The sequence below is a fragment of the Comamonas sp. 17RB genome, from assembly GCF_030056555.1.
GTDB classification, from domain to species: Bacteria; Pseudomonadota; Gammaproteobacteria; order Burkholderiales; family Burkholderiaceae_C; genus Comamonas; species Comamonas terrigena.
Genome location: NZ_JASHHY010000001.1, coordinates 688626 through 744573, shown reverse-complemented (window position 1 = coordinate 744573; position 55948 = coordinate 688626). Strand labels below are relative to the sequence as shown.

Annotated in this window: 51 protein-coding genes and 1 riboswitch (1 of these 52 running past the window's edge); of the genes, 33 read left to right on the top strand and 18 right to left on the bottom strand. The window is 63.1% G+C overall.

Going from position 1 to position 55948, the window contains the following annotated elements:
• Positions 1-245: 245 nt before the first annotated feature.
• Positions 246-1166: an alpha/beta fold hydrolase gene (locus QM470_RS03210; RefSeq protein WP_283338160.1), complete on the bottom strand. Its 921-nt coding sequence runs from the start codon at positions 1164-1166 to the stop codon at positions 246-248.
• A 301-nt stretch (positions 1167-1467) separates the two neighbouring features.
• Here QM470_RS03210 and QM470_RS03205 point away from each other — a divergent pair, with 301 nt between their 5' ends.
• Entirely contained in the window at positions 1468-2361 is an 894-nt protein-coding gene (locus QM470_RS03205; protein ID WP_283338159.1) for a LysR family transcriptional regulator, read from the top strand.
• A 94-nt stretch (positions 2362-2455) separates the two neighbouring features.
• Entirely contained in the window at positions 2456-2863 is a 408-nt protein-coding gene (locus QM470_RS03200; RefSeq protein ID WP_283338158.1) for a RidA family protein, read from the top strand.
• A gap of 159 nt (positions 2864-3022) precedes the next feature.
• On the opposite strand, the gene QM470_RS03195 is transcribed toward QM470_RS03200, so the two are convergent.
• From QM470_RS03195 to QM470_RS03185, 3 genes are read right to left on the bottom strand one after another with little or no spacing between them, the layout of a single operon-like run.
• The gene (locus QM470_RS03195; RefSeq protein ID WP_283338157.1) at positions 3023-4000 is read right to left on the bottom strand and encodes a zinc-binding dehydrogenase; all 978 of its coding nucleotides are present in this window, start codon (positions 3998-4000) and stop codon (positions 3023-3025) included.
• A 15-nt stretch (positions 4001-4015) separates the two neighbouring features.
• Positions 4016-4693 (bottom strand): type 1 glutamine amidotransferase domain-containing protein, encoded by a 678-nt coding sequence (locus tag QM470_RS03190; protein ID WP_283338156.1) that lies wholly within the window; start codon positions 4691-4693, stop codon positions 4016-4018.
• A gap of 18 nt (positions 4694-4711) precedes the next feature.
• Positions 4712-5383 (bottom strand): TetR/AcrR family transcriptional regulator, encoded by a 672-nt coding sequence (locus QM470_RS03185; RefSeq protein WP_283338155.1) that lies wholly within the window; start codon positions 5381-5383, stop codon positions 4712-4714.
• Between the two features lie 276 nt (positions 5384-5659).
• Here QM470_RS03185 and QM470_RS03180 point away from each other — a divergent pair, with 276 nt between their 5' ends.
• Entirely contained in the window at positions 5660-8101 is a 2442-nt protein-coding gene (locus QM470_RS03180) for a membrane-bound PQQ-dependent dehydrogenase, glucose/quinate/shikimate family (protein ID WP_283338154.1), read from the top strand.
• Between the two features lie 149 nt (positions 8102-8250).
• Here QM470_RS03180 and QM470_RS03175 read toward each other — a convergent pair whose 3' ends face one another.
• The 4 genes from QM470_RS03175 to QM470_RS03160 all read right to left on the bottom strand — a co-directional run bounded on the left by QM470_RS03175 (position 8251) and on the right by QM470_RS03160 (position 11286).
• The gene (locus tag QM470_RS03175; protein ID WP_283338153.1) at positions 8251-8757 is read right to left on the bottom strand and encodes an arsenate reductase ArsC; all 507 of its coding nucleotides are present in this window, start codon (positions 8755-8757) and stop codon (positions 8251-8253) included.
• A gap of 243 nt (positions 8758-9000) precedes the next feature.
• The gene (locus QM470_RS03170) at positions 9001-9912 is read right to left on the bottom strand and encodes an amino acid ABC transporter substrate-binding protein (RefSeq protein ID WP_283338152.1); all 912 of its coding nucleotides are present in this window, start codon (positions 9910-9912) and stop codon (positions 9001-9003) included.
• A 28-nt stretch (positions 9913-9940) separates the two neighbouring features.
• On the bottom strand, positions 9941-10918 hold the full coding sequence (locus tag QM470_RS03165) for a threo-3-hydroxy-L-aspartate ammonia-lyase (RefSeq protein WP_283338151.1): 978 nt from the start codon (positions 10916-10918) through the stop codon (positions 9941-9943).
• Positions 10915-11286: a RidA family protein gene (locus QM470_RS03160; protein ID WP_283338150.1), complete on the bottom strand. Its 372-nt coding sequence runs from the start codon at positions 11284-11286 to the stop codon at positions 10915-10917. The genes QM470_RS03165 and QM470_RS03160 overlap by 4 nt, the downstream gene beginning before the upstream one ends.
• 103 nt (positions 11287-11389) lie before the next feature.
• Between QM470_RS03160 and QM470_RS03155 the strand changes: the two genes are divergently transcribed.
• On the top strand, positions 11390-12328 hold the full coding sequence (locus QM470_RS03155; protein WP_283338149.1) for a LysR family transcriptional regulator: 939 nt from the start codon (positions 11390-11392) through the stop codon (positions 12326-12328).
• Positions 12329-12331: 3 nt separating this feature from the next.
• Here the strand turns inward: QM470_RS03155 and QM470_RS03150 are convergent, their stop codons facing one another.
• Positions 12332-13216: a LysR family transcriptional regulator gene (locus QM470_RS03150; protein WP_283338148.1), complete on the bottom strand. Its 885-nt coding sequence runs from the start codon at positions 13214-13216 to the stop codon at positions 12332-12334.
• A gap of 135 nt (positions 13217-13351) precedes the next feature.
• On the opposite strand from QM470_RS03150, the gene QM470_RS03145 reads away from it, so the two are divergent.
• From QM470_RS03145 to QM470_RS03100, 11 genes are all read left to right on the top strand, one after another.
• On the top strand, positions 13352-14476 hold the full coding sequence (locus QM470_RS03145) for a mandelate racemase/muconate lactonizing enzyme family protein (protein WP_283338147.1): 1125 nt from the start codon (positions 13352-13354) through the stop codon (positions 14474-14476).
• Between the two features lie 35 nt (positions 14477-14511).
• Positions 14512-15486 (top strand): Bug family tripartite tricarboxylate transporter substrate binding protein, encoded by a 975-nt coding sequence (locus QM470_RS03140; protein ID WP_283338146.1) that lies wholly within the window; start codon positions 14512-14514, stop codon positions 15484-15486.
• A 379-nt stretch (positions 15487-15865) separates the two neighbouring features.
• Positions 15866-17056, top strand: a complete 1191-nt coding sequence (zigA, locus tag QM470_RS03135) for a zinc metallochaperone GTPase ZigA (RefSeq protein WP_502846795.1) — start codon at positions 15866-15868, stop codon at positions 17054-17056.
• Positions 17057-17197: 141 nt separating this feature from the next.
• Positions 17198-17452, top strand: a riboswitch (cobalamin riboswitch).
• A gap of 203 nt (positions 17453-17655) precedes the next feature.
• Positions 17656-19872: a TonB-dependent receptor gene (locus tag QM470_RS03130; RefSeq protein ID WP_283338144.1), complete on the top strand. Its 2217-nt coding sequence runs from the start codon at positions 17656-17658 to the stop codon at positions 19870-19872.
• Positions 19873-19979: 107 nt separating this feature from the next.
• Positions 19980-20918, top strand: coding sequence for an ABC transporter substrate-binding protein (locus tag QM470_RS03125; protein WP_283338143.1), 939 nt, complete (start codon positions 19980-19982; stop codon positions 20916-20918).
• Positions 20915-21907: a FecCD family ABC transporter permease gene (locus QM470_RS03120; RefSeq protein ID WP_283338142.1), complete on the top strand. Its 993-nt coding sequence runs from the start codon at positions 20915-20917 to the stop codon at positions 21905-21907. Before QM470_RS03125 ends, QM470_RS03120 begins: the two co-directional genes overlap by 4 nt.
• 14 nt (positions 21908-21921) lie before the next feature.
• Positions 21922-22731: an ABC transporter ATP-binding protein gene (locus tag QM470_RS03115; protein ID WP_283338141.1), complete on the top strand. Its 810-nt coding sequence runs from the start codon at positions 21922-21924 to the stop codon at positions 22729-22731.
• Entirely contained in the window at positions 22715-23722 is a 1008-nt protein-coding gene (locus QM470_RS03110) for an LLM class flavin-dependent oxidoreductase (RefSeq protein WP_283338140.1), read from the top strand. Before QM470_RS03115 ends, QM470_RS03110 begins: the two co-directional genes overlap by 17 nt.
• A gap of 303 nt (positions 23723-24025) precedes the next feature.
• Positions 24026-24406, top strand: a complete 381-nt coding sequence (locus QM470_RS21440; RefSeq protein WP_502846794.1) for an energy transducer TonB — start codon at positions 24026-24028, stop codon at positions 24404-24406.
• 100 nt (positions 24407-24506) lie between these two features.
• A complete protein-coding gene (locus tag QM470_RS03105) occupies positions 24507-25019 on the top strand; it encodes a CbrC family protein (protein WP_283338139.1) in 513 nt (170 codons plus the stop codon).
• 340 nt (positions 25020-25359) lie between these two features.
• Positions 25360-26460, top strand: coding sequence for a hypothetical protein (locus QM470_RS03100; protein ID WP_283338138.1), 1101 nt, complete (start codon positions 25360-25362; stop codon positions 26458-26460).
• Positions 26461-26793: 333 nt separating this feature from the next.
• On the opposite strand, the gene QM470_RS03095 is transcribed toward QM470_RS03100, so the two are convergent.
• Positions 26794-27204, bottom strand: a complete 411-nt coding sequence (locus QM470_RS03095; RefSeq protein ID WP_283338137.1) for a VOC family protein — start codon at positions 27202-27204, stop codon at positions 26794-26796.
• Between the two features lie 394 nt (positions 27205-27598).
• On the opposite strand from QM470_RS03095, the gene QM470_RS03090 reads away from it, so the two are divergent.
• Both QM470_RS03090 and QM470_RS03085 read left to right on the top strand, forming a co-directional pair.
• A complete protein-coding gene (locus QM470_RS03090; RefSeq protein WP_283338136.1) occupies positions 27599-28246 on the top strand; it encodes a YbhB/YbcL family Raf kinase inhibitor-like protein in 648 nt (215 codons plus the stop codon).
• Between the two features lie 13 nt (positions 28247-28259).
• The gene (locus QM470_RS03085) at positions 28260-29195 is read left to right on the top strand and encodes a helix-turn-helix transcriptional regulator (RefSeq protein WP_283338135.1); all 936 of its coding nucleotides are present in this window, start codon (positions 28260-28262) and stop codon (positions 29193-29195) included.
• A 107-nt stretch (positions 29196-29302) separates the two neighbouring features.
• Here the strand turns inward: QM470_RS03085 and QM470_RS03080 are convergent, their stop codons facing one another.
• Complete coding sequence (locus QM470_RS03080) at positions 29303-30211, bottom strand: LysR substrate-binding domain-containing protein (RefSeq protein ID WP_283338134.1); 909 nt, start codon at positions 30209-30211, stop codon at positions 29303-29305.
• Positions 30212-30328: 117 nt separating this feature from the next.
• On the opposite strand from QM470_RS03080, the gene QM470_RS03075 reads away from it, so the two are divergent.
• The 8 genes from QM470_RS03075 (at position 30329) to QM470_RS03040 (ending at position 39102) form a co-directional block, all read left to right on the top strand.
• Positions 30329-30994: an RraA family protein gene (locus QM470_RS03075; RefSeq protein ID WP_283338133.1), complete on the top strand. Its 666-nt coding sequence runs from the start codon at positions 30329-30331 to the stop codon at positions 30992-30994.
• Positions 30995-31015: 21 nt separating this feature from the next.
• Positions 31016-31735 (top strand): RraA family protein, encoded by a 720-nt coding sequence (locus tag QM470_RS03070; protein WP_283338132.1) that lies wholly within the window; start codon positions 31016-31018, stop codon positions 31733-31735.
• Positions 31732-32445 (top strand): RraA family protein, encoded by a 714-nt coding sequence (locus QM470_RS03065; protein ID WP_283338131.1) that lies wholly within the window; start codon positions 31732-31734, stop codon positions 32443-32445. Before QM470_RS03070 ends, QM470_RS03065 begins: the two co-directional genes overlap by 4 nt.
• Positions 32442-33659, top strand: a complete 1218-nt coding sequence (locus QM470_RS03060) for a pyridoxal phosphate-dependent aminotransferase (RefSeq protein WP_283338130.1) — start codon at positions 32442-32444, stop codon at positions 33657-33659. The genes QM470_RS03065 and QM470_RS03060 overlap by 4 nt, the downstream gene beginning before the upstream one ends.
• A 200-nt stretch (positions 33660-33859) precedes the next feature.
• Complete coding sequence (locus QM470_RS03055) at positions 33860-34537, top strand: alpha/beta fold hydrolase (RefSeq protein WP_283338129.1); 678 nt, start codon at positions 33860-33862, stop codon at positions 34535-34537.
• 514 nt (positions 34538-35051) lie between these two features.
• The gene (locus QM470_RS03050; RefSeq protein ID WP_283338128.1) at positions 35052-36059 is read left to right on the top strand and encodes a hypothetical protein; all 1008 of its coding nucleotides are present in this window, start codon (positions 35052-35054) and stop codon (positions 36057-36059) included.
• 258 nt (positions 36060-36317) lie between these two features.
• Positions 36318-38207, top strand: a complete 1890-nt coding sequence (locus QM470_RS03045; protein ID WP_283338127.1) for an Eco57I restriction-modification methylase domain-containing protein — start codon at positions 36318-36320, stop codon at positions 38205-38207.
• A 310-nt stretch (positions 38208-38517) separates the two neighbouring features.
• Positions 38518-39102, top strand: coding sequence for an SLATT domain-containing protein (locus tag QM470_RS03040; RefSeq protein ID WP_283338126.1), 585 nt, complete (start codon positions 38518-38520; stop codon positions 39100-39102).
• Between the two features lie 174 nt (positions 39103-39276).
• Here the strand turns inward: QM470_RS03040 and QM470_RS03035 are convergent, their stop codons facing one another.
• On the bottom strand, positions 39277-40119 hold the full coding sequence (locus QM470_RS03035) for a hypothetical protein (RefSeq protein ID WP_283338125.1): 843 nt from the start codon (positions 40117-40119) through the stop codon (positions 39277-39279).
• A 331-nt stretch (positions 40120-40450) separates the two neighbouring features.
• A complete protein-coding gene (locus QM470_RS03030; RefSeq protein WP_283338202.1) occupies positions 40451-41347 on the bottom strand; it encodes a LysR family transcriptional regulator in 897 nt (298 codons plus the stop codon).
• A 101-nt stretch (positions 41348-41448) separates the two neighbouring features.
• Here QM470_RS03030 and QM470_RS03025 point away from each other — a divergent pair, with 101 nt between their 5' ends.
• On the top strand, positions 41449-41847 hold the full coding sequence (locus QM470_RS03025; RefSeq protein WP_283338124.1) for a hypothetical protein: 399 nt from the start codon (positions 41449-41451) through the stop codon (positions 41845-41847).
• A gap of 299 nt (positions 41848-42146) precedes the next feature.
• On the top strand, positions 42147-42671 hold the full coding sequence (locus QM470_RS03020) for an RrF2 family transcriptional regulator (RefSeq protein WP_283338123.1): 525 nt from the start codon (positions 42147-42149) through the stop codon (positions 42669-42671).
• Between the two features lie 304 nt (positions 42672-42975).
• Here QM470_RS03020 and QM470_RS03015 read toward each other — a convergent pair whose 3' ends face one another.
• Positions 42976-44181 carry an NAD(P)/FAD-dependent oxidoreductase gene (locus QM470_RS03015; protein WP_283338122.1) on the bottom strand — a complete coding sequence of 402 codons (1206 nt, stop codon included), beginning with the start codon at positions 44179-44181 and terminating at the stop codon, positions 42976-42978.
• A 493-nt stretch (positions 44182-44674) separates the two neighbouring features.
• The gene (locus tag QM470_RS03010; RefSeq protein WP_283338121.1) at positions 44675-45613 is read right to left on the bottom strand and encodes a DMT family transporter; all 939 of its coding nucleotides are present in this window, start codon (positions 45611-45613) and stop codon (positions 44675-44677) included.
• Between the two features lie 51 nt (positions 45614-45664).
• On the opposite strand from QM470_RS03010, the gene QM470_RS03005 reads away from it, so the two are divergent.
• Positions 45665-46588, top strand: a complete 924-nt coding sequence (locus QM470_RS03005; RefSeq protein WP_283338120.1) for a LysR family transcriptional regulator — start codon at positions 45665-45667, stop codon at positions 46586-46588.
• Positions 46589-46682: 94 nt separating this feature from the next.
• Here QM470_RS03005 and QM470_RS03000 read toward each other — a convergent pair whose 3' ends face one another.
• Complete coding sequence (locus tag QM470_RS03000) at positions 46683-47600, bottom strand: LysR family transcriptional regulator (RefSeq protein ID WP_283338119.1); 918 nt, start codon at positions 47598-47600, stop codon at positions 46683-46685.
• Between the two features lie 98 nt (positions 47601-47698).
• On the opposite strand from QM470_RS03000, the gene QM470_RS02995 reads away from it, so the two are divergent.
• A complete protein-coding gene (locus tag QM470_RS02995) occupies positions 47699-48223 on the top strand; it encodes a DMT family transporter (RefSeq protein ID WP_283338118.1) in 525 nt (174 codons plus the stop codon).
• Positions 48224-48460: 237 nt separating this feature from the next.
• Positions 48461-48880 (top strand): VOC family protein, encoded by a 420-nt coding sequence (locus QM470_RS02990; protein ID WP_283338117.1) that lies wholly within the window; start codon positions 48461-48463, stop codon positions 48878-48880.
• 155 nt (positions 48881-49035) lie between these two features.
• On the opposite strand, the gene QM470_RS02985 is transcribed toward QM470_RS02990, so the two are convergent.
• A complete protein-coding gene (locus tag QM470_RS02985) occupies positions 49036-50091 on the bottom strand; it encodes an NAD(P)H-quinone oxidoreductase (RefSeq protein ID WP_283338116.1) in 1056 nt (351 codons plus the stop codon).
• A gap of 165 nt (positions 50092-50256) precedes the next feature.
• Here QM470_RS02985 and QM470_RS02980 point away from each other — a divergent pair, with 165 nt between their 5' ends.
• Entirely contained in the window at positions 50257-51126 is an 870-nt protein-coding gene (locus QM470_RS02980) for a LysR family transcriptional regulator (protein ID WP_283338115.1), read from the top strand.
• Positions 51127-51217: 91 nt separating this feature from the next.
• Here QM470_RS02980 and QM470_RS02975 read toward each other — a convergent pair whose 3' ends face one another.
• Complete coding sequence (locus tag QM470_RS02975) at positions 51218-52051, bottom strand: AraC family transcriptional regulator (RefSeq protein ID WP_283338114.1); 834 nt, start codon at positions 52049-52051, stop codon at positions 51218-51220.
• 270 nt (positions 52052-52321) lie between these two features.
• Here QM470_RS02975 and QM470_RS02970 point away from each other — a divergent pair, with 270 nt between their 5' ends.
• Together QM470_RS02970 and QM470_RS02965 are read left to right on the top strand one after the other, a co-directional pair.
• Positions 52322-53989 (top strand): 2-isopropylmalate synthase, encoded by a 1668-nt coding sequence (locus QM470_RS02970; RefSeq protein WP_283338113.1) that lies wholly within the window; start codon positions 52322-52324, stop codon positions 53987-53989.
• Positions 53990-54664: 675 nt separating this feature from the next.
• Positions 54665-55948: the start of a TonB-dependent receptor domain-containing protein gene (locus tag QM470_RS02965; protein WP_283338112.1), read on the top strand. 1980 nt of this gene lie beyond the right edge of the window; 1284 of the gene's 3264 nt are visible here — the first part of the coding sequence; it begins with the start codon at positions 54665-54667; its stop codon lies beyond the right edge, outside the window.

The window sequence follows — 55948 nt, the reverse complement described above, 5'->3', positions numbered from 1 at the left end:
CATCGGCTTTGACGGTGTCAATCGCTCGTCAGTGGGCTGTCGCCAGAAACCGCCTCTGGCCAGGCGGGACAGGTGTTGGAACGCCTGTGGAGGAACCACCCGGAAGCCTTGTCGGTCTTATCGCTGAGAGCCGCTCACACACCCCTTGATACGTCGTTGCTTCGCCTTGTCGTACTGTGGTACTGCCTGCGGCTTCGCGCCTTGTCACCAACGCACACCTGCGGTTTGCTGGGGTGTTTTACGTTTTAGCGGCTCTTCACAGGGGTTGTGGGGCGGAGAAAGTCGATCACGACGCGCTCGAATGCTGCGGGCTGGTCCAGCATGACGAAGTGGTAGCTGCCATCGATGCGCTGAAAACTGGCGTGGGGGGTGGTCGCATAGGCGGATCGAAACATCGCATCAACGAGGTCTGCGGGGACGCCATAGCTGGTGTCGTAGGCATGCACCACATGCACGGGCGCTGTGATGCGGTGGAGCTCCGGGCGCAGGTCGGTGGTCATCAGCTCGTAGGTGGCATGTGCCACGGTGGGGCGGTCTGATCGGAGGCTGGCGTCGAGCAGTGCAGGGCGGGCTGCTTCGGTCTTGGTGAGGCGGGCGATGGCGGCGGATTGCATGGCCTCCATCTGGGCGTCGGTGGCCGCCAGCAACGTGGCGCTGAATGCGGCCGCGCCCGGTGTCGCTTTCTCACTGGTTGCGGAGGGATCAAACATCAGGCTGTAGAAGGGCAATGCATCTACGATCATCAGACGCGACACTCGCTCAGGATGGCGCGCGCCCAGCATGAGTGCGACCTCACCACCCAGGGAGTGACCGATGACAGCGGGAGTCTGGAGATGCGCGCGTTCAATGTACTCCGCGACGGCTGCTGCCGTGGGCTCCAGCACCAGACCTTGCGGATGGTGCGCTGCAGGTGCGCCGGCAAACCCCGCCACCTGCACCAGGTGCAAGCGATGGCTTTGCTGCAGGCGTGTGGCAAGACCACGCCACACATCCCGGGAAGATGCCAAACCCGGAATCAGGATGACATCAGGTCCGCTGCCTTGGACCACCACCGAGATGCGGTCGCCCACCATGGCTCCTTGTGGTGCGGTGGTCGATTGGGCCAGCGTAGCCGAGGTCAGTAAAGAGGTGAGGCCGAAGGCTGCGAGCAGGGCTGAGAAACGCATGAAGTCAGCCCTGTGGTCAGGGCATGTTCTGGACAAGCCAAGCATTATCTGCGCTGTCTTCGCGCTGTCTCTGCGTTGTTGGTAGGGCTGGCTACATCAGAATTTTCGAAAACGACAGCATCGTCACGCGTGGACGGCAGCACTTTCACCTGTGGCGTTTGAACAGACCTCCGCGACGTCCGCTTTCGACCCATTGCTGCCCTTCAACGTACAGCTATGCTTGGTACTAATCGCCGTCTAACAGACGCGCTACAACTTCGTAACGGTGCCGTTTGACCGTCGCCTATAAATTAGCTTATTCATGATCGAGAAGCTGGAACTTAGCCATCTCCGGATGCTCAGCGCCCTCTATGAGAAAGGGTCTGTGTCAGCGGCTGCTGAGATGCTGGATGTCTCACAGCAAGCCGTGAGCCTTCAGCTCAAGCGAGTCCGGGAGATTTTTGGCGACCTCTTATTCGTGCGAACCGGCCACGGCATGGTGCCAACAGCCTATGGCCAGTTGATACAACCACATGTGCGGCAGTTACTGGCGATGGTCCATGCGCTGCCTATGCTGACATCCATTCCACTGAAGGACATCGAACGCACCTTGAATATCTCCGCCACCGACTATGCGCAACGAATCATCGTCGGCGATCTGCTTCATGCTCTGCGCGGTGCGGCACCTCGGGTGAAGGTGAAGATCTCAAATATTGAAAGCGCCAGCCTAGTCCGCCGAATGCAGGACGGGGAAATTGATATGGCCTTCACATCGAACGGCTATGTGCCCGAGGGCCTGCTGTCGACCTCTCTGTTCACGGAAAAATATATTTGCGTGACAGGCACGCCGCTGACCAACGGGCTGGAGCTGCTGTCCTTGGAATCGCTCGTGGCATTTGACTTCCTCGTGGTATCTCCGGGCGTCCCGAGCTTCGACGGCTCCGCGGGCGGCTGGTTTGCGCAGCAGGGACTGCGGCGTCGTGTTGTGGCTTCGGTGCCCTCGTTCTTCATGGCAATGGATTATTTGCGGCGTTCCAATATGGTGGCTTTCCTGCCGTCGCGACTGCTCCCCTGCGACGATTTGTTTGAGGTGCTGCTAGAGAAGTACCCGCCTGGCTTTGAGCTGGTTGCTGCTTACCATCCCTCTGTCATGTCTGATCCGCTGCTGAGCTGGATACTCGACCACGTCCGTACGCAATGCGCAGCAGCAAGATAGCGCCGCTTGTGATCGCTACAAGCATGCGTACATGGTGAATTTCGTGCAGCGTTCCTAAGCTGTCGAGCATTACAAACTCAACTTTGAACGGCCTATGAGCACGAAGCTAGTCAATCCCGCGCACCTCTACGACGGCGCACCTATCGGCATGTCGCAAGCCAAAGTGGACTTGGCGTCCGGACTCGTCTTTGTCTCTGGCCAAGTCGATTGGGACCGCGACTCGCATGTCCGACACGCCACGCCGGAGGAACAGGCAGAGGGTGCAATCCAGCATCTGATAACCGTGTTGAGCGAGGTGGGCGCTTCGCTAAGAAACGTGCTACAGCTGAGGGTGTATGTTCGCGGCGAGCTCGCCGACTGCATGTCGCAGCTCGTACCTGTGTTCGCCCGTCACTTCTATGCAGTCCGGCCAGCCTTGACTGGCGTCGGCGTGGCATCCCTCGCAACGCGGGACACGCTTGTAGAGATCGAGGCATTGGCAAAGTTGCCCGGCCATCCGTGATAACTTTCGGAGGATCGCTGCACTTCCATGGGACGGTTACTCGGCGTAGTCGAGTGTCGGCTCATGGCCGAACCGCGACGCTCGCAGACCCCCCATGGCGGCCACCCAGCCTCCCTCTGAATCCGGGTGGCCCCACCTCGCGGGGCGTCATAGCGCGCTTCAGGGTTTGAGCAAAATCTTGCCCTTGCGGCCCGGTCGCAGGCTGGCGGCAGCGGCCTGGGCGGCGTCTCCCAGGTCGTAGATGCCCTCGATCGGGAGCTTCAGCTCGCCGCTCAGCGTGCGCTGCAAGAGCTCGCCCAGCAGACGCCGCTTGTCCTCCGCCGCCATGGCCTGGCTGACCTTGCTGCCCCAGAAGCCTTTGACCGTCGCCTGCTTGAAAATCAGGGCGCCGGAGCTGATCTGCATGGGCTCCCCGGCCATGGTGCCAAACGACACCAGGGTGCCGCCTTCGCCCAGCAGCTCTAGCAGCGCTGCGCTGGCCTTGCCACCGATGGAGTCGACGGCCGCCACCGCCAGCGCGGGGCCGAGCAGGGCGCTGGCGCGCTGCTTCCAATCGGCCTGGGCCGTGGACAGCACATGGGCCACGCCCAGGTCCGTGAGTTCCTGGACGCCTTCATCGCGGCGGACCAGGTTCAGCACCTGAACGCCGCGTGCGCCGGCCAGCATGGCCAGCGTCTTGCCGACTGCACCGTTGGCGGTGTTCTGCACGATCCATTGCCCGGGGCTGACGTGCAGGAACTCCAGCAGCATCAAGGCGCTCAGGGGCATGGCGATCAGCTGGGCCGCCACCTCATCCGGGATGGCCGGGGGCATGGGCACCAGCTGGCTGGCGGGGGCAAGAAAATACTCCGCCCATGTGCCATGGACCCCGGCCACCGCAACCCGCTGCCCGACGGTGACGCCTTCGACGCCTTCGCCGAGGGCATCCACCACCCCGACGGCCTCGCTGCCGCCAATGGCGGGCAGCACCGGCTTGTAGCCATAGCTGCCGCGAATCGTCCAGAGGTCATGGTTGTGGATGGGGGCCAGCAAGGTCTTGATGCGGACTTCGCCGGACGCAGGCCGGGGAACCGGCTGATCGCTAGCCTCCAGCACAAGAGAGGGTTCGCCGAAGGTGGTGTGAATGGCGCTGCGCATGGTGAATGTCCTTTTTCAAGCAAGCAGGGAGAGCAGCGCCTTGGCCACGGCCTCGCTGCTGGCGGGGTTCTGGCCTGTCACCAGGCGGCCATCGGTGACCACATGCTCATGCCAGTCCGGGCCTTTTTCAAAGCGGCCGCCCAGGCGGGTGAACTCGTCCTCGATCAGGAAAGGCACCACCGCGCTCAGGCCGACCGCGGCTTCCTCGCTGTTGGTGAAACCGGTGACGCGCCGTCCGCTGACCAGGGGTTGGCCGTTTGCCGCATGCACATGGATCAGTGCACCGGGCGCATGGCAGACCAGGCCCAACGGCTTGCCCGCGCGCTCAAACGTTTCCAGCAAGGCAATGGACGCGGCATCGTTGGCCAGGTCCCACAGGGGGCCGTGGCCGCCGGGGTAGAAGACGGCATCGAAATCCTGGGCGTTGACCTGGGTCAGCGGCGTGGTGGCTGCCAGCGCGGCCTGCGCCTGGGGGTCACGGCGAAAGCGCTCGGTGGCCGGGGTTTGCGCATCCGGGGCGTCGCTCTTGGGGTCCAGCGGGGGAGGCCCGCCAGCAGGGGAGGCCAGCGTGATCTCTGCGCCGGCGTCCTGGAAGACGTAGTAGGGCGCTGCAAACTCTTCCAGCCAGAAACCGGTCTTGTGGCCGGTGTCGCCAAGACGGTCGTGCGATGTCAGTACAAACAGAACTTTCATGGGTGGCTCCTTGGGTGTTCAGGGGTGGGGGACGGGGGAGGGAGACTGGGCGGCCCGCGTGTGGGCGGCCTGCGCGTGGGTGGCCCGTGCGGCGTCGCAGGTCAGCAGGAGCACGGTGGTCTCGCGTGCCTGCACCAAAGAGGTCTTGTCCTGGCTCAGCTTGGCCAGCAGCGCGGCGCCCAGCCACATCTGGTAGAGCACGCGGGCCAGTGCCTGCGATGGCGCGCCAGCAGGCAAGGAGTGGTCTGCGCGGGCCGCATCGATCAATGCTGCAATCCGTGCCAGCAGGCGCTGCACCCCGGCGTCCAGCACGCGGCGCATGTCTTCCGACAGGTCGGCCACTTCGGCGGCGAGCTTGACCACCAGGCATTCCTCGGCCCAGCCGCATGCGGCATCGTGTGGCGCGGCAATCCAGGCATCCCAGTAGCGCATCAGCCGTTGGTAGCCGTTGCCCTCGGCGGTCAACAGGCCTTCCAGCTTGCGGCCATAGCCGTCGACATACTGCTGCAGCAGCTCGCAGCCAAAGGCTTCCTTCGACGGAAAGTAGTGATAGAACGACCCCTTGGGGACGTTGCAGGACTTCAGGATCTCCTGCAGGCCGAGCGCCGCAAACCCTTTGTGCAGCACCAGTTGGTGCCCGGTGTCCAGGATGTGCTGGCGTGTTGCTTCGGCTTTTTTGCTCAGTGTCATGGCGTGCATTGTATGAAAAATAGACCGGTCGTCTATTTCATTCAAAAGCAATGCCGGCAGGGTCTTTGGTGCGCGGCGGGCAGCGGCTACGCGTTTCTGCGTATCGAATTCACCTTGTCAATAGATGATTTTCCGGGGGCGCAATAATCCGCCCTCGGATCTTGACGTAGATCAAGGCCGATGCCTCATAGCTTGTGCGAGTGGCCGACTGTCCAGGCCAGCCCACTGTCCCACCCACGGCGGTGCGGCGCCTTGCACACCCAATCGGATGTAAAAATGAAAAAACAACAAACGCTACCCTCCTTGGCTGCCAAGGTGTGGTTGCTCGTTCTGGGTCTGTGCCTTCTGGCCGCAGGCCTGTTCTTCGCGTTCTACGGCTACCAGCTGGTGGCCCTGAAGGGCAGCTGGTACTTCCTGCTCAGCGGTGTGGCCCTGGTGGCTTCCGGCGTGCAACTGGTGCGCCAGCGCCCCAGCGGTGCGCTGATCTATGGCGCCACCCTGGTGGCCACCGTGGTCTGGGCGCTGGCGGATGCCGGCCTGGACTTCTGGCCCCTGGTCTCGCGCGTGCTGCTGCTGGCCGGCCTGGGCATCCTGGTGGCCCTGACCTTCCCCGTGCTGCGCCGCGCCCATGCGCTGCCATCGCTGCGCGGTGCATCGTTCGCCGTGGCGGGTGTGCTGGCGCTGGGCTGCTTGGCCACCGTGGGCGGCATGTTCCTGCCCCACGCCTCGGTGTCCGCCAAGGCCGATGCCACCGTGCTGCAGCCCGTGGCCCCCGGCCAGGCGCCTGCCGACTGGGCCCACTACGGCAGCACGCCCGGTGCCACCCGTTTTGCGGCCCTGGACCAGATCACGCGCAGCAACGTCAAGGACCTGCAGCTGGCCTGGACCTACCAGACCGGCGATGTGCCCGTCAGCCCCGGCGGCGGCGGTGCCGAAGACCAACTGACGCCCCTGCAGATCGGCAACCAGGTCTTTGTCTGTACCCCCCACAACAATGTGATTGCCCTGGACGCGACCACCGGCAAGGAGCTGTGGAAGACCGAGATCAACGCCAAGCAGAAGAAGTGGATGCGTTGCCGCGGCCTGGCGTACTTTGATGCCACCCAGCCCCAGGTGCAGCCCAGCGTGGCAGGCGCCACCCCCGTCAAGGCCGTGTCCGTGCCGGCCGGTGCTGCCTGCCAGCGCCGTGTGCTGATGAACAGTGTGGCCCCCGAATTGATCGCCCTGGACGCCGACACCGGCGCCTTCTGCGAAGACTTCGGTACCCACGGCCGCGTGGACCTGCGCGCCGGCATGGGCAAGGGCGCCGACAAGGGCCAGTACTACCCCACCTCCGCTCCCACGCTGGCCGGCACGACCATCGTGATCGGCGGCCGTGTGGCCGACAACGTCAGCACCGACATGCCTGGCGGCGTGGTGCGCGGTTTCGACGTGGTCACCGGCGCCCTGCGCTGGGCCTTTGACCCCGGCAACCCCGAGCAGCAGAGCGCTCCGGCCGAAGGCAAGACCTACGCCCGTTCCACGCCCAATGTCTGGGCCCCCATGTCCTACGACCCGCAGTCCAACACCGTGTTCATGCCCGTGGGCAGCGCGGCCGTGGACCTGTGGGGCGTGAAGCACACGGCATTGGACCGCAAGTACGGCGCCTCCATGCTGGCCGTGGACGCCAGCACCGGCAAGGAAAAGTGGGTCTACCAGACCGTGCACGACGACCTGTGGGACTTTGACGTGCCCATGCAGCCGTCCTTTGTGGACTTTCCTGGCGAAGGCGGCAAGACCACCCCAGCCATGGTGTTCGGCACCAAGGCCGGCCAGCTCTTCGTGCTGGACCGCGCCACCGGCAAGCCCCTGACCAAGGTCGAGGAGCGTGCCGTGCCCGCCGGCAACATCGAGGGCGAAACCTACTCGCCCACCCAGCCCTTCTCCGTCGGCATGCCCAGCATCGGCGCTGCCGACATGAAGGAATCGGACATGTGGGGTGCCACGCCGTTCGACCAGCTGCTGTGCCGCGTGAAGTTCAAGTCCAAGCGCTACACCGGCCTGTTCACGCCCCCGGGCACCGATGCGTCGCTGAACCTGCCCGGCTCGCTGGGCGGCATGAACTGGGGCGGCGTGTCGGTCGATCCCACGAACAACTACCTGTTCATCAACGACATGCGCGTGGGCCTGGAAGTGCAGCTGATCAAGGCCGACCCGGCCGACGTGGGCGCCAAGGCCGACGGCAACGAAGCCGCAGCCATCACCAAGCCGGTGCCCCTGGACGGCACGCCTTACGCGATTAACGCCAAGGTGCGCTTCATGTCGCCGCTGGAGATTCCCTGCCAGAAGCCGCCTTTCGGCACGCTGACGGCCGTGGACCTCAAGACCCAGCAGATCGCCTGGCAAGTGCCGGTCGGCACCGTCAAGGACACCGGCCCCTTCGGCATCAAGATGGGCCTGCCCATCCCCATCGGCATGCCCACCATCGGTGGCACCCTGGCCACCCAGGGCGGTCTGGTGTTCATCGCCGCTACCCAGGACTACTACCTGCGCGCCTATGAAACCGGCACCGGCAAGGAAGTGTGGAAGGCCCGTCTGCCCGTGGGCAGCCAGGGCACGCCCATCAGCTACCAGTCGCCTGTGACCGGCCAGCAGTTCGTGCTGGTCTCGGCCGGCGGCGCCCGCAACTCGCCGGACCGCGGCGACTACGTGGTCGCCTACGCGCTGCCCCGCAAGTAAGGCGCCGACTCCTCGGTGCAGCGCTGCCTCCTGTGCAGCCGCTCCCATCCCACCCCGGCCCGTGCCGGGGTTTTTTTATGGGCGATGTACGGGTGATATGTGGGCGATGCGTGGGAGGGGGGACGGCGAGTCCGTGTAGACCCGCCGCTTCAGTGGCTGGACAGTTCGCGGGCCGTGCCCTGCAGGCGAGCCTTTTCCAACTTGTCGGTGGGCAGGTTGACCAGCAGCTCCAGGCGCAGGTGCAGCATGTGCAGGGTCTGGCGAAAGGCCTCCAGCTTGGCGGCATCCGGCGCGTCGCCGGCGGCCGGGTCCGGGTAGCCCCAGTGCGCTGTGGCGGGGTGGCCCGGCCATACCGGGCAGACTTCCTCGGCCGCGTCGTCGCACACCGTGATGATCAGGTCCATGTGCGGGGCGTCCGGCGCGGCAAACTCGTCCCAGCTCTTGCTGCGCAGCCCGTCCACCGGCACGCCGGCCCGCTGCAGCACCTGCAGGCCCAGCGGGTGGGGCTGCTCGCCAGGGCGCGGGCTGCTGCCGGCCGAATAGGCGTGAAAGCGGCCCTGGCCGATGTCATTGAGCAAGGCCTCGGCCAGGATGCTGCGTCCGGCATTGTGGGTGCACAGGAACAGCACATTCAGGGGGGCGGTGGTGTCGGTCATGGATTCTCGGGATGGGGAGCAGGGATGAACAGGCGGGCACCGACATGCCGCATGCCGGCGCCCGCCGCACCATCTGACACGGCAATGTTTGCAGCTTGATGACAGCGGGCCGGCCAGGCACGGTCCGGCGATGGCAGGCATGCAACTGCGGTCCCCGCAGGGCAGGGGCGCAGCGCCTTGATGCCGGCTTGCTCCGGCGCTCCCTGCCTCGCCGCCCGATGCCGGTCTCCCCGTAGAGCGGCTTTACTTCTTGCCGTACTCTTCCATCGGCAGGTCGTTCGGCGTGGCAATGGCCGCCTTCAGGCTGTCACTCATGGGCAGCGCAATTTGGGTGTTGCTGGGCGGAATGGGCTGCATCAGCCATTTTTCATAGATCCGGGTGAGCTCGCCCGACTTCATCATCTGCTTCAGACTGTCATCGACCGCCTTTTTGAACGGGGCATCGTCCTTGCGCAGCATGATGGCAATCGGCTCCACGCTCAACACCTCACCCACCAGCTTGAAATCGCCCGGGGTGCGCGACTTGGCAATCAGACCCGCCAGCAGCGAGCCGTCCATCACAAAGGCATCGGCTCTGCCGGACTCCAGCAGCAGAAAGCTGTCCGCATGGTCCTTGCCGAACATGATCTTCAGATCGAAGCCGTTGGTGCGTTCGCTCTTTCTCAGCGTCTGCACCGACGTGGAGCCCGAGGTGGTCACGATGTTGCGCCCGGACAGATCCTTCAGAGAGTGGATACCGGCGTTTGCCTTGACGGCAATGCGCACCTCCTCCACAAAGGTCGTGACGGCAAAGGCGACATCTTTTTGGCGGGCCAGATTGTTGGTGGTGGAGCCGCACTCCAGGTCCACGGTGCCGTTCTGCACCAGCGGCACGCGGTTGGCCGAGGTCACCACCTGGTACCGGGTGTCCAGCTTGGAAAGGCCGAGCTTTTGCTGGATGTCCGCCAGCACCTTCTGGCACACCTCGACGTGGTAGCCCACATAGGCGCCGTTGCCCAGGGTGTACGACAGCGCGCCGGACGAATCCCGCACCCCCATGGTGACGGATCCTGATTGCCGGATCTTTTGCAGCGTGTCGGCATTCTGGGCGGCAGCGGGGAAAGCAAGCAGTGCGGCAGCCAGGCAGGCACAGGAACGAAGGGCAAGTTTTTTCATGGCTATTCGGTGGTGGAGGGCAGAAAACTCAGGCCGCCGCAGGGCCTGAAAACAGTGCGCACATCTGTTCAACATCGACGTTGCCGCCGCTGATGACGATGCCTATGCGCCGGCCGGCAAAGCGCGCCCGCTGGGCGCGGACGGCCGCCAGGGCCAGGCAGCCAGTAGGCTCCACCACCAGCTTCATGCGCGATGCGAAGACTCGCATGGCATCCACCAGCTGGCCGTCGGTGGCCGTCAGCACCTCGCTCACATGCTTTTGCAGAATGGGGAAGTTCAGGTGGCCTACGCTCTTGGTCTGGGCGCCGTCGGCGATGGTCTTGGGGGCCGCAATGGTGACGATGCGGCCTTCGCGTAGGGACTGCTGGCCGTCGTTGCCCGCCAGGGGCTCCACGCCAAAGACCTGGCAGGCGGGCGTCACACCGTGCGCCGCCAGGGCGGAGCCGGCCAGCAGCCCGCCGCCGCCCAGCGGGGTGAGCAGGGCGTCCAGAGAACCCACTTCATCGAACAGCTCCAGCGCCGCAGTGCCTTGGCCCGCAATCACGTCCGCATGGTCATAGGGGTGCAGGAACAGCGCGCCCGAGCGCTGGGCGATGTCGGCCGTGATCGCCTCGCGGTCGTCCATGTAGCGGTCGTACAGCACGACGTCGGCGCCATAGCCCCGCGTGGCCGCGATCTTCATCGTGGGCGCGTCGGACGGCATGACCACGGTGGCGGGCATGCCCAGCAGGCGGGCCGACATGGCCACGGCCTGGCCGTGGTTCCCCGAGGAGAAGGTGACGACACCGGCCTGCTTCTGGGCATCGTCCAGCTGGGCCAGCGCGTTGTAGGCACCGCGGAACTTGAAGGCACCCATGCGCTGCAGGTTCTCGCACTTGAAAAAGAGCTCCGCGCCGACCTCCTGGTTCAGGTAGGTCGACGTCAGCACCGGCGTGCGGTGGGCGATGCCCTGCAGGCGCTGGGCAGCGCTGCGCACGTCATCAAAATGGGGGGCTGCGGCGCTCATGCTGCCACCCCGCTAAGGTCGGCAATCGCGTCAATCTCCACCAGCACGCCATTCAAGGCGCAGCCTGTGGTGGTGCGCACGGGTTTGGCGTCGCCCATCACCGCCGCGTAGGTGGCGTTGAAGCGCGCAAAGTCGCCCAGGTCCGCCAGGTAAACCTGAACACGCACCAGGTTCGACAGGCTGCAGCCCGCGTCGGTCAGGATGGTCTGCAACTGCGCCAGCACGGCGCGTGTCTGGTCTTCCACGGTGTGACCGATCAACTGGCGTTCGCTGTCCCGCGGGACCAGGCCTGCGGTAAACAGCAGGCCTGCGGCCACCTTGCTGCGGCTGTAATGCCCGCCTTGTACGGGGAGTGCGTCGTTGCCCATGGTTGTGCCTTTCGTTGCAAAGAAGAACGGTTGAAGCAAAGTCTATGCAGCGCAGTCAATTAAGAAAATCGATAAAAATTGGGGCTTAGCTCCACGAAAATCGATGCTCACCGAACTCAAAACCCTGGTCGCAGTCGCGCGCTGCGGCACGTTCGCCGCCGCGGGCGGGAAGATCGGTCTGACCCAGTCTGCGGTCAGCAGCCAGATCAAACGCCTGGAAGAAGCGCTGGGGCTGGCGCTGTTCGACCGCACGGGCAGGTCGGCCACCCTGAACGCGGCGGGGCTGCGCGTGGTCGATCAGGCCGAGGAACTCATTGCGCGGTTTTCCCGGCTTGGCGACCCGGCCGACAGCGACGCTTCGGACGTGGTGCTGCAGCTCGGGGCGCTGTCGTCGCTGCAGCCCAGCCTGGTGGCCCGGGCGCTAGTCGACTTTCGCCAGATCCACCCCCACCAGCCGGTGCGTGTGGTCCCGGGACCGTCGCTGTACCTGCTCAACCAGATCGACCTGGCCGCCATGGACCTGGCGGTGATGATTCGCCCGCCGTTCGGCCTGATGCCGGACATGCGCTGGTACCCGCTGGTGCGGGAACCCTTCCGCCTGGCGGTGGCCCAATCGGTGAAGGGGGCGGACTGGCGTTCACTGCTGCAGTCCCTGCCCTTTCTGCGGCTGGACCGTTCCACGTTTGGCGGCAGGCAGGTGGACCGCTTTCTCAAGAGCCGCAACCTGGTGGTGCGGGAGTCGATAGAGATGGACGAGATCCCGGCGATGGCGTCTCTGGTGGCGGCGGATGCGGGCGTGTCCCTGTTCCCGGTGACCGAAGCCTATATGCCGTACCTGAGCGGTGTCCGGCTGATCTCTCTGGGTGATGACACCTTCTACCGGGAGATCGGCCTGCTGTCGCGCAAGGCCGCCAGTGCAGACGCCGCGGTGGACTGCCTGATCGGCTGCCTGGAAGCGGCCGCCGGCATCCCGCGTGCGGCATCGCCGCGCCCCTGGCCCGGGCCGCGCCGCCCGGCGGCGCCCAAGCGCTCCGGGCGCTGACGCTCAGCCCGGCCTGCGGGACGGCGGCGGGCCGACCAGCTCGAACAGGGCGGCAGCCAGGGGCGAGCGGATGGAAGACCGCTGCCACACCATGCCCACTTCGCGCGAGGGGCAGGGGGCCGGCAGCGGCCAGCGGCGGATGCGTGGATCGGCAGGGCCGATGACCGGCCAGTCCGGCAGGATGGACACGCCAAACCCTTCCGCCACCAGCTGGGCGATGTGCTCAATCCCGTCCAGCTCAAACCGCACCTTGGGCTTGATGTGGTGGCTGCGCAGGTACTCGTCGGCCATGCGGCCGGCCACCACCTTGCGGTCGTACTGGATGAAGGGCTCGCGTGCGGCCGTGAGCAGCGGGTCCTGCACCGGCATGTCCTGGGGCGTCAGCAGCACCAGCGCCTCATTGCGCAGCAGCCGCCACTCGCAGGTCTTGGGCATGGCGAACGTGGGGTGCACCAGGATGGCCGCGTCCAGGTTGCCGGCGAGCACCTGGTCCAGCAGCAGCGACGAAGTCCCGGGCTCGATATAGACCTGGATGGCAGGGTGGGCACGCATCCAGCGGCGCAGCAGCGGCGGAACCAGCCCCATCAGCGCCGTGGGCGTGGCCCCCAGGCGCAGCGGGCCCGCTGGCAGTTCGGTGGCCGAGGCCACGGAGCGCAGGTTTTCCACCGATTTCAGCACCTCCCGGGCCTGGTCCACGATGCGCGCGCCCACCACGGTGGGGCGCACGGTACGGCCCACCCGCGTCAGCAGTGCGCTGCCGACATCGGCCTCCAGCGCACGCATCTGCTGCGCAACGGTGGTGGGGGGCAGGTCCAGCCGGCGCGAGGCATCGGCAATCGAGCCGCAGTCCACAACGGCAATGAAGCTCTGTAGAAAACGCGAATCCATAAAAACGTATTTTGCGTGATCTGAACCACCAAACACCATCTTTTTTGTGGAGCCCATGCGGCGCACAGTGCGGCCATTCCTTTTGGTCATTCCTCTCGGTCATTCCTTTTTTCGTACCTCACCTCAGGAGCCCGCATGCCCACCATCCAATCCATCGAAGTCTGCGTCGCGCGCGTGCCGCTGGACAAAGTCACCTACCTGTCGAACCGCACCGTGGTGGACCGCCACTACGGCCTGGTCAAGATCCGCAGCACCGACGGGGTCGAAGGCATAGGCTTCTGCTACGTCGGCAACGCGGCGGGCGAAATCTTTCGCGTGGCGGTCGAACAGCTGCTGGCCCCGGTGCTGCTGGGCCGCGACTCGCTGGCTGTCGAAGGCCTATGGAAGGACATGTACCAGGAAGCCCTGCTGCAAGGCCGCATGGGCACGGTGATGCGTGCGCTCAGCGCCCTGGACATCGCCCTGTGGGACCTCAACGCGCGCACCGCCCAGCTGCCGCTGCACAAATACCTCGGCGCGGTGGAGCTGGACACCGTGGCCGCCTACGCCAGCGGCGGCTACTACGTGGAAGGCAAGACGGCCGGGCACCTGGGCGAGGAAATGGCCAGCTATGTCGAGCTGGGCTTCCAGGCCGTCAAGATGAAGACCGGTCGCTGGTCGCCCCAGGGCGAAGAGTCGCGCGTGAAGGCCGCCCGCGAAGCCATCGGCCCCGATGTGGAACTGATGCTGGACTGCAACAACGGCTGGGTCGACACCGTGCAGGCCATGCAGTACCTGCGCCGCATGGAGCAGTACGACCCCTATTTCATCGAAGAGCCGTTCAGCCCCGACGACGTGGAAAGCCATGCCCGCCTGGCCAAGCTCACCCGCATTCCCGTGGCCACGGCGGAAATCGGCTACGGCCGCTGGTACCACAAGCACCTGCTGGACATGGGGGCCGCCTCCATCCTGCAGACCGATGCGGCCGTGTGCGGCGGCATCACCGAATGGAAGCGCATTGCCGCCATGGCCGCCGGCTACGGCATCCAGATGTGCCCGCACTGGTTCCACGACGTGCACGCACCGCTGGTGGCGGCCACGCCGAACGCGCGCTACGTCGAATTCTTCTGGGATGACCAGGTCCTGAACTTCCGCCGCCTGCTGGACCGCCAGCTGTCGCAGGAAAAGGGCCGTGTCGTTCTGCACCAGACGCCCGGCCTGGGCTTCAACTTTGACGAGGCACAGGTGGCGAAGTTCGGCCGCTGGAGCAAGGTGGCGTAAGACCCCTCGGCCCATATAAAAAAAGGAGACATACCATGCAACGCAGACAATTTCTGTCCACGGTCGCCGCAGCCGGCGCACTCTGTGCCCAGCCCGGCTTTGCCCAAGGCAAGCCCCCGGCGGGGCCGGTCAAAATCCTGGTCGGTTTCTCGGCCGGCGGCGGCACCGACATCCTGGCGCGCATCATCGCCAACAAGCTGAACACGCTGTGGGGCATCCCCGTCATCGTGGAAAACAAGCCCGGCGCGGCCGGCCTGATTGCGGCGGCCGAAGTGGCCAAGGCCCCGGCCGACGGGAACACCCTGATGATGGGCCACATCAACGCCCTGGGCATTGCCCCCGCGCTCAACCCCAAGCTCGGCTTTTCCCCCGAGCGGGACTTTGCGGCGATTGCGCTGGTGGGGCAGACCCCGCAGGTGCTGGTGGCCAGCCCCAAGTCGTCCACCTCCATGCAAGGACTGTTGGCGGCCTTGAAGAAGAAGTCCGGCGAAATCAGCTTCGGCTCTTCCGGAACGGGATCGGCCCAGCACCTGGCGCTGGCACTGTTCGAGCAGACGGCCGGGGTGTCGGCCCTGCACATCCCCTACAAGGGCGCATCGAATGTGATGACGGACTTGCTGGGCGGGCAGATCGACTATGCGTTCGAAGGCATGACCACGGCGTCGCCCTTCATCAAAGGCGGCAAGGTGCGCGCGCTGGCACAGACCGGCACCAAGCGCGTGAAAGCCTTCCCGGATGTGCCCACCGTGGCCGAACAGGGCTACCCTGGCTTCAACGCCAGCATCTGGTTCGGCCTGGTTGGCCCGGCCAAGATGCCTGTCGAGGTGGTGACCCGCATCAATGCCGACGTCAACCGCATCCTGGCCATGCCGGATGTGGTGAGCAAGCTGGAAGAGTTCGGGGCCGAAGACGGCGGCGGAACGCCGCAGCGCTTTGAGGCATTCATGCGGGATGAGCGGGCCAAGTGGGCCAACCTCATCCAGTCGCGCGGGATCCGGGTGGACGCCTGAACCCAGGGCAGGGCAGTCGCCGCCCAGGGCGTTGCGGGTGGAGGCAGTCGATCAGGTGCCGATCACCCCGCATGTGCGGAGCCCCGTACGGGCTGCCGGTGGCAGATGGCAGACAGCGGTCGCTTGTACCGCCGACGCCGCGGCAGCCCGTGAAACGACTGATACCAAAAGCCCCCGCTGTGTACGCACAGCGGGGGCTTTGCTTTCTGCCGGGTGGTGCACTGGGCTGCCGAGCGCCTTCCGGGTGTATGCAGGCCCGGAGGGCGCTGTCCAACAAGGGGCTGGGCAACAGCATGGCGGGGTGACGTGTTCGCTGCTGTTTTTGTCTTTGTATTTGATAATGAGTTATCATTATCAAATCTTGTTCATGGTACCGGCGATGGCAAAGCTTCTTCCCGTCACCGTCCTGTCTGGCTTTCTGGGCGCAGGCAAGACGACGCTTCTCAACCACATCCTCCACAACCGCGAAGGCCTGCGCGTCGCGGTCATCGTCAACGACATGTCCGAGGTCAACATCGACGCAGCGCTGGTGCGCGAAGGCGGCAGCGACCTGTCCCGGACCGAGGAAAAACTGGTCGAAATGAGCAACGGCTGCATCTGCTGCACCCTGCGCGAAGACCTGCTGGTGGAGGTGCGCCGCCTGGCCCGGGAAAAGCGCTTTGACTACCTGGTGATCGAATCCACGGGCATCTCCGAGCCGTTGCCGGTGGCCGAGACCTTTACCTTCACCGACGAAGCGGGCGCCAGCCTGTCGGACATTGCGGTGCTGGACACCATGGTCACCGTGGTGGACGGCTTCAACTTCCTCAAGGACTACGAATCCCGGGACAGCCTGCAGGGGCGCGGGGAATCAATGGGCGAGGGGGACGAGCGCAAGGTGGTGGACCTGCTGGTGGAACAGGTCGAGTTCTGCGATGTGCTGGTGCTCAACAAGACCGACCTCATCACCGGGGCAGAGCGCCTGCGGCTCATCGCCATCCTGAAGACCCTGAACCCGCGTGCATGCATCGTGGAATCCAGTTTCGGCAAGGTGCTGCTGGCGTCGGTGCTGTCCACCAAGCTGTTCAATTTCGACGAGGCGGCCAAGGCCCCGGGCTGGCTGAAAGAGCTGCGTGGCGAGCACACACCGGAAACCCAGGAATACGGCATCGGCAGCTTTGTCTACCGCGCGCGCCGGCCGTTCCACCCCAGGCGCTTTCACGCCCTGGTGGGGTCCGAATGGCCCGGTGTCATTCGCTCCAAAGGTTTTTTCTGGCTGGCCAGCCGCCCCCTCTATGCGGGCAACTGGTCGCAGGCCGGCGCCGTGTGCCGCCATGGCCGGGCAGGGCGCTGGTGGGCTGCCGTGCCCCGTGAACAGTGGCCGCGCGAGCCCGAGTCGCTGGCCACCATCACCCAGCACTGGGACGAGCGCGTGGGCGATGCCCGCCAGGAACTGGTGCTGATCGGCATCGGCATGGACGAATCGGCGCTGCGCCAGCGGCTGGATGCCTGCCTGCTGACCGACCACGAGATGGCCCTGGCCCCCAAGGCCTGGACCGGCTTTCATGACCCGTTCCCGGCCTGGGACTGACGCGGTGCATGCCCGGCTGCAGCCTTTATGCAGCGCTGCGCTCCATCAGCTGCCAGGGCATGCATTCCGGATGTGTCCGGCGTGTTGTGTCCGTTGCGGACATGTGTCCTGAACGATAATTCCTCGCTGCATTGAGATACATTTCAATGCTTGTTACGAGGTGCTGCATTGGCCTGACGGCCACTGGAGTTAAACGGGAAGCAGGTGCACTCCATGGAGTGCAATGCCTGCGCTGCCCCCGCAACGGTAAGCGAATCACCCTCTGCACCCAGGTAAGACCTGAAGCCACTGCGCACTGCGTGGGAAGGCGTGGAGTGGGCCGAAAGTTCCAGGACGGATGTCCCGGGACATCGGCATTTCGCGAGCCCGGATACCGGCCTTGTCACTTTTGTTGGACGCCGCGGGTGAGCGCGCAGTCCAGGTTGGATGGGTTCGTGCGCCGAGCTGTCCCGCCTGCGCATGCATGCCTGCGGATGTTTTCTTGAATCGGCCTTGCGGGAGAGCAGGGCCATCTGGAGCCGCGCATGCGCACCCCTTCCCGTGTTTCCCCAGGCCCCCTCTGCGGGCCTGTCGCTTTTCCCCTTTCCGCCCTGAAGCCCGTGACCGCCGGCGCCGCGCTGTGCTGCGCGCTGTGGGGTGCCCACGCCCAGGGCGTGGCCGACCACACCGCGGCCTCTGCTGCTTCTGCCGCCACGGCCGCTGCCTCCGCATCGACTTCGACATCGGCACCGACTGCCGCGCTGGGCGATGTCTTCGTCACCGCCACGGCCCGGCCCGAGGACCGTGCCCGCATTGCCGCCACCACCCAGGTCATCGACCGCCAGGACATCGAACGCTCGTCGGCCCGCTCGGTCACCGACCTGCTGGCCGAACATGCGGTGGGTTTCCTCAGCGAATGGACGGCGGCCCAGACATCGCTGAACCTGCGCGGCGCCGCCACCGACGGCCAGGGGCGCGACTTCAAGGGCCAGGTGCTGGTGCTGCTCAATGGCCGCCGCGCCGGCACGGCCAATCTGTCCAAGCTCAGCCTGACGGATGTGGACCGCATCGAAATCGTGCGCGGCCCCGCCTCGGTGGTGTACGGCAGCCAGAACATGGGCGGGGTGATCAACATCATCCTGCGCACCGGCGCCAGCGGCCCGCTGAACCGCGTCACGGTGACCGGCAGTTCCTGGGGCGGCTGGAGCACCCAGGCCCAGACCGCAGGCACCAGCGGCATGCTGGACTGGTATGTGGGCCTGAACACCAGCGCCCGCGATGACTACAAGTCCGGTGACGGCGGCACCGTCATGCAGAACACCGGCTGGAAGCGCCGTGGTGCGGTGGCCGCCCTGGGGCTGCAGATCGACAGCCTGAACCGGGTGGAGCTGCAGGCGCGCACCGACGGCATCTACAACGCGGGCTTCCGGGGATCCGGGTCCAACATCTACAGCAAGGACAACCGCGACAACCGCTCGCTGGACCTGACCTACACCGGCGCGCTGGCCGATCAGTCGGTCAGCTGGCTGGCGCAGGTCTACCACTTCGTGGACGAGGACGAATTCAACTGGGCGTCCCCCGTCATCAAGAGCGGCACCAACCCGGTGCCGGGCACGGCGCGCGACTACAACGACCGCAAGCTGGACGCCACCGGCATCCGCCTGCAGCCGCGCTTTCGCCTGTCTGCCGCCAACGACCTGCTGGTGGGCGTGGACTGGGAACGCAGCCATCTGCGCTCGGACCGCTTCCGCGTGGCCATGCCCGGCGGCCCGGCCGGCCAGGTGGCGCCGTACGACAACAACCAGACGGAAGAAACCAAGGCGCTGTACCTGGAAGACGCCCACACCCTGCTGGACAACCGGCTGACCTTGCGCGGCGGCCTGCGCAAGACCTGGGGCGAGACCCGGTTCGACCCCACGCCCAACCTGGCGTTTGCCCAGTCCAATGTGCGCAAGTACGACACCCACACCTGGTCCCTGGGTTCGACCTGGAAGGCCACCGACGACTGGAACCTGCGCGCAGGCATCGCCACCGGCTTCCGGGCGCCGACTGCCACCGAACTGGCCGCCGACTTCACCGCCGTGGGCGGCGGGCGCACCTTCGGCAACCCCAATCTGAAGCCCGAGACCAGCCGCCAGATCGAAGTGGGCGCCACCTTCACGCAGCCGGGCTGGAAGGTGGACGCAGCGCTATTCCAGAACGTCATCTCCAACCGCATCACCACCGTATCCCGGGGCCCCAGCACCAACACCTCGGACTATGCCAACAACGCCGCAGAAGTCGTGGCGCGCGGCCTGGAGCTGACCACCAACGTCGACCTCAAGCAGGTGCTGGCCCTGGGCCTGCCGGGCCAGTCGCTCAGCGCCTTTGCGGGCGGTTACTACCACTTCGACATGCGCGACAAGGGCGCGGCGCCCACCGCCAACACCGACCGCGTGCAGCGCATGTACCGCTTCCAGGCCTCGGCCGGCATGCGCTACGCGCAGGGCATGGACCGCAATGCCGGCGACTGGAGCATGCAGCTCACGGCGCTGCTGCGTGGACCGATGTGGTACGACACCGAAGAGAACCTGCTGGTGCCGCAGGGCGAACCCAGCAGCACCTACATCCACCGCAAGGGCGCCTTCACGGTGTGGAACCTGCGCGGCGACTACCGGGTGAACCGCAGCGTGAAGCTGTTTGCGGCGGTGAACAACGTCTTCAACCTGAACCGCAGCCCCATCTTCATCGCCCAGGACCGCTCGCCCTGCCTGGCGGATGCGCGCTTCCAGAACGGCGGCTGCGGCACCTCCATGCCCGGACGCGAGCTGATGGTCGGCCTGCAGGCCGACTTCTGAGGCCAGGCTGCATGCACAGGCCCGCCAGCCCCCTTCCGGAAGCACCCCAGGACGCACTTTCGGGTGCAGTTCCTGACGCGCTTCCGGGCGCACTGTCCCGGCGCGCCGTGCTGCGCCGCTGGGGCGCGGTGGCGGCGGGCGGCGCCCTGCTGCCCGGCCTTACCGTGCCCACGGTGCAGGCCGGTCCGGCCGGCCCTGCGGGGGCAGCAGAGCAGGCCATGCAGGCGGCCTCGGGCATCCACCTGAAGGATGCCCTGGGGCGCGCCGTCTGGCTGCCTCGGCCGCCCCGGCGCATCGTCACCATTTTTTCGTCCAACACCGAACTGGTCGCCGCCCTGGGGCTGGTGGACCGCATCGTCGGTGTCGAGGACTTCACCCGCTACCCGGCCGAGGTGCTGGGCCTGCCCAAGGTCGGCGGCCGGCTGGGATTTTCCGTGGATGCCGTGGTGGCCCAGCGCCCGGATCTGGTCATCGTGACCCCGGCGCGGCAGGCCGCCACCCAGCTCGTCGCGCCCATGGAACGCATAGGAGTGCCCATCATGGTTTTGCTCAGTCGCACCCTGCAGGAGGTGCTGGACAACATCCGCCTGGTGAGCCAGGCCTGCGGCGAGCCCGAACGCGGCGCTGCATTGGCCCAAGCCCTGCATGCGCGGCTGCAGGCCGTGGATGCCACCGTGGCCGGCCGGCCGCACCTGCGGGCGCTGATGGTCACCGGGCGCGCGGGCAACGGCATGCTGCTGCTGGCCCGCCCGGGCACCTACACCGGCGAAGCCATGGTGCGCGCCGGCTGCCAGCACGCACTGCCGGCGCTGGGCGTGCTGGCCCAGGTGTCGCCCGAAGCCGTGCTGGCCGCCGACCCGGATGTGCTGCTGTTCGCCGGCAACCAGGCGGGGCTGGACGATCTGCTGCACCAGCCCGGCTGGCGCGACATGCGGGCCCTGCGCCAGCGCCACTGCTGGACCGTGTCCCGCTCCGAATTCCTGATCCCCGGGCCGCGCACCTTCGACGGTATCGAATCGCTGGCCCGGCAACTGCACCCGATATGACTTCACGCACAACATGGGGGGCCGCGCTGCTGGTACTGGCCCTGTGCCTGCTGGGCGCGGCCTGCGCCGGCCACCAGTGGGCCAGCGTGCCCGAGCTGTGGCGCGCGCTGAGCGGCGACGATTCCCTGCACAGCCGGCTGCTGCTGCAGTGGCGCCTGCCACGCGTGGCGGCGGCGGCCTGCGTGGGCGCGCTACTGGGCCTGTCGGGGGCCATCTTTCAAGGCGTGTTCCGCAACCCGCTGGCTGAACCCTATCTGCTGGGCGCATCCGGCGGTGCGGCCCTGGGCGCCACAGTGGCCCTGCTGGTGCCGCTGGGCCTGCCCCAGGGCCTGGTGCTGCCGGTGCTGGCCTTTGCCGGCGCCTGGGGCTCCACCTTGCTGGTGCTGGCCGTCGCCCGGGCTGCGGGCGCGCTGGATGCGGCCGGCCTGCTGCTGGCCGGCGTGGCGCTGGCCGCCATGCTGGGCGCGCTGCGTTCTTTCCTGATGCTGGCCCTGTCCGATGAAACCGTCAGCCTGCAGGTGGTCATGAGCTGGGTGCTGGGCGGCATCCAGACCCCGTCGTGGAACGGCCTGCTGGTGCTGGCCGGCATCACCCTGGGCTGTGTGGTCGCCACACGCCCGCTGGCCCGCGGCCTGGACCTGCTGGGCCTGGGCGACACGGTGGCCAAGGGCTTTGGCCTGAACCCGGAGCGCTTCATTCCCCTGGCCGTGCTGGTGGGCTCCCTGGTGGTGGCGGCCGCCGTGGCCTACGGTGGGCTGGTGGCCTTTGTCGGGCTGGCCGCACCGCACATTGCGCGCTGGATGGTAGGGCCCATGCACCGGGTGGTGCTGCCCGCCAGCGCCCTGGTGGGCGCCATCGTCGTCACCGTGGCCGATGCCCTGGCGCGCAGCGTGCTGCCACCGGCGGAAGTGCCGCTTGGGCTGATCACTGCCATCGCCGGTGGCCCGTTCTTCATCATCCTGCTGGCGCGGCGCCTGCGCGCGTCATGACCGTGAGGTTTCCCATGCACAAGCCGCAGGACGCACCGGATACAGCAGCCGCGCCGGATGCACCTGGTGCACAGCCCGTACTCGCCGCCCAGGGCCTGGTGCTGCAGCACCGGGGCAGCCGGGTGGTGGACCAGGTCTCGCTGGCGCTGCCCGCGCGCGGCGCCATTGCGCTGATCGGCCCCAACGGGGCCGGCAAATCGTCGTTGCTGTCCATGCTGGCGGGGCTGCAAACACCCAGCCAGGGCCAGGTCCTGTGGCGCGGGGCGCCGCTGCAGCGCCTGTCTTTCGCGGAGCGCGCCCGTTGCATCGGCTACATGCCCCAGCGGTTTTCACCGTACTGGGATGTCACCCTGGCAGAACTGCTGCAGATGCGCCTGGGCCCGTCTGTGGACATGGACGGTGTGCTGCAGCAGCACGGGCTGCAGGCCTTTGCCAGCCGGCGCTGGAACTCGCTGTCCGGGGGCGAGCAGGCGCGCTGCCTGCTGGCCACCGTGCTGGCCACGGACCCGCCGGTGCTGCTGGCCGACGAGCCCGGCGCCGCCCTGGATGTGCGACACCGGCTGGAGCTGGTTGATGCGCTGGCCCAAAGAGGCCGCGACAAGCTGGTGCTGGTGGTCATGCACGACCTGGACCTGGCCTTTGCCCATTTTGACCGGGTCATCGCCATGGACCGTGGGCGCGTGGTGCAGGACCGCGCCGCCCAGGAGCTGTTGACCGATCCCGCACTGGACGCCGTGTTCCAGGTGGAATTTGACCGTATCGACGCGCCGCCCCAGGTCCTGCTGCGGGCGCGCCGCAAGAAGGAGGATGGCTGTGCGGATTGATCTGGCGGGTTGGACCCGGGAGGCCACCTTGGGCCAGCCTGGCGATTTTTTTGCGCTGTTCGAACGTGCGGACGTGCTGGGTTTTGATGGCGTGTGGTTCAGCGAATTCCGCGTGCCTGATGCGCATTGGCCGTATCCGTCGCCGCTGCTGCTGGCGTCGGCCTTGCTGGCCCGCACCCAGAGGCTGCGCGTGGGCACATCGGTGCTGGTGCTGCCGCTGCACCATCCCCTGATGCTGGCCGAAGAGATTGCGCAGGTCGACTACCAAAGCGGCGGGCGCATCGACATCGGGGTGGGGCGCGGCACCGAGCCTGCGTCGCTGCAGACCCTGCAGATCGACCCGTCGCAGACGCGGGAGCGGTTCGAGACCGCATGCCGCCTGATTCGCTCCGGCCTGAGCGGCGCAACCATTGCGGGCGGCCCGCAGGACCCCTGGCAGTTCGCCCCCCGCACCCTGGCGTCTACGGGCGTGCAGCGCCCGCACCCGCCGATCTACGTGGCCGGCTCCACCAGCGAGACCCTGGGGTTTGCGCTGGGCGAAGACCTGCCACTGCTGCTGAGCCTGGAACCCCCGGAAACCGGGCAGCTGGAACGCCTGGCACAGGTGGCCCAGCAAACCGGGCAGGACTGCGCGCCGCTGCGCGCCCGCTCCTCCCTGGCGCGCTATGTATGCATAGGCGCCACCGACGCACAGGTGCAAGCCCAGCTGGACACGCTGTGGGCCCCGTACTACCAGCGCAGGGTGTACTTCGCCGGCAAGCGCGGCATCGCGCCTGCCGACGTGCCACCCGTCGACCGGGACCAACTGCTGCGCGACCTGTTCATCCACGGCACGCCCGAAGCCTGTATCGCCCAGATCCAGGCGCTGGAAGCCCGCACCGGTATCCACCAGCTGCGCTGCGTGTTCAACGCCAACGGGCTGTGGAGCAATGCCACTGCCCTGGCCGGCATGGAACTGTTTGCGCAAGAGGTCCTGCCGGCGGTACGGTAGCCGGGGCAGCCGCAGCCGCAGCCGCAGCCGCAGCCGCAGCCGGCTGCAAGCACCGGCTGCGAGTGAGTGCGCCTGCGCCGCATGCAGGCTTCGCTGTGGGGCACTGTGGCAACCGCTCTGCCGCTGTCACGGGCGGGGCCTGCTGACCTCCGGCTGCGCAGAGACTTACACTTTGCAGTTGGATAAAAACATGGAGGCTGCCCAAACCATCGGCGGCGGGTGGCGCCGGGTTTGCAAACAGGGGGGCAGATTTGCCACGGCAATGTCTGTGCGGCAGGGAAGAACACAACTACAAGGAAATCGATGCGCAACGACCGATATAAATGGCTGGTGGTCATCTTAGGGGCCGCATTTTCTGCGGGGTGCGCGGTACACACAGAGCCAGCCCCTTCCACGCCAGCGCCAGCGAGCGCGTCCGAAAAGCTCAGCGCGCATCGCAACATGCTCCCTGTCTATCCTCCAGAAGCTAGAAGTGCGGGTCAACAGGGGAAGGTCGTGCTCCGTGTGCTTGTCGGAGCCGACGGAAAAGCTTCGCAAACCGAGATATTTACTTCGAGTGGGCACCAGCTATTGGACGATGCCGCCCTGACAGCTGTCTCTAGCTGGCGCTTTGTTCCAGGCGAGCGCAACGGTGTCGCGGAGGCCATGTGGTCAATCATCCCCTTCAACTTCGCCATCAAATAAAGGCGCGGCTGGTCAATTGCAACGTGCTGGAGCCGGCTTGAACATCACATGCGTGCACAACGATTCCAGGCGCAGCAATCGACGTGACAATGCCACCACCATGAGCGAAAGACAGCCCTTTTTCCGTTTCAACCCCGGAGCCTACCAAGAAGGCCGTGCTTTCGAGCCGTCTGATGAGCCCTGCGGTGTCTGTGCCCAGCCCTGTGGCTGGAAGTACCGAGGCAACATCTATATGCGGGCCGACAGCCCGACCATTTGCGCATGCTGCATTGCGGATGGCAGGTTGGATGCTTTCCTGGAAGGAGAGGGTTTCAGTTTTCACGACATCGAACTCGATGGTGCGGAGGCAGCGCTGGAGCAAGAATTGCTGGAGCGCACGCCCGGCGTCGCCTGTTTCAACCCCTTTGCATGGCCGGTGCTGGACAGCGTGCCCATGGCGTTTATGGGTTATGGAGAAGACAAAGGCTTGCTGGCGATCGATGCGGTGCGCTCGGCGATCAGCGAGACCTTCGCCGAGGTCGGCTGGACGGAGCCAGCCGGGCCTTCCCCCTATTTGCTGATCTTCAAGGAAGTGAACGGTGACCGCTATCGCGCGGTGCTTGATCTGGACTGAGCGTCCCCTGATCCTAGTTATCTAAGTTATTCGGGGTGTACAGCTGCATGGTCCCATCCGCCCGCTGCAAATTGATTCATGAGACGCTAAGCTGCTATCAGCGAGCGCCGTGGTGTTGAATGGCAGATAGGGACGCAAATGCAGGAAGATAGGTCGCTGGATGCCGCTTTCACGGCGAACGAACAGGAACTTGCGACCCAGAGCAGCCAGTCGTACTCAAGCTGCAAAGCTGTCACTCATCGGCCTTGCTGCGATTGATCATTTGCCTGTTCAGCGCACAAGGTATAGTGGTTGTAACAAATTGAATGGCGGCCATTCCATATGGCTTCAACGCACAACGATGAACGATCTCGCACAGGCCTTGGACGATAAAGTATCGACACTACTTGATTTTTATAATGATTTGAAGTCGCATCTTGGAAATACGCCAGTTTCTTCTGAAGTAAGAGATGTATTTGATGGGTTTCAGAAAAATTATGAATTATATATAGAGCATTCTGAAACCGATGATTTAGATAAAACCCTGCAATCCGTGAAGCACATTGTGATATACGGAACAGCAATTCCCCAACGTCTTCAAAATATGAAAGGTATAGACGAGCGGGTAAAGCGCATTGCAAAGTCTATGGGGGAAACAGCGAAAGACCTTGAGCAGCAGACACAGAACGATGAGCGAACGTTCGCACCGCTCTCGATATCGCCTCACTCTCAAAATACTCAAAAAAGAGGGGCGGCCGCTGATAGCCTTAAGCGTATTGAGCAAATCCTTCTAGAGCAGGAAAAGCATGATGAGCGGATTAAGAAAAGCTTAGCCGAGAATGAGCGGAGACTGTTGATAACGGAAGAGAATCTTAAGGGTGTCGACCAGAAATCCCAAGAGGCGTTGTCCAAAATAAACGATGCATATCTTGAGGCACTTGACCAAGTAAAAACGAAAAAAGACGAAATAGATTCAATTTTGGGGCATGTTTCAGGTCGCGCAATCGCTGGCGACTTTGAAAAGAGTGCTGCCTCGGAAAAGGCTGCGGCAGATTGGCTGCGCATCGCATCTTTACTCTGCATGATCCTCATTGTCGGAGTGCTAGGGTACTCGTTCTGGGAGACAATTCAGCAGGACTTTAAGTGGCAGAAGTCGCTATTCAGAGTGGCGCTCGCTTTTCTACTTTCAGCTCCCGCCGCGTACCTTGCCAGGGAGTCCGCAAAGCACCGTGCGCAACAATACTTGCACCTTCAGACCGCTTTGGATTTGAAAGCGATCAGTCCATATTTGGCCTCGCTGCCACAAGACATACAGCACAGGATAAAAGGCGAGGTAGCCGCCAAATTGTTCGGCGGCCGCGACTTTGCTCATGTTGGAATGGATTCGTATCCAATTAATTTTCAAGAATTGCTGATGGAGTTAGTAAAGAAGCTTGAGTTACCCAAGATTCCTTCTAAGTGATATCTTCGCTCCGGCCACGTATTCAGTACCTCAAAGTTTGTTCGATGCCGCGTCCTGTTGGCAGACCTCGTAATCTTTTTGTCCATCTGTTGGTTTCAAGATTGCCTGTCCGCTTCTTTATGCCACCAGCGGTTGCTCCTACCTGACAGCATGCATAGACGGACATGCTAGGAAGCTGATACCCCGCAATACGATCCCAGCCAGAGACGTTGGCATTCTTCGAGAAACACAGGCCAGAGTGTCACTGCAGCCGGAGCAGCGCGCCACTTCACTGCCTCGCAGGGAAGGTCATAAGGTGCCCATCAGCAGGCGTTGCCTGTGGTCGAGGTCGCTTCAGCCTTGGGGCATCTGGCCCATGTCCATGAACATGATTTCCCAGATGTGGCCGTCTAGGTCCTCGAAGCTGCGGCCATACATGAACCCGAGGTCTTGCAACGGGGTCACGTCCGCCTTGCCGCCGTGGGTGGAAGCGGCCGCCACCATGTTGTCCACCGCCGTGCGGTCGTCGGCGCTCAGGCAGAGCATGACTTCGCTGGCAGCGTGGGCGTCGACGATAGGTTTCTGGGTGAACGTGGCCCACTTCGGGTGGGTGAGCAGCATCACGTAGATGCTGTCGGAGAGGACCATGCAGGCGGCGGTGTCGTCGGTGAACTGCGGGTTGTTGACGGCGCCGATCGCTTCATAGAAGGACTTGGCCTTTGGCAGGTCAGCGACGGGCAGGTTGACGAAGATTTTCTGGGACATGTGGGCCTTTCAAGGTCGGCATGGAGAGGGCATCTTCGGGCATTGGTTAGCGACGTCAACAGGGTATCCCGCTGCACCTTTGTCAGCGAACGGCGTTGGTTGTCGTGCAGGGCATGGGCTGGCTGGTTGGCAATGGCCGTAACCAGCTGGAAGCCCTGACTGACCGGGATGCATGGGGGAGCTTCTGGCCCGCAGCAGCCCCGGCCGCAGACATGCTGCAAGCTGATGCGCGAAGGGCGAACAACTGCCCATCAGAACCCAATACATGCAAATTGACAGCCTGTGCTGTCTCGATTGATCGGATTTGGTGCTTTGGTGTGCGCTGGACTCCCTACACTTCTGCAGGACGGTGGATGCATGTCGCATCAGCCCAACCACTGCAGGACGGATTTCCATGCAACTTATCAGCCAGAGTTTTCAAGACGGCCAGTCCATTCCCGGTGAATTCGCGTTTGCGGTGCCTGATGCGGCATCTCATGTGGCCCTGTCGTCCAACCGCAACCCGCATCTGGCCTGGAGCGATGTGCCGGCGGGCACGCAGTCGTTTGTCATCGTCTGCCATGACCCGGACGTGCCCAGCAAGGGCGACGATGTGAACCAGGAGGGACGCGAGGTTCCGTCCTCCTTGCCGCGCGTGGACTTCTTTCACTGGCTGCTGCTGGACATTCCCGCCAACGTCACGCACATCGCTGCGGGCTCCCATTCGGACGGTGTCACCCCCCGGGGCAAAGCCGGCCCTGCCGCACCTGCAGGGTGGCGCCACGGTCTGAACGACTACACCGGATGGTTTGCTGGTGATGAACAGATGAAGGGCGACTACCACGGCTATGACGGCCCGTGCCCGCCCTGGAACGACACGCTGCTGCACCACTACGTGTTCACCGTCTACGCGCTGGCCACCCCCACGCTGGCCGTGAATGGGCCGCTGACGGGCGCCAATGTGCGTGCCGCCCTGGCATCGGCCCAGGTACTGGGGCAGGCCAGCCTCACCGGGGTTTACAGCCTGAACCCTGCGGTGTCGCTGCAGACCAGCGCACAGTAAAAGCAAGTTGACCATGGCATTTGCGCAGCCAGTTCCCCAGACCGCCCCGCAAGCAGCCCACCAGGCAGCCTATCGGGCGGCCCCGCTGGCGGCCGCCATCGATGCACGCGACGCAGCCGATGCGGACGGTCTGCCATGGCGGCTGCCTGCGGGCGCACCCATCTGGCGGCGCGGCTTGTGCACCGTGGCCCAGCCGTGTCTGAAGCAGGTGCAGCACACGCCCCGCTTCCTGTTTCAGGACGCGACGGTGCTGCTGATTGCGGCAGGGCGGCTGGACATGGATTCCGGCAACCACCGCATCGGTGTCGATACGCCTGCGTCCTTGCTGCTGGTCGATGCCAACACCTGTGCCGATTTGTGCAAGACACCCGGCGGGGTGGAACAGCGTTTCCGGTCGGTGTTTCTGACGCTGTCGCCGGAGCTGTTGGACGCATTCCGCCGGGGGCGCGCCACGGGGGCAGAGGCGGTGCAGGCGGGCGTACCTTTTCAGCAGATTGCGCTGGATGCCGATCTGGTGTCCTCCTTGCAGCATCTGCTGGCCAGTGCCGCAGACGGGCAGATCAGTGACGAGCGCCTGCGCTACCGCGCCATGGATTTTCTGGCGGCGCTGGCCGAGCGTGGGGGCGTGTTCAGGCCGCCGCAGGCGCCGGGCCTGTCCGGGCGTTTGCGCGCCCTGATTGGCGAAGCCCCCAGCCAGCACTGGACGGCGCAGACAGCGGGCAAAGCACTGGCCGTGAGCGAGGCCACATTGCGCCGCCGCCTGGCGGGCGAAAGCGCGCGGTTTGAGGATGTCCTGATCGACGTGCGCATGCACCACGCCATGATGCTGGTGCAAACCACGTCCTGGAGTGTTCCGGAGATTGCCCAGGCCTGCGGCTACAAGTCACGTGCCCGCTTTGCCGAACGCTTTAAGGCGCGCTTTGGCTATCTGCCTTCGGCTGTGCGTTGATGGGCTGTTGATTGCCCTGGACGCGAGAGGTGCAGCAGGGCCCCTTTATCGCCCCTCTATCGCCCCATTTATCGTCCCCTCCGTCAGCCTCTCGTTCAGCCACCCGCTTAGCCTTTCCGCCGCTGCTGTTGCAGCAACTCCACGACCACATCCACCATCGGATGGTGGCGGAGGGTGTTCCAGGCCAGCGCGGCGGTGACCACCGTGACCTTCTCTTTCAGCGGGCGGACCACCACGTTCTCGGGTGCCAGCTTGCGCATGGCCGAAGGCACCAGCGCCACCCCCTGGCCGCAGCTGACATAGGCAATCTGTGAAGTGACCGAGCGCACCTCGTGCATCACGCGGGGCGTAAAGCCATGGGCGCGGCACACCGAGGTCAGCATGTCAAAGTAGGTCGGGCTGACCTGGCGTGCCGACATCACCCACTGTTCGGCGGCCAGGGACTGCAGGCGCACGCGGGGCAGGGCGGCCAGCGCATGGTGCTTGGGCAGGGCCACGGCCAGCCGGTCTTCGGTCAGCGGCAAGGTGGCAATGCCGCTGCCGGCTTCTTCCTCCAGGCGCACAAAGGCCAGGTCCAGCTCTCCGGCCTCCAGGCCGGGAATGGCTTCCACGCTGTCGATTTCCCGCACAAAGACCGTGAGGTGGGGGTGCAGTGCCTTCAGCTTGTCCAGCAGGGGCGGAATGGTGTCCAGCATGGCCGAAGTGATGGCCCCCACATGCAGCACGCCGGACTGCCCGGCTGCCACTTCGCGCACCACGCGCTCCAGTTGCTCCACCTGGCCGGCAAATTGCCGCACCGCCGGCAGGATGGCCGCGCCCGCTGGGCTGAGCCGCGTGCCCTGGCGTGAACGCTCGAACAGGCGCAGCTTCAGCGATTGCTCCAGCACCTTGATCTGCTCGGTCAGCGGCGGCTGCGACATGCCCAAGCGCGCAGCCGCACGCCCGAAATGCTGTTCCTCGGCCACGGCCAGGAACATCCACAGCTGCCGAATCAGTCGAAAGTCGATGGTGCTCACGCCAGTCATCCCCGGTGTTTCTTATTCTGCTTATCGTATCAACAAGATACTAAATTAGAAATTTACATATCAGGGCTGCAACGCGAGGATGCCGGTGTCTTCCTTGGAGTTCTTTGCATGACCCAGCCCTCGCCACTTGACCGCCTTGCCGCGCTCGACACCAACACCGTCTCCGACGCCCTGGATTTTCTGGGCCTGCCCGGCGCCACCTTCGGCCTGCGCCCGCTGTGGGACTGTCCCAAGATCGTGGGGCGTGCCAGCACCATCCAGCTGGGCCCCAAGACCGGTACCCAGCCCACGGTGCACCTGATCTCTCCGGTGATCGACGCGGTGCGTACCGCAGACCGGGTGCTGGTCATTGCCGGTGGCGTGGAAGGCATCTCCTGCTGGGGCGACATCCTGGCCAATGCGGCCACCGCCCGCCAGGTGCGCGGCTCCGTCATCGACGGCGTCAGCCGCGACATCGAAGGCAGCGAATCCATTGGCTACCCCGTCTACGGCCGGGGCGTGACCATGGTGAGCGCCCGCAACCGGGTGGTGCAGATCGCTGCGGGCACGCCGGTGCAGATGGCCGGTGTCACGGTGGAAGAGGGCGACTACGTGATTGCCGACCGCTGCGGCACGGTGTTTGTGCCGGCGGCGCAGATTGCGCAGGTGCTGGACCTGGGCGAACGCATTGCCCGGCGGCAGGACGCCATGGTCGCCGCCGTGCGCGCCGGCCGCCCCGTGGCCGAAGTCATGCACGACAAGGAATTTGAAGCCATTCGGGCGCAGCAAGCGTAAGCACGCTCAGGAGATCCATTCATGCACACACCACACACACCGCACACCCAGCACAATCCCCGCAACCCGCAGGCCCCCCATCCCGAAGACCAGGAACTGGTGGCCTTGTTCACCGGCCTGGACACGCCCGGCGTTTCCGACGCCCTGGACAAGCTTGGCCTGCACGGCCAAGCCCTCGGCATTGCCCCGCTGGCCAACTACCCCTATGTGGTCGTTGGCCCCGCCTACACGGTGCGGTACGCACCTGCCAGCCTGCCCGCAGGCACGGTGGGTGACTTTATTGACGACGTGGCCGAGGGCGATGTGATCGTCATCGACAACGACGGGCGCACCGACGCCACGGTCTGGGGCGACATCCTGACCCAGTACGCCGGCCTGCGCGGCATCGCCGCCACCGTGATCGACGGCGTCTGCCGCGATGTGAACAAGGCGCTGGGTGATGGCTACCCGCTGTTCACCGCCGGGCGCTTCATGCGCACCGGCAAAGACCGGGTGCAGGTGGAAGCGGTCAACACCGTGGTCGCCATAGGCACCGTGCGCGTGGCATCGCGCGACATCGTCGTGGCAGACGCCAACGGTGTGGTCATCGTGCCGCGGGCACGGGCCCGCGAGGTGGCGGCAACCGCCCGCCAGATCGAACAGGTGGAAGCCGCCATCCGCGAACGCATTGCCCAAGGCGCCACCCTGCACGAAGCGCGCGCCGCCCTGGGCTACCACACGCTGCAAAGGAAAGCAGGATGACCCACACCACGCACAGCGCCCAGACGGTTCAAACCGCTCAGACCGCTCAGACCGCTCACACCGCTCACACCACCTGCGCCACCTACACCGCAGACCAGCTGGCGCAGGCCCGCAAGCTGGGCACCTCCACCCTGTACGAAGCATCGGGCCTGGCCAACAGCGCGGTCGACTCGGCCATCCGCACCGTCTGGCCCGGGGCCTCGGTGGCGGGCGCTGCCTACCCGCTGGAGGTGTCGCCTGGCGACAACCTGGCCATCCACCTGGCCATGGAAAAAGCACCGCGCGGCAGCGTGCTGGTGGTCTCCGCCGCAGGCTTTGTGGCGGGGTACTGGGGCGAGGTCCTGACCGTGGCGGCAGAGGCCGCCGGCATCGCCGGGCTGGTGATCGACGGGGGCGTGCGCGACATTGCCGCCCTCACGGCGCGGCGCTTTCCGGTGTTCACGCGCGGCATTTCGGTGCGCGGCACCATCAAGGCCAGCGCGCCGTCCGTGGGCCAGCCCATGCAGCTGACCGGCACGCCCGTGGTAGCGGGCGATCTGGTGGTGGCGGACGATGACGGCGTCATCATCCTGCCCGCCGCACAGGTGCCCGCCTGCCTGGCACGCGGCCAGGCCCGGTTCGAGAAGGAAGCCCGCATCATGGACGCACTGCGCCAGGGCCAGACCACCTTGGACCTGCTGGGCCTGTCCCGCTGGAGGGATGCACCATGAACGCCCCGGCCCATCCGCTGAACCGCTTTCTGGCGGCAGCCAAACCCTCGGCCACCTACCAGGTCATGGACCGGGTGGCCGCCCGCCGCGCGGCAGGGGGCACCGTGATCTCCCTGAGCGCCGGGGAGCCCGACTTTGACACCCCCGCCCATGTGCGCGAAGCCGGCATTGCCGCCATCCGCGCAGGCCACACCCGCTACACCCAGGTGGCCGGTCTGCGTGCGCTGCGCGAAGCCATTGCCGCCAAGTTCCAGAATGAGAACGGGTTGCCGGTGCGCTGGCAGGACACCCTGGTCGCCAGCGGCGGCAAGCAAATCATCTTCAACGCCCTGGCCGCCACGCTGAATGAAGGGGACGAAGTGATCGTGCCCGCGCCGTACTGGGTCAGCTACCCGGAAATCGTGCAGCTGTGCGGGGCTCGCGCGGTCACCGTGCCGTGCAATGCGGCCAGCGGTTTCAAGCTCAGCCCTGACAGACTGCAGGCCGCCATCACCCCGCGCACGCGCTGGCTGATCCTGAATTCCCCCAGCAACCCGTCCGGCGCGGTCTACAGCCGCGCGGAACTGCTGGCGCTGGCCGAAGTGCTGCGTGCCCACCCCCAGGTGCTGGTGCTGGCCGACGACATCTACGAACACCTGATCTTTGACGGCGCCGCATTCTTCACCCTGGCCCAGGTGGAGCCGCGCCTGCGCGACCGCGTGCTGACCATGAATGGCGTGTCCAAAGCCTATGCCATGACCGGCTGGCGCATCGGCTTTGGCACCGGCCCCGGCTGGCTGGTGGAGGCCATGGAAAAACTCCAAGGCCAGCAGACCTCGGGCGCCAGCACAATTTCGCAGCACGCTGCGCTGGCGGCACTGACCGGGCCGCAGGACTTCATTGCACAATCACGCGCCGTGTTCCAACGCCGGCGCGATGCCGTGGTCGCCGCCCTCAACCAGGCCCCCGGCCTGCAGTGCCAAGTGCCGCAAGGCGCGTTCTACGCCTTTGCCTCCTGTGAAGGGCTGATGGGCAGCACCACACCGGCAGGCACCCTGCTGGGCAGTGACGAAGACGTGGTCAACGCGCTGCTGGACGAGGCCGGTGTGGCAACCGTGCACGGCAGTGCGTTCGGGCTCAGCCCCTATATCCGGCTGGCGTATGCGCTGGACGATGCATCGCTCCACGCGGCCTGCCAGTCCATACAGGCGTTCTGCCGCTCGCTGTCCCGCTAGGGCGCAGCCAAAACGGCGGGAAGAGGGCGAAGAAAGAGAAGGGCGAAGAGGTCGAAGATGGAGAGCAGGGTGACGATGGTGCAAACGGTGGACATAGCGAACACGGTGAGCACGAAGAAAGCGGTAGAAACGGCCGAAGCGTTAGCAGCGGCGAAAGCGGCAAATAGGACAACACCTCCAACACACAGCAGGAGTCACCATTGACCACCGTTCTGATCCCTGGCTTCATGCTTGACCAGGATTTATGGACCGACATCCACCCCTATCTGCAGACCCGGGGCCCGCTGGTGCATGCGGACCTCAGCACCGCCAGCACCATCGAAGACATGGCAACCCAAGTCCTGCGCACAGTGCCGGACGGGGTGTTTGACGTCATCGGCTTCTCCATGGGCGGCTACGTGGCCCGCGAAATCGCCCGCATCGCCCCGGACCGCGTGCAGCAACTGGTGCTGATGGCCACGTCGTCGCGCGGCGATACAGAACTGCAGGCGCGCCGCAAGGCCGACGCCGTGCTGGCCGCACCCCAGACCTTTGCCGGGGTGAGCAAGCGCTCCATCCGCCAATCCCTGGCGCCCGCGCGGGAGGATGACGATGTATTGGTCAACCGCATCCACGCCATGAGCGTGCGCCTGGGCGGCGACGCCTTCCGCCGTCAGGCCCAGCTCCGCCGTGATGGCGACACCAACCGCCTGGGCGACATCCGTTGTCCCACCCTGGTCATTGCCGGCCAGCAAGACCGCTTGCGCAGTCTGGATGAAGCGCAGGAACTGCACCAAGGCATCCAAGGATCACAACTGCAAGTGCTGGACGCAGGGCACATGATCCCGATGGAAGTTCCGGCAGAGACCCAGGGCGTGCTGGCTGGGTTTTTGAGCTAGCGTCGTGCATAGCCCAATAAGCATCAACACCATATCTAGCACTGTGCAGTGCTTGGTGAACTGCCGCCTAGTGAACCATACGTAAGAGAGGGCACGCAAGATGTGCCGCGTTCCGCGTCATCCGTCATAAAAGGTGCATCCGGGTAATCGTCTGGAATGCTATGGAGGCAGAAATACGGACAGCACAAACTTTGGGGTCGAAAGAAGGGCGTAGGTCTTGATCGATCCACTCTATGTCAATGCTCGCTAGACCTCGAGAGGTTCTCGCATCGGCTAGATTAACCCGGCGTTAGTAGTTCCGGATGTCGAGAAGCTGCCATCGACGCTGTATCGTTGGCGGTCAAAGCAACAAGTTGGCGCACAACGGAAAAAATCAAGATTGTTTCTTTTGGGTTCATATATAATTTTTATTGCTATGTATCAAAACAGTACGTTTAGGGTTAATGTGCTGTGAGAAAAAGTTTTAATCTTTGATTAAATATATTGCAATAATTTAAAATGGTTTGGAGATTTTGTGAATAATACAGTGTCTGATCGGCAGGATTTTTCAGCTAAAAAGCTTGATGAAATAAAATCGAGGCTTGAAGAAATTCAGGAGCTGAAAAATATACCTGGATTGACAATTTTTAGTGCAGGCTCTTTTTCTCGTATGGAAGCGAGTGAATATTCTGATATTGACTTGTTTTTTGTCACTAAAAAAGTGGATGATGGTACAACAAACTCTTCGCCACGAACCAATTCTATTCGTATATTTGGAAAGATTATTGAGTTAGCTGAGGCAATGGGTTTGCCGCAATTTTCCAATGATTGCGAATATCTCCAAATCTTAACAACTGAAGAAATAATATTTCATTTGGGTAGTCGGGCAGATGATCACGAAAATTATTTCACTGCGCGAATGCTAATGTTGCTAGAAGGACATTGCTTGTACGGCGATGTAACATTTGAGGAAATTTTGCTAAAGATCGTTGAATCTTATTTCAAAGACTATCCAAAGCACCAAGAGGCATTCCAGCCTGTTTTCCTTCTTAATGATATTTGTCGCTATTGGAAGACAATGCTCTTGAATTATGAAAATAAAAGAGGATATAGAAATGGAAATGAAAATGGAGATGATGAAGGGAAGAAGACTAAGCAGCGGGTTAAGAATTTTAAATTGAAATTCAGTCGAATGACTACTTGTTTTGCTTCCATTGCCGCGATAGGGAGCCACAATCAATCTGTGAGCGCTGCTGATGTTGTCAATATGGTTAAAATGACGCCTCGCGACCGTTTGAAGGATGTGGCGCGAAGGCTGCCCGTTGTTGAGCAAAGCGTGGATAAGGTATTGAATGAGTATTCTTGGTTTATTGAAAAAACCGGACTTTCAACAGAGGAATTAGAGAGAGAGTTTTCAGATGAAGAGAATCGTGCGAAAATGTTCGCACGAGCTAATTCATATGGAGATGAAATGTATTCGCTTATTCAAGCAATAGATCAAGCCCTGCCAGACGCTAAATTGCTGCGATTCTTGGTGATCTAAGTGCCTAGCGTCTCTGTACTTTATATAGCAGATGACATCGTCGGCCGTCATCTGCTATTGCTCCGTAATATCTGCGAGCCGACATCTCGGTCCCTGCCGCATGTAACTGTTCGCTATTTTAGTAAGCTCTCTATTCCGTCGGAGCACTTAAATTCGGTAATCAGATATGTAGACATACTTAAGCCTGGATCGTTCGGGATCGGAGCAGGTCTTGCGCAAGAAAATAGAACTGTTTATTTGCGGTGCGAGTCGGAGGACTTGCTTCACTTAGAGCATAAGCCGTTCTACCCAACTAGTGAGTTTCATATAACTATATATGATGGCGGGTCAGAAGATTTTGCCGTTAGGCTTTTAAATCTGCTTTCGAAATTTCCATGGGGAATTCGAGTTGATTTGCCGAAAAGAACACATTTACAGCAAATTAGAATTAAATCAAAAGCAGAGAAATCACACGCAAGAAGCAAAAATGATGAGGATTTCAAAAAAGAATCTAAAGACTTGTTCTTTTCGATTTTCAATCAAAAATTAACTAAGGCTTTGGCGCTTAGTTTGAGTGATGATGAAAGATTGACTTATGCAAGTAAGATATGCAAAAATCTTCAGAAGGCGTCCTCAGGTCTTTTAAAAATAAAAGTAGCTCCTGATTCGCAGAAGCCGGGTGCACATGAAATATTCAATGCAAACCCAGCGAATGCCGTGCATCTAACCCCACCGGAGATGGCCAGGTCTGTGGTCAGGGGGGCAATGGAGTTTTTCGGTGCAGATTCACTAATTGACTTTGGAGATCCCGCCGTTGGCACGGGGGCTTTTTTCTCTGCTCTTTTAGCTGAGGTCGGCTCTGAGCGTATTCGAAGTGCAATTGGTGTAGATATAAATCCTGATCAAGTGCAGGCAGCACGTTTGCGTTGGACTGATAGAGGAATGAAAGTTGAGCAGACTGATTATTTGCACATGGAAATACTGAAGGGACGAAACTTGGTGGTGGCAAATCCACCATATCTACGGCATCAAGGGATTCCAGCGAAATACAAAGTGGAGTTGCGTCAACGTGCTTCAGTTATTAGTGGACGTAAAGTTAGTGGTCTTTCTGGTCAGTACGTATATTTTATGTTATTGGCTCACCAGTGGCTTCTGCCTGATGCAATATCTGCATGGCTTATTCCATCGGAATTCATGCAGACGGCATATGGCGAGGTAATTAGAAAATATTTGACCGAAGATGTTGAGTTATTGCGCATCCACCAATACTCTGCAGAGGAAGTCTATTTCGAAAATGCGGAGGTTCTCCCCTGTGTTGTTTATTTTAGGAACAGGAAGCCTTGCCAGAATGCTGTAGTTAATTTAAGTTTTGGATCGAGTATCGAGAATCCTCAATCGGAATTCAAAGTTGAATTTTCAGAGTTAAATCAATTATCTAGATGGAGCATTCCGCCTAAAAAGAAAAAAAAGCAAGAAGGTGCCATTCCTCTTGGTTCTCTGTTTAATGTTAAGCGCGGTGTTGCAACAGGAGCAAATAGCTTTTTCATAATTTCAAGAAAAGAGGCCGAAGATCTAAAAATTCACGAACATTATCTCCGGCCAGTGATACCAAAAATAAGAAACTTCCAAGATAAAATTATTGAGACGGCTCCTGATGGGTACCCTGATTTGCATCCGCAGTTATGCCTACTACACGTTAGTGATCCTCTAGATGAAATAAAGATTGACTGTCCAGGTCTTTATGAATATCTTCACAAAGGGGATGAAGACGGTTTGCCTAAAAGGTATCTTCTTGGGTCTCGAAAACCTTGGTATAGGCAAGAGTCGAGAGATCCTGCATTGTTTATGTGCACATACATGGGGCGACAATCTGAAAGCAAATCGGCAATTAAATTTCTATGGAATAAATCTCGCGCAATTGCTACTAATACATATTTAATGCTTTATCCAAAGCCGGCATTACAGCGATTATTGGAAAATAGTCCTGATTATGCTTCAATGCTCTTTAAATCTTTGGAGCAAGCATCTGTGGATGAAATCCTAGAATTAACACGTTCCCATGCGGGAGGGCTCACTAAAATTGAGCCTAAGGACTTGTTGCTACTTCCTCTACACGGCCTGGACCCTGAAATAAAGGATGTCGCAGAATCCAGTTTGTTTTTTAATTGATAAATTTTATTTTCTAATTAAATTCCATGGCTAGGAAGATTTATTCAATTATTTTCTACCTTAAATATACCTTTTGTATGAAATACGGCCTTCAACAATAAATTAATAATTTGGAGGTCTATTTAAATGAACTGATGTAAATTTAGGATACCATGAAATCAGTTTCTAGATTTTTTAGCAATAGCGGTTATAGTTTACTGCAATAAGATGAAATCGCTTTTCCGTGATGCGATCAAAAATCTAATTAGCGTAGCAAAAAAATCTGTAAAGTATTAAATGTGAGTGCTAACCATTTAAATGGTATGGTTATATGATTGAATCTGAAATGCAAGATAAATCTGATATTTCTGCGTTGGAGAGCCAGCTTAGACAAATTTATGCTAGAGCAACTTTCGTAGAAAAAACTCACCAAAAAATGGCGGATAAATATACTTCTCGCTACAAAAAAATAAAATTGATGGAAATAATATTATCGGCACTGACATCTACAAGTTTGCTTGCTGCTGTATTGGGCGATGGGAAGGTGGGAACTGTTGTAGCGGCTTTTTTTTCGACCACGCTACTGTGTTTCACACTGTATTTTAAAGAAGCAGGGTTGAACGAGAAAGCACAACAGCACAGTGAGTTTGGCTCGAAGCTTTGGGGGTTGAGGCAGCAAGTGTTTAGCTTGCTGGTTGATCTTCAAGATGGTGAAAGTGATATTAGCATTCGTAAGAAGAGAGATTATATTAATGAGCAGTTGGAGATTGCATATAAATCGGCTCCTCGCACTGATGCTGGAGCATATTTTGGTGCGCAAAAGACCTTAAGGAAATCAGATGATACGGTTTTTTCGAATGAATATATAAATGGTATTTTGCCAGGGACGATGCATAAAAGGTCAAACAGCAAATAATTTTAAGTTATTTTAAAAGGCCGTGCATAAGAACGCTGTGCAGATGAATATAGCCCGGATGTAGCACTGCTTGGAAGAAAAAATGTTGGTGGTATCTGAAAGACGGTCTGAGCATGAAGAGATACCCCGGTTTGTCATTTGTCCCTGAGTAGACGCTGGATTGAAAGACTGCCCTCAACCCCGAAACACCGGCACCAGATCAACCTCCGCTGGAATACGCACTTTGCGGTGCAACTGGTGCAGGTCTTTCCAGTCCTGGCCGTTATAGCCCTGGACCTTTTCCTCGATCATCTGGGCCTTGCACACCGGGCAGCCGAGCAGGGTGGTGTGAATCTGCAGAGCGCCTTGTTCCACCTTTTCCACGTCGGCATCGGTCTGGATAAGGGCCGCAAAATCGGGTCCGTCGACCGGAACGGCAAGCAGACGGTCGTAATAGGCGCCGGCGTTGTCGGCGTCTGCAAACCTCTTGGTCTTGTTGGCCATGGAGCGCAGATAGCGGCTGCACGCCTCGCATACGGGCAGCTCCTTCAGGTAGAGAAATACGGCCAGGCTTCCCGCCAGCAGACCCAGAAAATGCAGGGCGGCGATGCCGTAGCCCAGGCGGCCCACCTCTCCGACATCGGACAGCGCCCTGCCAATGCGATAGTGGGACTTGGTGAGGATGAGCTCCATGTAAGCGCCGAACGGCACGAGATCGGCGACCTTGCGCCCGTCGTCCAGCACCATGGTGGCGTACCCGGTCCAATAGATCAGGAACTGGGTGAAGGCCGCGATCAGCAGCATCTGGACCAGCAGGCCGGCGCTCGCCCGTTTGTGGAAATAGCGGGAACCGAAGTAGTAGCCGGATGCCGCAACACAGCCCACCAGCAGTGCGCCGACCGGCACCACGACCCAGAGCGCCAAGGTGAAAATGTCTGCCCCGGTCGTGCGGGCAATGGCCACATTCGCCAGCGCCGCCAGGACGGATGTGGCAAGACCGCACAAGGCGATCGCGAAACTCTCCAGCATGCTTTTCATGGTGCCCGCTCCCTGGTTGTGTGTGCGGGCGATGTTGTCATGTTTGGTTACATGCTGTCCAGCCGCGCCAGCGGAAAGGGTGGCGCACACGAGGGTGCCGTATGCAAGTAACAGCGCAGGCTTGTGTCGGTGTGCCCACGGAACAGGGCGTTGTTCGCGCGAGCAGGGACATCGGCAGAGCGCTACTGCGGCAGGCCGTGTGGTGACCCGGGCGTCGGCGGCATCCCGTGGCCCGCAGCTACGGCAACAGAGAGCACTGCCCCGCACACAAGGCCACGGCGGTGGGGGAATGCTGACCCGGCCAAACCGGGTCAGCATTCCGTCGCAACCGTCACGGAGTTGGCACCGCCCCCTGTCCTCCGGCCAGCAGCCGCCGCACCAAGGGGTGGTTCTGGCCGCGCCTGGACCAGATGGCGTGCACCTCTTCGGCCACGTCGGGGCTGCTGCCCAGCTGGCGCAGTCCGCGCACCAGGCTGACATCCTTGGCGCCCAGCTCGCTCACCGGAAACACCCCCAGCCCCCTGGCCGCAAACACGGCCAGCAAGGCGCTGTCCTCAAACTCGCCCACCACCCGGGGCCGCACATTGATGGCATGGAACCACTGGTCCAGGGCCGCCCGCAGCGGCGAATGGGAGGTGGGCAGCAGCACCGGCAGATGTTCCAGGGACCGGGGGAACTGGTCCCGCGCCGCCTTCTTGACCAGGGAAGTGGGGCCAAACCACTGGATGGTGGACCGGGCAATGCGTTCGCTGCGCAGGCGGCGGTTGGGGTTGGGCGGCGCCGCCTGGCCGGCCAGCACCACGTCCAGTTGGTGCAAGGCCAGCTCGGACAGCAGTTCCTCAAACTCGCCCTCATGGCACACCAGGCGCAGCTGCGGGGTGGCAAGCACCGGCTCCAGCAGCGCATGCGCGGCCAGCTTGGAGATGCCGTCGGACAGGCCCACGGACAGTCTGACGGTGCCAGTGCTTGCGGCCTCGCGCACTTCGTCGGTGATGCGTTGCCCCAGGTGAAACACCTCGTCGGCCCGGGCAAACGCGGCCTGGCCGGCATCGGTCAGCGCCACGCCCCGGCCGGACGGCTTGAGCAACTGGTGGCCCAGCGCCTTCTCCAGATCGCGCACCTGCATGCTGACGGTCTGCACCGCCATGCCCAGGCGCTCGGCGGCACGCGAGAAGCCGCCTTCCTGGACAACGATCCAGAAGTAATAGAGATGTCGGAAGTTCAGCATGCTCATATCGATAAAACCGAATACTTGATTCGGCAAAAACTGATAGATCGCATGGTGCCAGCTAACAATACTGTTCGACCGATATTTGTGAAGGAAGCTGGATGTTTTTTGCGCTCACCTGGGGCCTTGCCTTTGTACTTTTGGCGCTGTGGTCGCTGACCTGCTGGAGCCTGCACGCCGTCACGCTGTGGGCCATCACCAGCGCCGGCACGATGGCAGGCGGAACCGCTGCGATAGATGCCACCCTGGTGCCCGCATGGCTGCAGATCTGGATGCCGCCCGAGATGGTGGAGCTGTTCCAGGCCCTGGTGGCTTCGTTCGGGCCGATGGTGCAGTCGCTGCTGGCCATGGTTCCGGCGCTTGGTGGGCTGGTGACCGTGCTGGCCTGGGCTATCTGGGGATTCGGGGCGTTGGCCGTGGTGGCGCTGGCCTTTGGCGCCCGGATGGTGGTGGGCTTGCTCACGCGCCAGCGCCTGCAGCCCAACGCCACACGTGTATGACTGGCGCATAACAGGCGCATAACAGGCGCATGACCGGCGCCTGGTAGGGGCCCTGGCCGCTCTGCACAGCGCGGCCGTGCGCTTGCGGCCTCGGACCTGGTGGTCGCCCTGTCGCCAGGGTGGACGCTGTGGACGCGGCTGTGCCCGCACGGCGTCCGGCCGCTCTCGACCAAGGCCGTACCAGACCGCAGAAGACTGAATAGGTCCGGAGGGGCTCGGCTGTCCACGGACGAGTCCCTTCGGCTGCACGGTGGCAGGCTCTGGGGCTAAACTGCGTCTATATAAGTCGGAGTTATGCGATGAGTTTCTTGAGCGCAGGTGTGGAATACGGCCTGCACTGCATGTTGTATCTGGTTCACTCCGCCGAGCACGGCGTGGCGGAGGCCAGCACCCGCGACCTGGCGGACATGCAGGGCGTGCCTGCGGAGTACGTGGCCAAGCTCTTTACCAAGCTGGGGCATGCCGGACTGGTGCGCTCGGTGGAAGGGGTGCGTGGCGGCTTCTCGCTGGCGCTGCCTGCGGACCAGATCACGGTCAAAGACGTGGTGGAGGCGATTGACGGCGTCAAACCGCTGTTCGATTGCCGCGAAGTGCGGGAGCGTTGCGCCGTCTTCGGCGAAGTGGCGCCCGCATGGGCCACGCGGGGGGTGTGCTCCATCCATGCGGTGATGCAGGGGGCCGAGAAGTCCATGCGCGACGAACTCAACCGGCACACGCTGGCCGACTTGGCCAACCAGAGCCGCTCCAAGGCGCCGGCAAGCCACGATGCCAAGGTCGTCGAATGGTTTGGCGCGCGCTCGGCGGCCCGGCGCTCGGCTTCGTAAAGCGGCGCACACGGCGCTGCGAGCCCTGGCTGGATGGGGTCACAAAGTGGGGTGAGGCCGCAGGCCGTACACCCGGTGCGACCAAGCTGAGCCACGGCGTACCGGGGGAAGGCTGGCTGTGCTTGGCCCGAGACCTTTTGCCCGCGACCCTCGACCCAGGGCCCCGGTCACCCAGACCGGGCAACCAGGCCCGGTCCCACAGACACCAGTGACAGAAGAGGCACAGGCAGTGCAATAGGCACATCAGGCACATCAAGCACATCAAGCACAAGAGGCGCGCAGCCTCTTGCAGCCATGGCCCTGATCAGGCTACGACGATGCGCAGCGGGTCCGCAGACGCCAGCGCTTCGGCGCGGTTGGCCGATGGGGGGTAAATCCATTCGGAGTTGATCTTGTGCTTGAGCGCCTTGGCCTCCGCACCCACCAGCTTCACGGTGCGCTCCCAGCCTTCGGTATAGACAGCGCCCCAGGGGCCCAGGTCCAGGCAGGTCACGTACTTGGGCTGGCGATAGGGAATCGGTGCCAGCCCCAGCAGGTCGGATGCCACGTTGTGCCCGGCAGAGCGGCCCAGGTTCATCGCATGCTGGCACGACATCATGGCCACATTGCCCTGGTCGTCGGTGGCGGCATAGGCCACGTCGCCCGTGGCATAGATGGTGGGGGCGGCCTTCACGCGCAGATTTTCGTCCACGTGCAGGCGGCCGTACGCGTCGCGCTCTCCCGGGACCTGGGCGGTGAGGGCATTTGCGCGGGCACCGGCCGTCCACACGATGGTGCTGGCATCGATGCGCTGGCCGGTGGAGGTGACCAGACCGTGCGCATCAATGGCGGTCACGCCGGCACCCAGCACCGCCGTCACACCAAGTTCGGCCAGCGCCTGCTGAATCACCGGGCGCGGGCCGGGGCCCAGGTCGGGGCCGATGTCGCTGTTGCGCTCCACGATCACCACATTCACCTGCGCATCTGCACCCAGCGCCGCACGCAGGCGTGCAGGCATTTCTGCGGCCGTCTCGATGCCGGTGAACCCGCCGCCGACCACCACCAGGGTGCGCCGTGCTTCCGTGTCTGGCTGCGTGTGCAGGCCTTGAATGTGCGCGTCCAGCGCGGCGGCTTCGTCCACCTGGTCCACGCTGAAAGCGTGCTGGTCCAGCCCGGGAATGTCCGGGCGGAACAGCTTGCTTCCGGCCGCCAATACCAAGCGGTCATAGGACAGGCGCACATCCTGGCCCTGGGTTTTGACGACCACCTGCTGCTGCTGTGCGTCGATGGCTTCGACGTTGCCCTGCAGGAATTGCACCCCGACGGCATCCAGCAGCTCGGTCAGCGGGGCGCGCATGGTGTGCGGGGCTTCTTCGTACAGGCGCGGGCGCACATGCAGTTCCGGCTGGGGTGCCACCAGCACCACTTCAATGTCGGAGCGCTGGTGCATGTCCAGCACGCGCGCCGCCGCCAGGGCGCTCCACATGCCGGCAAAGCCAGCGCCAACAATCACGATGCGTTGAGTATTCACAAATTGACCTTCATCCCACGTACCACGGCATGTGCGGCAGGCCCGTCGGGCCACCGCGCTCCGGTAGAAGTGTCGACAGCTGGCGCGCAGGAGACCGCCTGGGTGCGGCAGAACGGGAGCTGCCGGTCGAACACATAACTACGACAATCATAGTCGGAGTTTCGCGGCGAGAGCTATCCCAGGCAATTCCCGGCGAAAGCCTGAGGACTTGGGTGGTGCTGTGTTGAGCACACAGGGGGGCGACGGGCTGGTGCCGGGCGGGGCGGTGTCCGTGGCAAGGTAGGCGGTGGCACGTTGGTGGTCAGCGGCGCTGCAGCCAGGAGGCACGGCTGTACGAGAAGGCACTCACTGCACGTAGGGAACGGCGCCTGTCGAACCACGCAGGGAGCGTGCGGGCGAGCAGCCCACGCAGACCATGCAGACCCGCGTGCCGCTCCGGCCGAGCGGGGGAGCCCGGTGTGGCGGGTCGCGGTATGGCCTGGGGCCGACCTCCTTAGGCCTTGGCCTGCTGCGCTGTGCCCGCCAGCCGCATGCGCCCGGCGGTCATCAGCAGCATGCCCAGGATGGCGGCGGCGCCGCCGCCCAGCAGGCTGGCGGTCAGGGCCTCACCCAGCCAGACGCTGGAAAACAGCATGCCGAACAGCGGCACCAGCGCCATATAGGCGGCTGCGGCCCCGGCGCCCAGCTCCTTCACGCCGTGCAGGTACCAGGCATAGGCCAGCGCCGTGGCGCCCACGGCCAGCGCTACCAGGCTGTACCAGGCAGTGGCGGGGGCGTGCACCAGGCCGGCCCAGGCGGATGGGCCTTCCAGCACCAGGCTGGAAGCCAGCAGCAGCACCGCGCCCAGCAGGGCGGTGGCCGTGGTGGTGGTCAGCGCTTCCACCCGGGTCAGCACGATGCGGCCTATCAGGGTGTAGGCCACCCAGCAGGCGGCGCAGCCCAGCAGCAGCCATTCGCCCGCGCCGGATGCTGCCGACAGCAGGGCCAGCGGATTGCCGCCGCCAAGGGCGTACAGCGCGCCGGTCACGGCCAGCCCCAGGCCCAGGCACATCACCGCGTTGCAGCGTTCACGGAACAGCAGCACCGCAAACACCAGGGTCAGAACCGGGTTGAGTGCCACCACCATCGCCGCCTTGCCCGCAGGCACGGTCTGCAGCGCCCAGAGAAAGCACACCGAATAGCCCAGCACGCCCACTGCCGCGGCGGCGCTCAGCCCCAGCCACTGGTGGGCGGACAGGGCGCGCAAGCTGCCCAGCCGGCCGCTGCGCCACAGCCACAGCAGCAATACGGCGCTGGCCAGCCCAAAACGCAGGCTGGCGGCGGCCAGCGGAGGCATGGCCTGCGCCACGGCGCGGCCCCAGGGCCAGGACGCGCCCCACAGGGCGGCCATGCCAATCAGTTGAAGGTGGGTGAAAGTACGGTGTGTCTGCATGGCGCGGTACTATCTGCTCATTCATATTCATCGTCGAATGAGTAAACACTCATGACTTTCACGCAGCTTGAAGTCTTTGCCGCGCTGGCCCGGGTGGGCAGCTTTTCCCGTGCGGCGCAGATGCTCGGCATCTCGCAAAGCGGGGTCAGCCATGCCATCAAACAGCTGGAGACGGAGCTGGGTGTCACCCTGTTCCTGCGGGAAGGGGCTGCCGCCACAGTCACTGAAGTGGGGAGCCGGCTGCTGGCCCGCGCCAATGACATCCTGCAGCAGAAAGAGGCGCTGCAGCAGGAAGCCGATGCCGAGCAGGGCGTGGCCCGGGGTACCTTGCGCATTGCCTCGTTCGGTGCCACCTCGTCCTTGCGCCTGCTGCCCCAGTTGCTGGCGCGCTACCAGAGCGCACACCCGCTGGTGGAAGTGCAGATCGAGGAAGCCACCGACGATGTGGTCGTGCAATGGCTGCTGGAGCGGCGGGTGGAGCTGGGCTTTGTAGTGCTGCCCGACGAGCGCTTTGATACCTTGCCGCTGACCGAGGACGAGCTGGTGGCGGTGCTGCCGTCCGCCCACCCGCTGGCTGCCAAGACCGCCGTGCGCGCCATGGACCTGCATGGCCAGCCCTTTATCCGCACCTCGGCCGGCTCCGGCCCGCACATCGATGCCTTTCTGGCGCAGGAGGGGGCGGTGCCCCGCACCCTGTTCCGGTTTGAACAGCTCAGCTCCATGATGGGCTTTGTGGCCCAGGGCGATGCACTCACCATTGCGGCACGGCTGGCGCTGCCCAGCCCCCCGGATGGCGTGGTCTACCGCCCGTTGAAACCCCGCCGCAGCCGTGCCATCGCCCTGGCGGCACTGCGCTTTGACAAACTCTCACCGGCGGCTGCCGCCTTTGTCGAGACCACCCGCAAGGCGCGCAAGCACTGGGTGATGGACTTAGGGGGAAGGAGAAAGGGAGCCCCAACCCAGCCGCCGCTGTAGCCGCAGCCTTGGTTGTAGCCGCAGTGAACCAGCACGGGGTGCGGTGGTGGGCCATGCGCTGCGGCACAGCACAGCCGCTGCGGGGCCCAGGCCCTCAGCCAGATGGCACGCCTCTGGTGCAGCAGTCCGCCACCACCTGCCGCAGCCAGGCCAGGGCCGGGTCCGTGTCCTTGCGGATGTGCCAGGCCTGCTGGTATGCCAGCTTGGGCAGTTGCAACGGGGGCGGAAATTGCCGCAGCTGCCGGAACGCACGCAGCGGGCCCACTGCACGCCGTGCAATGGTCAGCACCAGATCGGTGTCGGGCAGCAGTTCCACGGCGGCGCTCCAGTGGGGCAGGGCCACGGTGATGCGGCGCTGCAGGCCCATGGCCGCCAAGGCGCGTTCGATTTCGTCGTTGGCATCTGGCCGCAGCGCCAGCATGACATGGGGGCGCTCCAGCCACTGGGTCAGGGTCAGGCCGCTTTTGTCCGGCACGGCCGCCTTGTCGGCCAGGCAGATGAAGTCCTCTTCAAACAGGGTCTGCACCTGAATGTCCTGCGGCAGCTCGGGAAAGATACCCAAGGCCAGGTCCAGCTCGCCATCCGCCAGCTGCGCCAGCATCGCGTCGCGGCTGGCCTGGCTGATGGCGAAGTCAAAGCCCGGTGCATGCACGCGCACATAGCGCATCAGATCCGGCAGCACCAGGCGCGCCGCGTAATCCGACAGGGCCAGCCGGAACCGGCGCCGCTCCTGCAGCGGGTCAAATGGGGCGGCGCCCAGCAGCGTGTTGAGCTTGCCCAGCGCTTCCGACAGGGGCTGGAGCAGGGCATTGCCCCGGGCCGTCAACTCCAGCTTGCCGCTCTTGCGGACCAGCAAGGGGTCGTTGAAGTGTTCGCGCAGCTGCGCCAGTGAATGGCTCACGGCCGGCTGGCTTTTGTGCAGGCGCAACGCGGCCCGGGTCACGTGCTTTTCCGTCAGCAGGGCATGCAGTGCCAGCAGCAGGTTCAGGTCGATGCGGCGTAGATCATCCATGCAGCGAATAGTACATGTGCATATAAACGATTTCCATCCATAAGCCGGATGCGAGATCATCAAGGCACTGGTTCACAACAATGGAAGGAGTCACCAGCATGAACAGCAAGATGGCCTTGATGAGCGCACTGGGCATGGCCCTGGCCGCCGGTGCGGTGCTGCCTTTTCAGGCCGCCGCCAATGCCAATGTGGGGCGGGCGCTGGGCCACCCGCTGTGGGGGGCCATGGCCTCGCTGACCATCGGCCTGGCGGTGATTGTTCCGCTGCTGCTGGTGGCCAAAGCCCCCAGCCCGAATGTCAGCGCCGCCTTGCACGGCCCCTGGTGGCTGTGGGTGGGCGGGGTGCTGGGCGCCCTGTACGTGGGCAGCGCCACCGTGCTGACGCCCAAGCTCGGCGCCGCGGGCTTTCTGGTGGCCGTGGTTGCCGGGCAAATGGTCACGGCGGTGCTGGTGGACCACTTTGGCCTGATGGGACTGACCCCCCGGCCCATCAACGCCATGCGGGTCCTGGGCGTGCTGCTGATTCTGGGCGGGGTGTTTCTGATCCAGGGCGGCGGCAGCAAGCAGCCGGTGAAGCCGGTTGCCGTGCCCGTGCCTGCCAGCTCCGGACTGGGGATCTCCTGAGCGCTGTGCAATCCGTGTGGCGGAATCCACCGGGCTCCACGCCGAACTGCGCAACCCCCTTGGGGGAACTTCACGGATGGGTTCCCACATTGCTCGACAAGGTCAAGCAAGACGGCGTACACAGAGGGTGAAACACCGGGTGGCCCACCTGGGCAGCCACGGCCTGCACGACAGTGGGCGCTGCGGGTGCCCCAAGGCCTGCGCTCCACCGCGCACCAAGCTTCAAAGGAGATTCCTATGCATCCATTCCGCATCCAGCGTATCGACCACATCGTGCTGCGGGTCAGCGATCTGGAACGCAGCATCCGCTTCTACCAGCAGGTGCTGGGCTGCGAACTGGTCAAGCGGCGCGAGGACCTGGGCATGGTGCATCTGCGCGCCGGCGCCTCCATGATCGATCTGGTCGATGTGCAAGGCCCGCTCGGCCGCGCGGGCGGTGGCGCAGCCATGCCCGGCGAGCGCCGGAACGTCGACCATCTGTGCCTGCGTATCGAGCCATTTGACGAAGCCCAACTGCTGGTGCATCTGGCCAGCCATGGCGTATCGGCAGAGAAGGCCGAGGAGCGTTTTGGTGCCGAAGGCACAGGGCCATCGCTTTACTGCAGCGATCCGGACCACAACCGGGTGGAACTCAAAGGCCCGGCCGCCGCCGCGTGAGCGATGGGCAGAAGCGCTTCCCCTTGCGCAATGCCGCGATTGCCAGCCAGATGCTGTGCCTGCCCGGACGGTGGCCCCGCTGCCAGCCCAGCACCAGCCGGTGGCGGGGCCGGGCAAGTACTGGACCGGTACTTGCCCTGTAATGCTCCTGTCCTTCAGCGCGCCGTGCTGTCGGGCAGCAGCAGAATCTTGCCGATATTGGCGCCGGACTCCATGTGCTGGTGCGCCTGCGCGGCATCGGCCAGCGCAAAGCGGCGGTCGATCACGGGCCGGATCGTGCCGGCCTCCAGGGCAGCAAGCCATTGCTTGGCGAAGCGCTGCACCATGGCCTGCTTGACTTCGGGTGTGCGCGACTTCATCACCGTGCCAAAAATCTTCAGGTGGCGGTACAGCACCGCGTCCATGGGCAAGGTGGCGTTGGCGGCGCCGCCCAGCAGGCCCACGCACACCATGCGTCCGCCCACGGCCAGGGAACGCACATTGGCATCCAGGTAGGGGGCGCCCACAAAGTCGATCACCACGTCCACTCCTTTGCCTTCGGTGGCCTGGGCCACCACGGTCTGGAAATCCTCGCTGCGGTAGTCGATGCACACATCCGCGCCAAAGCCCCGCACCGCGTCGCGCTTGTCGCCGCTGGCGGTGGCAAACACCCGGGCGCCCACCGCATGGGCCAGCTGCACGGCGGCCGAGCCTACGCCGCCCGCCGCCGCATGGATCAGCACCGATTCCCCGGCGCGCAGGCCGGCCAGGTGAAACAGCGCCTCGTGCGCGGTCACAAATACCTCGGCCACGGCACCGGCTTCCACCAGGTCCAGGCTCTGGGGCACATGCATGGCCATGCGGTGGTCGATGCGCGACAGCTCCGCATAGGCGCCGCCACCCACAATGCCCATCACCCGGTCGCCCACGGCGAAGCCCTGCACCTGCGGACCCATCGCCACCACGGTGCCTGCGATCTCCAGGCCCATGGTGTCGGCATCGCCAAAGTAGGCGCGGCCGTAGGCCCCCTTGCGGTGCAGCAGGTCGGCGCGGTTCACGCCGATGGAGGCGTTGCGCACCAGCAGGTCGTGCGGGCGCACCTCGGGAACAGGCAGGTCGCGGGCCGCCAGTACTTCGGGGCCGCCAAAGTCGTCAAACACAATGGCCTGCATGGTGGCGGCCAGCGGGAGGGTGGAGGGGGATATGGTGGGCAGGGGAGCGAGGGTGGACATAGGCGTGTGCTGAAAATATCTCTAGGCCGCTAAGGTTACGCCGCCTGCCTGCTTTTATGATGCAGCGATTTCGCTCTGCAGTGATGCAAATTTGCATCAGCAGAACACCGGTCGCACATCAGTCAAATATCAGCCAGACATCCGTCAGTCAGCAGGCCAACCACCATGAACTGGGACGACACCCGCATCTTTCTCGCCTTGACCCGCACGCCTTCCCTGCGCGCCGCTGCGCGCAGCCTGGGGGTGGACCAGGCCACGGTCGGGCGGCGCCTGAACGCGCTGGAATCCGAGCTGGGGGCCAAGCTGTTTCTGCGCGCCAAGGACGGCTACCTGCTCACCGCCGCAGGCGAGACGGCGCTGGCCGCCGCGCGGCGCATGGAAAGTGCCGCGCTGGAGCTGCGCACCAAGATCGAGGGCCAGGACGAGCACCCGGGTGGGCTGGTGCGCGTGACCAGCACCGATTCCATCGCCATCGACCTGCTGCTGCCGGCGGTGGAGCGGCTGCAGCAGCAGTGGCCGAACATCCGGGTGGACCTGGAAGTCTCCACCCAGCTGCTCAGCCTCAGCCGCCGGCAGGTGGACATCGCGTTCCGCAATGTCCGGCCCGACGCCCCGGATCTGGTGGTACGCCGGGTGGCGGCCTGGCCCGTGGGCCTGTTTGCCAGCCCAGCCTATCTGGACCGCTTTGGCGAACCTGTGCCGGAGGACGAGCTGCGCGGCCACCACCTGGTGGTGTACGCCCCCTATCTGGAGCAGGGCCCGTTTGTGACCATGGCCGGTGTGCCGGCACGCCAGGCCCGGATTGCCATGACCGTGCGCTCCAGCCTGCTGGTGCGCAAGGCGGTGGCGGCGGGCATAGGCATGGGGGAAATGCCGGTGTGGATGGGCGAACGCGAAGGCCTGGTCCGCATCTGGCCGCAACGCCGCCGCCCGAACGACTACGAAGTCTGGCAGGTCATGCACCCCGATCTGCAGCGCACCGCCCGCGTGCGTGCGGCGGCGCAGTTTCTGTCTGCGGCTTTTGAGGTGGAATAAGCCGGCCACACCGCACCGCAAACCGCAAGCTGCGCAACAGTGTGACAAGGGCAGGGGGCGCAGGGTGGCCGTGCCGGCTGCATCCACCACCCTAGGCGGACAGCCTTTGCCCACCTTTGGGGATGCCGGATGCCGCCGCGACGAACTCCGAGGGCGGGCATCCAAAAGTCTTCTTGAAGGCCACAGAGTAGGCGCTGTGGCTCTCATAGCCGCTCTCCAGCGCAACATGGGTGATGGGCATGCCCTGCAGCAGCTTCTCTATGGACTGCATCAAGCGCATCTTCTGCCGCCACTGCCCCAGGTTCATGCCCGTGCTTTTCAGGAAGCGCCGGTGCAGGGTTTTGGACGTGATCGCATAGCGTTGGGCCAGATCCTCGGCCGTGCTGGCCTGTGCCGGATGGCGCACCAGGTGTTCACACACGGTGCCCATCAGCTTGTCATCGGGCCAGGGCAGATGAAACGGCAGGTGCGCCACCGTTTTCAGCTCCTCCACCAGCAACTGGCCCAGGAGTGCGTCACGCGGCTGGAACGGTGCTTGGTGGGGCACCTGCACCAGGGCGGTGATGAGTTCCCGCATCAGCGGGGAGATGTGCACAACGCAATCGATGGGGGGCAGCCCCGCGTCCAGGTGCTCGCCCACAAAAATGCCATGGGCGGTGACGGCCGTCATCGCCTTCAGCTGGTGCCGTACCGAAGGGCGCAGCCACACGGCTGTGGTGGGAGGCACCAGCCATTGCCCGGTCGAAGCCCGCACCAGCAACACTCCGGTCGACGCGTAAATCAGGTGCCCGCGCGGGTGGCTGTGGAACGGAACCACATGCTCTGCGGGGTAGCGCTCCACCACCCCGGTGGCGGCCAGTGGGGATGCATGTGCGGGGTCCAGATCCAGTCTGTGGCCGCCACGGCTGTCAGCAGCAAAGCCCATGGGGGTATGTCCAAATTGATAAAAAGAATGGGTATTTTTTGATAGATACCTTTGGGGTTGAAGTCTAGAGTGTGTGCATTGCTTCCCACAAGTCTTTCTTCGTGAACCCCTTGCACACCTTCCCGCTATGCCTGCTAGCCCTGACACACGGTCGGGGTCTGCACGCATGCGGCTGCCAATGGTTGCATGCAGGTTTCCCCAGATCCCGACCGCAGCCAAGCTCCTGAGAGCAGGGAAACCAGCACATTCATCTTCCCCATTGAGGCTTCCATGCTGGCCATTCCCTCTCAAAAATACCGCGCTTATCCTGTTGTCAACCTGCCTGATCGCCATTGGCCATCCCGCACGCTGGCGCAAGCGCCCATCTGGCTTTCCACCGACTTGCGTGACGGAAGCCAGGCGCTGTTCGAGCCGATGAACCGTGAACGCAAGCTGCGCCTGTTCCACCAACTGGTGGGAATGGGGTTCAAAGAAATCGAAGTCGGCTTCCCGTCGGCGTCGCAGACCGATTACGACATCGTGCGCCACCTGATTGATGCGCAGCTGATTCCGGCCGACGTCACGCCCATGGTCATCACGCAGCTGCGCGAAGACCTGATCACCACCACGGTGCACAGCGTGGCCGGCGCCCGGCGCGTGATCGTCCATCTCTACAACGCCATCGCCCCGGCATTTCGCGAAATCGTCTTCGGCATGGACGTGCCGCAGATCATTGCGATGGTGGAACACCACATCCACCTGCTCAAGCGGCTGACCCAGGCACATCCGGAGACCGAATGGGTGCTGCAGTACTCGCCGGAAACATTTTGCATGGCAGAGCTGGAGGTGTCGCTGCAGGTGTGCAACGCCGCCATTGCCGCCTGGGATGCGGGGCCGCAGCGGCCCATGATCATCAATCTGCCCACCACCGTGGAGGTGTCCACGCCCAATGTCTTTGCCGACCAGATCGAATGGATGGACAGACACCTGGCCCGGCGTGAACACATCGTCCTGTCCGTTCACCCACACAACGACCGGGGCACAGGCGTGGCCTGCGCAGAGCAGGCGCTGCTGGCTGGTGCCCAGCGGGTGGAAGGCTGCCTGTTTGGCAACGGCGAACGCAGCGGCAATCTGGATGTGGTCACGCTGGCCTTGAATCTCTACACCCAGGGCATTGCGCCCGGCCTGGACTTTTCGGATATTTCCGGCATTGCGCGCATTGCCGAGGAATGCACGGCGCTGCCCATCCACCCGCGCCATCCGTATGTGGGCGATCTGGTGTTCACCGCGTTCTCGGGCTCCCACCAGGATGCCATTGCCAAAGGCTTTGCTGCGCAAAAGCCGGATGCGCTGTGGCGGGTACCGTACCTGCCGATCGACCCCAAGGACCTGGGGCGTACCTATGACAGCATCGTGCGGGTCAACAGCCAGTCAGGCAAGGGCGGGATCGCTTTCCTGCTGCAACGTGACCACGGCATCGTGCTGCCCAGGCGCATGCAGATTGAATTCAGCGCCATTGTGCAGGCCATGGCGGATGGCAGCGAAGCCGAACTCTCCAGCCAGCAGATATGGGACTTGTTCCAGTCCACCTATATGCAGCCACACCAGAATGCGGCATCCATGCGCTACCTGGGCCACCGGCTGTTTGAAGACGCCCAGGGACAAGGGATTGAGCTGCAGTGGCTGGATGCACAGGGCCAGCCGCAGACCCGCATCGGAACCGGCAACGGCCCCATTGCGGCCACTGTGGCCGCCTTGAACCTGCCTGTCCGCATCGACAGCTATGAGGAGCGCAGCGTGGGCACTGGTGCCGAAGCATCGGCCGTCGCAATCGTGGAAGCGTCCTTCCCCGGTGTCCCTGGCTCCAGATTCGGTGCGGGCAAGGATGCCAATATCGTGAAAGCCTCGGTGCTGGCAGTGTTCAACGCCGCCATGCGATGTGGCCACGGCGCAGGCTGATGCAGTCCGTACTGCCCTGTACGTGGAAGTGCAGGGCAGTTCTTGGCGGTTGTTCCTGGCCGCCCAAGCAGGGGGGCGAACGTGCGCTCTTCACGCTGGGCATCGATAGCACGCTCACGCTGCGGTGATGCGACTTTGGCGCCCCAAGGTTGGCGACGCATGCCACGGTGGCCTCCCCGCAAGCGGCGGCCAGCTGGCCGCTTGCAACCGCTGCAACGCGGCCTTGGGTCGAACAGGAAACCCCGGCCAAAAGCAGTGCGCGTGGGCATCTCCTCAGAGCATGGGTTCAGGCCGATCAGGCCATGCACCGACCAATGCCGCAACCGCAGTAACTGCCCCTTTCCGGCCGTTGAACGCGCTCAATTTGGCAAGTCGTTTTCTGCTCGAACAGTGCGTATAAAAAGGGCGCGGCATCAGGGGGCTGGGCGATATTTTTCCCCTCTTGATAATTATCAAGAGCGTCTTGTGTGAAGGCTTGAAAGAATGCAGCCATTCCTGTGGGTGACGGCCAAACTGCTTTTTGGCTGAAGCCTTGGGAGCCGCTGCTGCAACCCCTTACTGCTTCGATGGTGAGAGGGGGTCAAGCAGGCGGACCAACTTACCTTTCAGCAAAGCCGGGCGACACATGTGTACGCCATGGGCTCCGCCGCAGTTCTCATACCAACCAAGCGTGCCATGACTGTTTTTGCCAATATGCGGAAAAGCATAAAAATTAATAGTAATTATTATCATTTTGATGCTTATTCTGATATTTGGGAGAAGCGCTATCTGTCTGCGGCCGTGGCGTTGGCCTGTTTGAGCATGGGGGCTGCCTATGCCCAAGAGCAGGCAGCAGGGGAAGGGGGCGCCGTCAAGGAGTGGCGCGCGCCGGCAGCCAGTGCCAGAGAGCATGGCGAGTCCATGCAACAACCTGTCGCCGCGACCAAAGCATTGCAGGAAGTCACGGTAAGCGGTGAGCGGACACGCGACGAAAAAGGCCATGACGACGTTTATGACAAAAACGTCACCACTGTCTACCAGGACCGTGAAGAACTGCAGCGCTTCCAGGCCACCAACCCCGGCGACGTATTCAAGGGCATGAACGGCGTCTACAGCATGGATACGCGCGGCAGCCAGTCGATCACGCCCAACATCCGCGGCCTGACCGGGGAAGGGCGTGTGCCGCTGACCATCGATGGCACCGAGCAATCCACCAATATCTGGCTGCACTTCTTTGGCGCAGGCAATCGCAGCTACGCCGACCCCGCCATGTTCCGCAGCATCGAGGTGGAAAAAGGCCCGTCCCTCTCCCGTGGCATCAAAAGCGGCATCGGCGGCGCGGTGAATATCCGCACCATCGAGCCGAGCGACATCATCCCCGAAGGGAAAAACTTCGGCATGGAGCTCAAGGCGGATACCTCCAGCAACAGCAGCAAACCCCAGATCGATGCCAGGTCGGTCTATGGCAAGGACTACCGGAATATTCCTGGCGCCATCCGTTATGGAGTGAACAACGTCAGCCCCTTCTCGGAAAACCCACGCAACAAAGGCGGCGGAGATGTTTTTGACTTCGACAGCAAGTCGGGCATGCTGTCGATTGCCGGGCGCAATGAGATGACGGATTTTCTGGCATCGTACAGCAAGCGCATCCAGGGCAACTATTACGCAGGCACCAAGAATGCAGATAAATATGCCGGGCGAAATTATCTGGACAAGAGCAGTACTGACGTATTTATTCCCAATGTCACAAAACTGTACGGTGCAGGCGATGAGGTTTACAACACCGCCAGTGAAAACAAAACCACGTTGCTGAAAAACAACTGGTATTTGCCGAATGAGCAGAAAATCGGTCTGTCGTTCATGCGCAATGACATGAGTTTTGGTGAGACCACGCCGGGTACCTCTCTCCTGATGATGGAATACCGGGAATCCTATGAACACCTGAACCCGAACAAGGATTTTTCCAAGGAACGGCGCTTT

What these genes read in the sequence shown, in the direction of transcription:
- QM470_RS03070 (WP_283338132.1), top strand. Translation starts at nt 31,016, where the DNA reads ATGCACACACCACACACACCGCACACCCAGCACAATCCCCGCAACCCG.
- QM470_RS03075 (WP_283338133.1), top strand. Translation starts at nt 30,329, where the DNA reads ATGACCCAGCCCTCGCCACTTGACCGCCTTGCCGCGCTCGACACCAAC.
- QM470_RS02975 (WP_283338114.1), bottom strand. Translation starts at nt 52,051, where the DNA reads ATGGGCTTTGCTGCTGACAGCCGTGGCGGCCACAGACTGGATCTGGAC.
- QM470_RS03205 (WP_283338159.1), top strand. Translation starts at nt 1,468, where the DNA reads ATGATCGAGAAGCTGGAACTTAGCCATCTCCGGATGCTCAGCGCCCTC.
- QM470_RS03115 (WP_283338141.1), top strand. Translation starts at nt 21,922, where the DNA reads ATGCACAAGCCGCAGGACGCACCGGATACAGCAGCCGCGCCGGATGCA.
- QM470_RS03155 (WP_283338149.1), top strand. Translation starts at nt 11,390, where the DNA reads ATGCTCACCGAACTCAAAACCCTGGTCGCAGTCGCGCGCTGCGGCACG.
- QM470_RS02990 (WP_283338117.1), top strand. Translation starts at nt 48,461, where the DNA reads ATGCATCCATTCCGCATCCAGCGTATCGACCACATCGTGCTGCGGGTC.
- QM470_RS03000 (WP_283338119.1), bottom strand. Translation starts at nt 47,600, where the DNA reads ATGGATGATCTACGCCGCATCGACCTGAACCTGCTGCTGGCACTGCAT.
- QM470_RS03175 (WP_283338153.1), bottom strand. Translation starts at nt 8,757, where the DNA reads ATGACCGACACCACCGCCCCCCTGAATGTGCTGTTCCTGTGCACCCAC.
- QM470_RS03185 (WP_283338155.1), bottom strand. Translation starts at nt 5,383, where the DNA reads ATGACACTGAGCAAAAAAGCCGAAGCAACACGCCAGCACATCCTGGAC.
- QM470_RS03010 (WP_283338121.1), bottom strand. Translation starts at nt 45,613, where the DNA reads ATGCAGACACACCGTACTTTCACCCACCTTCAACTGATTGGCATGGCC.
- QM470_RS03090 (WP_283338136.1), top strand. Translation starts at nt 27,599, where the DNA reads ATGCAACTTATCAGCCAGAGTTTTCAAGACGGCCAGTCCATTCCCGGT.
- QM470_RS03005 (WP_283338120.1), top strand. Translation starts at nt 45,665, where the DNA reads ATGACTTTCACGCAGCTTGAAGTCTTTGCCGCGCTGGCCCGGGTGGGC.
- QM470_RS03145 (WP_283338147.1), top strand. Translation starts at nt 13,352, where the DNA reads ATGCCCACCATCCAATCCATCGAAGTCTGCGTCGCGCGCGTGCCGCTG.
- QM470_RS03150 (WP_283338148.1), bottom strand. Translation starts at nt 13,216, where the DNA reads ATGGATTCGCGTTTTCTACAGAGCTTCATTGCCGTTGTGGACTGCGGC.
- QM470_RS03060 (WP_283338130.1), top strand. Translation starts at nt 32,442, where the DNA reads ATGAACGCCCCGGCCCATCCGCTGAACCGCTTTCTGGCGGCAGCCAAA.
- QM470_RS03180 (WP_283338154.1), top strand. Translation starts at nt 5,660, where the DNA reads ATGAAAAAACAACAAACGCTACCCTCCTTGGCTGCCAAGGTGTGGTTG.
- QM470_RS03105 (WP_283338139.1), top strand. Translation starts at nt 24,507, where the DNA reads ATGAGCGAAAGACAGCCCTTTTTCCGTTTCAACCCCGGAGCCTACCAA.
- zigA (WP_502846795.1), top strand. Translation starts at nt 15,866, where the DNA reads ATGGCAAAGCTTCTTCCCGTCACCGTCCTGTCTGGCTTTCTGGGCGCA.
- QM470_RS03170 (WP_283338152.1), bottom strand. Translation starts at nt 9,912, where the DNA reads ATGAAAAAACTTGCCCTTCGTTCCTGTGCCTGCCTGGCTGCCGCACTG.
- QM470_RS21440 (WP_502846794.1), top strand. Translation starts at nt 24,026, where the DNA reads ATGCGCAACGACCGATATAAATGGCTGGTGGTCATCTTAGGGGCCGCA.
- QM470_RS03020 (WP_283338123.1), top strand. Translation starts at nt 42,147, where the DNA reads ATGAGTTTCTTGAGCGCAGGTGTGGAATACGGCCTGCACTGCATGTTG.
- QM470_RS03210 (WP_283338160.1), bottom strand. Translation starts at nt 1,166, where the DNA reads ATGCGTTTCTCAGCCCTGCTCGCAGCCTTCGGCCTCACCTCTTTACTG.
- QM470_RS03100 (WP_283338138.1), top strand. Translation starts at nt 25,360, where the DNA reads ATGAACGATCTCGCACAGGCCTTGGACGATAAAGTATCGACACTACTT.
- QM470_RS03065 (WP_283338131.1), top strand. Translation starts at nt 31,732, where the DNA reads ATGACCCACACCACGCACAGCGCCCAGACGGTTCAAACCGCTCAGACC.
- QM470_RS03095 (WP_283338137.1), bottom strand. Translation starts at nt 27,204, where the DNA reads ATGTCCCAGAAAATCTTCGTCAACCTGCCCGTCGCTGACCTGCCAAAG.
- QM470_RS03025 (WP_283338124.1), top strand. Translation starts at nt 41,449, where the DNA reads ATGTTTTTTGCGCTCACCTGGGGCCTTGCCTTTGTACTTTTGGCGCTG.
- QM470_RS03085 (WP_283338135.1), top strand. Translation starts at nt 28,260, where the DNA reads ATGGCATTTGCGCAGCCAGTTCCCCAGACCGCCCCGCAAGCAGCCCAC.
- QM470_RS02980 (WP_283338115.1), top strand. Translation starts at nt 50,257, where the DNA reads ATGAACTGGGACGACACCCGCATCTTTCTCGCCTTGACCCGCACGCCT.
- QM470_RS03190 (WP_283338156.1), bottom strand. Translation starts at nt 4,693, where the DNA reads ATGAAAGTTCTGTTTGTACTGACATCGCACGACCGTCTTGGCGACACC.
- QM470_RS03160 (WP_283338150.1), bottom strand. Translation starts at nt 11,286, where the DNA reads ATGGGCAACGACGCACTCCCCGTACAAGGCGGGCATTACAGCCGCAGC.
- QM470_RS03110 (WP_283338140.1), top strand. Translation starts at nt 22,715, where the DNA reads ATGGCTGTGCGGATTGATCTGGCGGGTTGGACCCGGGAGGCCACCTTG.
- QM470_RS03140 (WP_283338146.1), top strand. Translation starts at nt 14,512, where the DNA reads ATGCAACGCAGACAATTTCTGTCCACGGTCGCCGCAGCCGGCGCACTC.
- QM470_RS03200 (WP_283338158.1), top strand. Translation starts at nt 2,456, where the DNA reads ATGAGCACGAAGCTAGTCAATCCCGCGCACCTCTACGACGGCGCACCT.
- QM470_RS03040 (WP_283338126.1), top strand. Translation starts at nt 38,518, where the DNA reads ATGATTGAATCTGAAATGCAAGATAAATCTGATATTTCTGCGTTGGAG.
- QM470_RS03030 (WP_283338202.1), bottom strand. Translation starts at nt 41,347, where the DNA reads ATGCTGAACTTCCGACATCTCTATTACTTCTGGATCGTTGTCCAGGAA.
- QM470_RS03120 (WP_283338142.1), top strand. Translation starts at nt 20,915, where the DNA reads ATGACTTCACGCACAACATGGGGGGCCGCGCTGCTGGTACTGGCCCTG.
- QM470_RS02970 (WP_283338113.1), top strand. Translation starts at nt 52,322, where the DNA reads ATGCTGGCCATTCCCTCTCAAAAATACCGCGCTTATCCTGTTGTCAAC.
- QM470_RS02995 (WP_283338118.1), top strand. Translation starts at nt 47,699, where the DNA reads ATGAACAGCAAGATGGCCTTGATGAGCGCACTGGGCATGGCCCTGGCC.
- QM470_RS03165 (WP_283338151.1), bottom strand. Translation starts at nt 10,918, where the DNA reads ATGAGCGCCGCAGCCCCCCATTTTGATGACGTGCGCAGCGCTGCCCAG.
- QM470_RS03035 (WP_283338125.1), bottom strand. Translation starts at nt 40,119, where the DNA reads ATGAAAAGCATGCTGGAGAGTTTCGCGATCGCCTTGTGCGGTCTTGCC.
- QM470_RS03195 (WP_283338157.1), bottom strand. Translation starts at nt 4,000, where the DNA reads ATGCGCAGCGCCATTCACACCACCTTCGGCGAACCCTCTCTTGTGCTG.
- QM470_RS02985 (WP_283338116.1), bottom strand. Translation starts at nt 50,091, where the DNA reads ATGTCCACCCTCGCTCCCCTGCCCACCATATCCCCCTCCACCCTCCCG.